At 51.2% G+C, this 57671-nt stretch carries 49 protein-coding genes (2 of these 49 cut by a window edge); 46 read left to right on the top strand and 3 right to left on the bottom strand.

Annotated features, from left to right (window positions below; all coding sequences use genetic code 11):
- The 23 genes from fmt to DWZ56_RS20645 all read left to right on the top strand — a co-directional run.
- Positions 1-81, top strand: the 3' portion of a protein-coding gene (gene fmt, locus DWZ56_RS20755; RefSeq protein ID WP_118558517.1) for a methionyl-tRNA formyltransferase. The gene continues 846 nt to the left of window position 1, outside the view; 81 of the gene's 927 nt are visible here — the last part of the coding sequence; its start codon lies off the left edge, out of view; it ends in the stop codon at positions 79-81.
- 116 nt (positions 82-197) lie between these two features.
- Complete coding sequence (locus DWZ56_RS20750; protein ID WP_118558516.1) at positions 198-908, top strand: zinc metallopeptidase; 711 nt, start codon at positions 198-200, stop codon at positions 906-908.
- Positions 901-2250 (top strand): 16S rRNA (cytosine(967)-C(5))-methyltransferase RsmB, encoded by a 1350-nt coding sequence (gene rsmB / locus DWZ56_RS20745; RefSeq protein WP_118558515.1) that lies wholly within the window; start codon positions 901-903, stop codon positions 2248-2250. Before DWZ56_RS20750 ends, rsmB begins: the two co-directional genes overlap by 8 nt.
- Positions 2251-2320: 70 nt before the next feature.
- A complete protein-coding gene (rlmN, locus tag DWZ56_RS20740; protein ID WP_118558514.1) occupies positions 2321-3373 on the top strand; it encodes a 23S rRNA (adenine(2503)-C(2))-methyltransferase RlmN in 1053 nt (350 codons plus the stop codon).
- Positions 3374-3562: 189 nt separating this feature from the next.
- A complete protein-coding gene (locus DWZ56_RS20735; RefSeq protein ID WP_118558513.1) occupies positions 3563-4507 on the top strand; it encodes an ABC transporter permease in 945 nt (314 codons plus the stop codon).
- A 47-nt stretch (positions 4508-4554) separates the two neighbouring features.
- On the top strand, positions 4555-6009 hold the full coding sequence (locus DWZ56_RS20730; RefSeq protein WP_118558512.1) for a Sapep family Mn(2+)-dependent dipeptidase: 1455 nt from the start codon (positions 4555-4557) through the stop codon (positions 6007-6009).
- 17 nt (positions 6010-6026) lie between these two features.
- On the top strand, positions 6027-7013 hold the full coding sequence (locus tag DWZ56_RS20725) for a uroporphyrinogen decarboxylase family protein (RefSeq protein WP_118558511.1): 987 nt from the start codon (positions 6027-6029) through the stop codon (positions 7011-7013).
- The gene (locus tag DWZ56_RS20720) at positions 6994-7872 is read left to right on the top strand and encodes a carbohydrate ABC transporter permease (protein ID WP_118558510.1); all 879 of its coding nucleotides are present in this window, start codon (positions 6994-6996) and stop codon (positions 7870-7872) included. The genes DWZ56_RS20725 and DWZ56_RS20720 overlap by 20 nt, the downstream gene beginning before the upstream one ends.
- Positions 7873-7921: 49 nt before the next feature.
- On the top strand, positions 7922-9535 hold the full coding sequence (locus tag DWZ56_RS20715; RefSeq protein WP_118558509.1) for an extracellular solute-binding protein: 1614 nt from the start codon (positions 7922-7924) through the stop codon (positions 9533-9535).
- 56 nt (positions 9536-9591) lie between these two features.
- The gene (locus DWZ56_RS20710; RefSeq protein WP_118558508.1) at positions 9592-10575 is read left to right on the top strand and encodes a response regulator transcription factor; all 984 of its coding nucleotides are present in this window, start codon (positions 9592-9594) and stop codon (positions 10573-10575) included.
- Entirely contained in the window at positions 10572-12182 is a 1611-nt protein-coding gene (locus DWZ56_RS20705) for a sensor histidine kinase (protein WP_118558507.1), read from the top strand. Before DWZ56_RS20710 ends, DWZ56_RS20705 begins: the two co-directional genes overlap by 4 nt.
- 12 nt (positions 12183-12194) lie before the next feature.
- The gene (locus DWZ56_RS20700) at positions 12195-14771 is read left to right on the top strand and encodes a glycosyl hydrolase family 95 catalytic domain-containing protein (protein ID WP_118558506.1); all 2577 of its coding nucleotides are present in this window, start codon (positions 12195-12197) and stop codon (positions 14769-14771) included.
- Between the two features lie 90 nt (positions 14772-14861).
- Positions 14862-15869: an aldo/keto reductase gene (locus tag DWZ56_RS20695; RefSeq protein WP_118558505.1), complete on the top strand. Its 1008-nt coding sequence runs from the start codon at positions 14862-14864 to the stop codon at positions 15867-15869.
- 32 nt (positions 15870-15901) lie between these two features.
- Positions 15902-18481, top strand: a complete 2580-nt coding sequence (locus DWZ56_RS20690; protein WP_118558504.1) for a glycoside hydrolase family 3 N-terminal domain-containing protein — start codon at positions 15902-15904, stop codon at positions 18479-18481.
- The gene (locus DWZ56_RS20685; RefSeq protein WP_118558503.1) at positions 18478-19557 is read left to right on the top strand and encodes a glycoside hydrolase family 88/105 protein; all 1080 of its coding nucleotides are present in this window, start codon (positions 18478-18480) and stop codon (positions 19555-19557) included. Before DWZ56_RS20690 ends, DWZ56_RS20685 begins: the two co-directional genes overlap by 4 nt.
- A gap of 247 nt (positions 19558-19804) precedes the next feature.
- Complete coding sequence (locus tag DWZ56_RS20680; protein WP_118558502.1) at positions 19805-20548, top strand: Stp1/IreP family PP2C-type Ser/Thr phosphatase; 744 nt, start codon at positions 19805-19807, stop codon at positions 20546-20548.
- The gene (gene pknB, locus DWZ56_RS20675; protein ID WP_118558501.1) at positions 20542-22863 is read left to right on the top strand and encodes a Stk1 family PASTA domain-containing Ser/Thr kinase; all 2322 of its coding nucleotides are present in this window, start codon (positions 20542-20544) and stop codon (positions 22861-22863) included. Before DWZ56_RS20680 ends, pknB begins: the two co-directional genes overlap by 7 nt.
- A gap of 8 nt (positions 22864-22871) precedes the next feature.
- Positions 22872-23747: a ribosome small subunit-dependent GTPase A gene (gene rsgA / locus DWZ56_RS20670; RefSeq protein WP_118558500.1), complete on the top strand. Its 876-nt coding sequence runs from the start codon at positions 22872-22874 to the stop codon at positions 23745-23747.
- Positions 23748-23771: 24 nt separating this feature from the next.
- Positions 23772-24443, top strand: a complete 672-nt coding sequence (gene rpe, locus DWZ56_RS20665; protein WP_118558499.1) for a ribulose-phosphate 3-epimerase — start codon at positions 23772-23774, stop codon at positions 24441-24443.
- A 12-nt stretch (positions 24444-24455) separates the two neighbouring features.
- Complete coding sequence (locus DWZ56_RS20660) at positions 24456-25112, top strand: thiamine diphosphokinase (protein WP_118558498.1); 657 nt, start codon at positions 24456-24458, stop codon at positions 25110-25112.
- 133 nt (positions 25113-25245) lie between these two features.
- Positions 25246-25863, top strand: a complete 618-nt coding sequence (locus DWZ56_RS20655) for an ECF transporter S component (RefSeq protein ID WP_118558497.1) — start codon at positions 25246-25248, stop codon at positions 25861-25863.
- Between the two features lie 24 nt (positions 25864-25887).
- Positions 25888-26724 carry a pyridoxamine kinase gene (locus tag DWZ56_RS20650; RefSeq protein WP_118558496.1) on the top strand — a complete coding sequence of 279 codons (837 nt, stop codon included), beginning with the start codon at positions 25888-25890 and terminating at the stop codon, positions 26722-26724.
- A gap of 155 nt (positions 26725-26879) precedes the next feature.
- Positions 26880-27791, top strand: coding sequence for a glycoside hydrolase family 25 protein (locus DWZ56_RS20645; RefSeq protein ID WP_118558495.1), 912 nt, complete (start codon positions 26880-26882; stop codon positions 27789-27791).
- Positions 27792-27878: 87 nt separating this feature from the next.
- On the opposite strand, the gene DWZ56_RS20640 is transcribed toward DWZ56_RS20645, so the two are convergent.
- The gene (locus DWZ56_RS20640) at positions 27879-28715 is read right to left on the bottom strand and encodes a hypothetical protein (protein WP_118558494.1); all 837 of its coding nucleotides are present in this window, start codon (positions 28713-28715) and stop codon (positions 27879-27881) included.
- Positions 28716-28793: 78 nt separating this feature from the next.
- Between DWZ56_RS20640 and DWZ56_RS20635 the strand changes: the two genes are divergently transcribed.
- Both DWZ56_RS20635 and DWZ56_RS20630 read left to right on the top strand, forming a co-directional pair.
- Positions 28794-29468 carry a response regulator transcription factor gene (locus tag DWZ56_RS20635; RefSeq protein ID WP_118558493.1) on the top strand — a complete coding sequence of 225 codons (675 nt, stop codon included), beginning with the start codon at positions 28794-28796 and terminating at the stop codon, positions 29466-29468.
- A 5-nt stretch (positions 29469-29473) separates the two neighbouring features.
- Positions 29474-30466, top strand: coding sequence for a sensor histidine kinase (locus DWZ56_RS20630; RefSeq protein WP_118558492.1), 993 nt, complete (start codon positions 29474-29476; stop codon positions 30464-30466).
- 92 nt (positions 30467-30558) lie between these two features.
- Here the strand turns inward: DWZ56_RS20630 and DWZ56_RS20625 are convergent, their stop codons facing one another.
- Positions 30559-31536 (bottom strand): GH25 family lysozyme, encoded by a 978-nt coding sequence (locus DWZ56_RS20625; protein WP_118558491.1) that lies wholly within the window; start codon positions 31534-31536, stop codon positions 30559-30561.
- 181 nt (positions 31537-31717) lie between these two features.
- Here DWZ56_RS20625 and DWZ56_RS20620 point away from each other — a divergent pair, with 181 nt between their 5' ends.
- Positions 31718-32485 carry an ABC transporter ATP-binding protein gene (locus DWZ56_RS20620; RefSeq protein ID WP_118558531.1) on the top strand — a complete coding sequence of 256 codons (768 nt, stop codon included), beginning with the start codon at positions 31718-31720 and terminating at the stop codon, positions 32483-32485.
- Positions 32478-34454, top strand: coding sequence for an ABC transporter permease (locus tag DWZ56_RS20615; protein WP_118558490.1), 1977 nt, complete (start codon positions 32478-32480; stop codon positions 34452-34454). The genes DWZ56_RS20620 and DWZ56_RS20615 overlap by 8 nt, the downstream gene beginning before the upstream one ends.
- A gap of 7 nt (positions 34455-34461) precedes the next feature.
- Here DWZ56_RS20615 and DWZ56_RS20610 read toward each other — a convergent pair whose 3' ends face one another.
- Positions 34462-35052: a GNAT family N-acetyltransferase gene (locus DWZ56_RS20610; protein ID WP_118558489.1), complete on the bottom strand. Its 591-nt coding sequence runs from the start codon at positions 35050-35052 to the stop codon at positions 34462-34464.
- 342 nt (positions 35053-35394) lie between these two features.
- On the opposite strand from DWZ56_RS20610, the gene DWZ56_RS20605 reads away from it, so the two are divergent.
- The 19 genes from DWZ56_RS20605 to radC all read left to right on the top strand — a co-directional run.
- Positions 35395-35706, top strand: a complete 312-nt coding sequence (locus DWZ56_RS20605) for a TIGR04076 family protein (RefSeq protein ID WP_118558488.1) — start codon at positions 35395-35397, stop codon at positions 35704-35706.
- Positions 35707-35736: 30 nt separating this feature from the next.
- Complete coding sequence (locus tag DWZ56_RS20600) at positions 35737-36333, top strand: Maf family protein (protein ID WP_118558487.1); 597 nt, start codon at positions 35737-35739, stop codon at positions 36331-36333.
- Positions 36326-36580, top strand: coding sequence for an HAD family hydrolase (locus DWZ56_RS20595; RefSeq protein WP_118558486.1), 255 nt, complete (start codon positions 36326-36328; stop codon positions 36578-36580). The genes DWZ56_RS20600 and DWZ56_RS20595 overlap by 8 nt, the downstream gene beginning before the upstream one ends.
- A gap of 211 nt (positions 36581-36791) precedes the next feature.
- Positions 36792-37427, top strand: a complete 636-nt coding sequence (locus DWZ56_RS20590; RefSeq protein WP_118558485.1) for a corrinoid protein — start codon at positions 36792-36794, stop codon at positions 37425-37427.
- The gene (locus DWZ56_RS20585; protein ID WP_118558484.1) at positions 37424-38692 is read left to right on the top strand and encodes a helix-turn-helix domain-containing protein; all 1269 of its coding nucleotides are present in this window, start codon (positions 37424-37426) and stop codon (positions 38690-38692) included. Before DWZ56_RS20590 ends, DWZ56_RS20585 begins: the two co-directional genes overlap by 4 nt.
- 32 nt (positions 38693-38724) lie before the next feature.
- A complete protein-coding gene (locus DWZ56_RS20580) occupies positions 38725-39720 on the top strand; it encodes a uroporphyrinogen decarboxylase family protein (protein WP_118558483.1) in 996 nt (331 codons plus the stop codon).
- A 15-nt stretch (positions 39721-39735) separates the two neighbouring features.
- The gene (locus tag DWZ56_RS20575; protein WP_118558482.1) at positions 39736-40860 is read left to right on the top strand and encodes a uroporphyrinogen decarboxylase family protein; all 1125 of its coding nucleotides are present in this window, start codon (positions 39736-39738) and stop codon (positions 40858-40860) included.
- Positions 40861-40869: 9 nt separating this feature from the next.
- Positions 40870-42396, top strand: a complete 1527-nt coding sequence (locus DWZ56_RS20570; RefSeq protein ID WP_118558481.1) for an ASKHA domain-containing protein — start codon at positions 40870-40872, stop codon at positions 42394-42396.
- A 94-nt stretch (positions 42397-42490) separates the two neighbouring features.
- On the top strand, positions 42491-43042 hold the full coding sequence (locus tag DWZ56_RS20565; protein WP_118558480.1) for a DUF2284 domain-containing protein: 552 nt from the start codon (positions 42491-42493) through the stop codon (positions 43040-43042).
- 205 nt (positions 43043-43247) lie between these two features.
- A complete protein-coding gene (locus DWZ56_RS20560; protein ID WP_118558479.1) occupies positions 43248-44396 on the top strand; it encodes an exonuclease SbcCD subunit D in 1149 nt (382 codons plus the stop codon).
- Complete coding sequence (locus DWZ56_RS20555; RefSeq protein WP_118558478.1) at positions 44393-46975, top strand: AAA family ATPase; 2583 nt, start codon at positions 44393-44395, stop codon at positions 46973-46975. Before DWZ56_RS20560 ends, DWZ56_RS20555 begins: the two co-directional genes overlap by 4 nt.
- Positions 46976-47036: 61 nt before the next feature.
- Entirely contained in the window at positions 47037-48089 is a 1053-nt protein-coding gene (locus DWZ56_RS20550) for a peptidylprolyl isomerase (protein ID WP_158584680.1), read from the top strand.
- 103 nt (positions 48090-48192) lie between these two features.
- Positions 48193-49629 (top strand): tRNA (N6-isopentenyl adenosine(37)-C2)-methylthiotransferase MiaB, encoded by a 1437-nt coding sequence (gene miaB, locus DWZ56_RS20545; RefSeq protein ID WP_118558476.1) that lies wholly within the window; start codon positions 48193-48195, stop codon positions 49627-49629.
- Positions 49630-52287, top strand: a complete 2658-nt coding sequence (mutS, locus tag DWZ56_RS20540; protein ID WP_243095399.1) for a DNA mismatch repair protein MutS — start codon at positions 49630-49632, stop codon at positions 52285-52287.
- A gap of 8 nt (positions 52288-52295) precedes the next feature.
- Positions 52296-54287, top strand: a complete 1992-nt coding sequence (mutL, locus tag DWZ56_RS20535; protein ID WP_118558475.1) for a DNA mismatch repair endonuclease MutL — start codon at positions 52296-52298, stop codon at positions 54285-54287.
- 12 nt (positions 54288-54299) lie between these two features.
- Complete coding sequence (gene miaA, locus DWZ56_RS20530; RefSeq protein WP_118558474.1) at positions 54300-55238, top strand: tRNA (adenosine(37)-N6)-dimethylallyltransferase MiaA; 939 nt, start codon at positions 54300-54302, stop codon at positions 55236-55238.
- Positions 55239-55283: 45 nt separating this feature from the next.
- Positions 55284-56561 carry a methionine gamma-lyase family protein gene (locus DWZ56_RS20525; protein ID WP_118558473.1) on the top strand — a complete coding sequence of 426 codons (1278 nt, stop codon included), beginning with the start codon at positions 55284-55286 and terminating at the stop codon, positions 56559-56561.
- A 209-nt stretch (positions 56562-56770) separates the two neighbouring features.
- Positions 56771-57025 carry a DUF4321 domain-containing protein gene (locus DWZ56_RS20520; protein WP_118558472.1) on the top strand — a complete coding sequence of 85 codons (255 nt, stop codon included), beginning with the start codon at positions 56771-56773 and terminating at the stop codon, positions 57023-57025.
- A gap of 40 nt (positions 57026-57065) precedes the next feature.
- On the top strand, positions 57066-57671 hold the 5' portion of the coding sequence (radC, locus tag DWZ56_RS20515) for a RadC family protein (protein ID WP_118558471.1). Its footprint extends 87 nt past the window's final position; 606 of the gene's 693 nt are visible here — the first part of the coding sequence; its start codon is at positions 57066-57068; the stop codon falls past the right edge of the window.

Here is a 57671-nt window from a genome sequence, read left to right as displayed (position 1 = left end):
CAGCTGGAGGGAAAGAAGCGCATGGATGCGCTGGCCTTTCTGCGCGGGCACAAGCTTCCGATTCATACGGTGCTGGGCTGATGCGGATACGGATTTTATATTGAAAGAAACCGTAAAATAAGTTATGGATAGAAGCACACTGAAGTGTGCGTAGGTCATCAGCCTTCGGCTGATGACAGTTGAAAGGAGATATGTCGATGTTTTATGGATTTTACTGGGACCCTACCTACTACCTGGTGATTATCGGCAGCGTGATCTGCCTGCTGGCATCGCTGAAGGTTCGGTCCACATATGCCAAGTATTCTCATGTGAGAAGTATGAGCGGGATGACCGGCAGAGCGGCGGCGGAAGCGCTGCTTAGAAGCCAGGGAATCTATGATGTGACGGTGGAGAGGGTTGCGGGCAATCTGACGGATCACTATGATCCCCGCAGCAAGGTGCTGCGCCTTTCTGAATCCGTATACGGTTCGGACTCCGTGGCCGCGATCGGCGTGGCGGCTCATGAGTGCGGTCATGCGATCCAGCATGCCCAGAATTATATGCCCCTCACAATCAGAGGCGCTCTCGTACCCGTGGCGAACCTTGGGTCCACGCTGTGCTGGCCGCTGATTCTGATCGGCCTTTTGTTTTTTAATTCCCAGAGCAGCAACCTGTTTATCCAGCTGGGCATCATCCTGTTTTCCGCGGTGGTGCTGTTTCAGCTGATCACGCTGCCGGTGGAGCTCAATGCCTCCGGCAGGGCGATGAAGCTTCTTGGCAGTGAGGGAATACTCTATGAAGATGAGCTCAAGCATACACGAAAGGTCCTGACAGCCGCCGCACTCACCTATGTGGCCAGCGCAGCGGCCTCGATCCTGCAGCTGCTCCGTCTGTTCCTGCTGTTTGGAGGGCGCGGAAGAGATGACTAAGCCATCCAGATCCAGAGCGGCGGCTTACCGCATCCTGTATGAGGTGCTGGAAAAGGATGCCTTTTCCCATATCGTACTGCGGGATACCCTGAACCAAAACCCGGATATGACCAGGCAGGAACGCGCATTTGCGGGCCGTCTGGTTCATGGCACGCTGAATCACCTTTTGGAACTGGACTGGATGCTGTCCCGGTTTTCCAAAATGAAGATAGATAAGCTGAAGCCGGCAGTAAGGACGGTCCTGCGCATGTCCGTCTATCAGATTCTGTATATGGACAGCGTGCCGGACCGCGCCGTCCTAAACGAGGCTGCAGCGCTGATGGACAGTAAAGGGCTCACAGGGCTCAAGGGTTATGTTAACGGTGTCCTGCGGGCGCTCCTGCGCGGCAGGGACACGGTAGAATGGCCGGATGACAGCGATTTTGGCCATTATGCGTCCATACGCTATTCTATGCCGGAATGGCTCGCGGTCAAATGGGAGAAAGAACTGGGCAGAGAACGGACCGAAGCGATGCTCGCCGCGTTTCTTAAGCCGAGCCAGACTGTGGCCAGATGTAATCTAAGCCTTGCTTCCAGAGAGGATATACTGGAAATGCTGGCGGCGGAGAAGGTGTGCGCAGTCGCTGATCCCTATATTCCGTCCGCCATCCGCCTCGTGGAGTACGACCGCATTGACCGGCTTAAGTGCTTTCAGAAGGGCTATATACAGATCCAGGATACCGGATCGATTCTGGCAGGCCTTGCAGCTGATCCCCCGAAAGGAGGATACTGTGTCGATTGCTGCGCTGCGCCGGGGGGCAAAAGCCTGTGTGCGGCGGATCTGCTAGGTGGCAGCGGTTTTGTGGACTCCAGGGATCTAACTGCAGATAAAACGGCCATGATAAAGGAAAATATCGAGAGAACCGGATTTACCAATATCGGCGTCAGGGAATGGGACGCGCGGATTGCGGATCCTGCTCTTAAGGAGAAGGCGGACGTGGTGATCGCAGACCTGCCCTGTTCCGGGCTCGGCGTGATCGGGCGCAAGCCGGAGATCAAATACAGGATCACACCCGGACAGTTAAAAGAACTCGTCTCGCTTCAGCGGGAAATTCTGTCCGCTGTCTGGACCTATGTAAAGCCTGGCGGAAGAATTGTCTACAGCACCTGCACGGTGAATCGGGCGGAGAATCAGGACAATGTACGGTGGTTTCTGGAACAGTTTCCGTTTAAACCTGTCAGACAGGACGGACTTCTTCCGGAAGCAATGAAGGAATGCATCACACCGGAAGGGGCAGTCGCCATGCTGCCCGGTCAGTCAGACAGCGACGGCTTTTTTATCGCGGTGATGGAGAGAATTTAGCACCGCATTGCAGCCGTCAGGAGATAGAACGCTTTATGCACCGCATCGCGGTGCGGAAAAGAGAACATATATGGAGAAAGAAAAGCCGGATATCCGGTCCATGACATTAGAGGAACTGACAGAAGAACTGGGAAGGCTGAAAGAGCCTTCTTTTCGTGCGGGTCAGATTTTTCAGTGGCTTCATGAAAAAATGGCCCCGGATTTTGAGAGCATGACCAACTTATCCAGGGATCTTCGAAGAAAGCTGGAAGAGAATTATCAGCTCATCACCTTAAAGCAGGCGGATGTGCGTATTTCAGCGATTGACGGAACCCGTAAATATTTATACGAACTGCCGGACGGCAACATCATTGAAAGCGTTTGGATGCAGTATAAGCACGGCAACAGCGTCTGCATCTCCAGCCAGGTCGGCTGCCGGATGGGCTGCCGTTTTTGTGCGTCCACTCTGGACGGCCTGGAACGCGGACTCACGGCATCGGAGATGCTTGAGCAGATTTACCGGATACAGACGGATACGAAGGAGCGGGTTTCCAATATCGTGGTGATGGGGACCGGAGAGCCGCTGGACAACTATGAGAACCTGATTCGCTTCCTTCATCTGATCAGCAGTGAGAAGGGGCTTCATATCAGTCTTAGGAATATAACTGTATCCACTTGTGGGCTGGTTCCTCAGATCTACCGCCTCGCAAAGGAAAATCTCCCGATCACACTGGCGCTGTCCCTGCACGCGCCCAACGATGAAAAGCGCAGGGAACTGATGCCCATTGCCAGAAAATATCCTTTAGAAGAGGTGCTTGAGGCGTGTGACGCGTACTTTACCGAGACAGGACGGCGGATCAGCTTTGAATACAGCCTGGTCAAAGGTGTCAATGACAATACGAACGAGGCGGAGGAGCTGTCCAGACTTTTAAAGGGCAAAAACTGCCATGTGAATCTGATTCCTGTAAATCCCATAAAGGAACGGGAATACAGGCGTTCCTCCCATGAGGAAATCGAAGCGTTTAAAAATACGCTAGAAAAAAACGGAATAAACGCAACTGTAAGAAGAGAAATGGGCAGCGATATACAAGGCGCCTGCGGCCAGCTGCGGCGCAGCCATCTCGCAGAGAACCGAATAAGTTAATCATCTATTTCCTTGGCGGACCGAAGTTTTCGGTCCGTTTTTTTTATTACATAGGAAAGTTCTCCGAACTCTCCTATGTAATAAAAAATCCCCCGATAACCATAAAAAATTCCCTATCTGAAAAAATCCCCCCGATCTATAATGAGCCTATCAAAGAAAAAAGGGAACTAATCAGCAGGAGGTAGAATAATGAAAAAGGAGAAAGCAGCGCTGGCCGATGTAAATAGCAAAAGGAGCCTGTGGTACAGCATGCGAAGGCACAAGGGGCTGTATCTGATGGCACTGCCGGGGATCATCTGGTTCATAATGTTTAAATATGTGCCATTGGCAGGATCGGTCATTGCGTTTATGGATTACGACATTTACAAGGGCATTTGGGGCAGCAAATTCGTGGGGTTGAAGCATTTTGCACATTTTTTTCGATTTCCAGAGTTCGGACAGATTTTTCGCAATACGGCGATTCTGGGCGCTTATGACGTACTGATTGTCTTTCCCATACCTATCTTTCTGGCTCTCCTTATGAACGAAGTGCGGAATGCGAAATATAAGAAGGCGGTACAGACAGCGGTGTATGTGCCGCATTTCCTTTCATGGGTGATCGTTGGCGGCATCTTCACCACTCTGCTTTCTCCCAACACCGGCATTGTTAATAATGTGAGACAGATGATGGGATTGGATTCAGTCTACTATATGGCAAGTGAAAAACATATACGTGGAATCATGGTGCTCGCGAGTATCTGGAAAGGGATGGGATGGAGTTCCATTGTTTATCTGGCTGCTATCTCCGGCATAGACCCGGCGCTGTATGAGGCGGCGGAAATCGATGGAGCAAACCGTTTCAAGCGGATACTGCATATTACGCTGCCGACTATACTGCCCATTATCATGACCATGCTGCTGTTGAAAATCGGGAATTTTATGGAGATAGGATTTGAGAAGACGAATTCATTTATGAACAGTATGAACCAGGACAGAATCGATGTATTTGATACCTTTGTTTACCGGTATGGCTTGCAGAATCTGCAGTATAGCTATGCCACAGCAGTCGGCCTGTTTAAATCGGTGATTGGAATCGCTCTTCTGTTCCTGGCGAATGCATTCAGCAAGAAGACTACAAAACAGTCCATCATATAAAATGTGGGAAAAGCCAGTATGCATGGCTGCTAGGAAGGTGGAAGGCGTTGGATCAGGTATTATATAAAAAAATCAGCTGCTGGATGGATGAGCATGTTGACGAGATGACACGGGATATCGTGAGACTGGTGAAAATTCCAAGCATATCCGATCCCGATTCCGATATCAAGCCGTTTGGGCCAGGCTGCCGGGCTGCATTGGAAGAAATGCTTAAAATCGGTAATGAATACGGTTTTAAGACTAAAAATTATGAGAACTATGTGGGAGCACTCTGGCTGGATGATGGATCTCCAGAAAACACTGTCGGGATGTGGAACCATCTGGATGTTGTGCCGGCGGGTGATAACTGGGAATACGGTCCGTTTGAAGGTGTGATCAAAGACGGATATATCATCGGCAGAGGAGCGCAGGACAACAAAGGGCCCGCCGTGGGTATGCTCTATCTCATGCGCTGCTTAAAGGAACTGAACATAACGACAAAATACCGCCTGTGCCTGTTTGTAGGCTGTGACGAAGAGCGGGGAATGTCGGATCTGGAATATTACTGTGCGCATTACGAAACGCCCGCCATGTCCATCATTGCCGACAGCGGATTTCCTGTCTGCTACGGAGAAAAGGGAATACTGGAAGGCAGAATGATTTCCTTAAAAACTTTAAGCGGGGAGGTGGTGGAGCTTACAGGAGGTACTGCGGGCAATATCATACCGGACAAGGCGGTGGCTGTGCTGAAGGGGGACCGTGCTGCCCGAAGGGCAAAAACACTGCCGGAAGGCTTTGAAGTGCATACAGAAGCCGGACTGACCACAATAACGGCCCATGGGATATCGGCCCACAGCGCTTTTCCGAAAGGCGGTCAAAATGCGATACAGCGTCTGATCAAAGGCTTGCTGTCTGAAAAGGTACTAAGCGAAGAGGACAGCCATATCCTTCAGCCGTTTGCAGAGGCCAATCAGGATTATTACGGCGAGGCTGCGGGCATATCCTATGAGGATGAAGTGTCCGGAAAACTGACCTGTGCAGGAACAGTGCTCCGCGTGAAGGAAGGACATGTGCAGCTTATCTTTAACATACGCTATCCTGTAACGGACAGTGAAGAGCAGATTCAAAGAGGGCTGGAACTGTTCTGCGGCCGTCATGGATGCCGATGGGAACGTACCGGAGGAAGCGGTCCGAGCTATTTTCCGAAGGAACATCCGGCCGTAGACCTTTTGACAGGAGTTTACAATGAAATTATGGGATTGGAGACGAAGCCCTTTGTGATGGGCGGAGGAACCTATGCGAAGAAACTGCCCAGTGCGTTTGCATATGGCGTTGGCGGTATGCCAAAGACTGAAGAAGAGAAAAACTGCCATCTTTTTCAGCCGCAGCATGGCGGTGCCCATCAGCCGGACGAGGGGCTGAACATAGCTTCCCTGGCAAAGGCTTTAAAAATATATGCCATGAGTATGATAGCGCTTGATGGTATAGATCTGGACCGCATGCAGGCGCAAATAAAATTATAAATTAGGAGTACGCTGTAATGACAAAAAAAGAGAGTGTGTTAAATGCGATGAACAATATGCCGGTGGACCGCCCGCCGGTGGGATTCTGGTTCCATTTTCCGGTGGATATGAAGACGGACAGCAAGTGTGTAGACGACCATCTGGATTTCTACCGCAGGTGTGATACGGATTTTATAAAGATCATGTGTGACGGCTATTTCGATTATCCCAATCCGATTATCCCTGAAATCAGAGAGCCCAAGGATTGGTATAAGATGAAGCCGCTGGGTGGGAGCCATCCCTATATCCGCGGGCAGGTGGACAGGGCAAAGAGGATTGTTGAACGTTTGAACGGGGAATGCTATACATTCTACACCGTATATAATCCAATGTCTATTTTCCGTTTCGGGACTTCGGACAGTCTGCTGATGAGCCATTTGAAACAGGATCCGGAAGCGGTTCTCCATGCGCTTTCCGTGATTGCCAAGGACGCGTCCCTGCTGTGCAGACTTCTGATTGAAGAGGCGGGCTGTGACGGCATCTATTACTGTGTACAGAACGCAGAAAATTGCCGTTTTACCTTTGAAGAATACCGCAAATATGTGACGCCGGGCGATCTGGCGGTGCTTACAGCCGCCAATACATACAGTGAAAACAACATCCTGCACTGCTGCGGATGGGCAGGTAAGAAAAACCGGATTGAAGTATGGAAGGATTACCCGGCAAAAGTGATCAACTGGGCTGTATATATAGAGGAGATGGGTTTAAAAGAAGGCAAGAAATTCTTTGGCGGACGCTGTGTGTTGGGAGGCTTCGACAACAGGCCAGGGGGTGTGCTCTGCTCCGGCACCAGAGAGGAAGTGGAAGCTTTCACCGCAAAGTGGCTGGAAGAAAACGATGAAAACGGCATGATGATCGGTGCGGATTGCACACTTCCGGCAGAAACCGATCCGGACCGCATCGTCTGGGTCATGGAAACAGTAAAAAAATATAGGAGAGTTTACAATGAACAGAAAAAAAATTAAACGTTCTCTGCCGGACAGAATATTTAATGTATCCAACCTTCTCCTTCTGGGAGCGATCGGATTGGTGGCGGTGCTTCCCTACATCAACATGCTGGCTGTATCTTTAAGCGCTTCCGGTCCGGTGGATTCGGGCAAGGTTACCTTCTGGCCCATAGGGTTAAATTTTGAGAACTATAAAACTGTGCTGCTGGACAAAAGCATCATAAAATCTGTGGGACTATCGGCTCTGATGACAGCGGTCGGAACGGCGTTCAGCCTATTCCTTACCGTGACATTCGCCTATCCCTTGTCCAGGATGGAATTTAAGCTTAGAAAATTCTGTAATGTGATGATTTTGATCGTATTCATCTTCAACGCACCGCTCATTCCCTGGTATCTGACGATGAGATCCTACGGACTGTATGATAACTTTATGACATTGATCTTGCCATCGGCTTTAAGTACCTATAATATTATTATTGTACGGTCCTTCTTCACAGAGGTATCACCGGCTCTGATTGATGCCGCGAAGGTGGACGGCTGTGGAGAGATGAGAACGCTGATGCAGATTATCCTGCCAATTTCCAAGCCGGTCCTGGCTACTGTAGGCTTAATGTACGGTGTAGGCTATTGGAACAGCTATACAACGCCCTTATATCTGATTAACGACCGCAATTTATATACGCTGCAGCTAAGAATCAAGTCGATTGTCCTGGATTCCAACGCGGTGGAAAGCCTGAACCTGGTGACCACCGGAACATCCACACAGGCCTTGAAAATGACAACGATCATTGTAGCTGCCCTCCCGGTACTGTGTATATATCCCTTCTTACAGAGGTATTTTGTAAAAGGGATGACGATCGGTTCGATCAAGGGATAAAACGGTTGTTAATGAAAATGAACTCTGAGAAGGAGAAAGGAAGGTATTTATGAAGAAAAAGCAGGCAAGCAAAATTATTGTGATGGCATTATCCGCCATGATGGCATTATCCGCATTGGCAGGATGTGCAAACAACAACGTAGATGCCGTACAGCCGACTGCACAGCCGACTGCACAGGCAGAAAGTAATGCAAAGGATCAGCAGGCAGGATCTGATGCCGAAGTGCCCGTGATTGACATCGGGCTGCGGGCCGGCGTTTCCTGGGTGCAGAAGTGTCCGGATATCAATACGGATGAGCATGTCCTGGCATTTGAGGAAAAGATGGGGGTGGATCTCAACATTTCCCTGATCCAGCATGACGGCTTTACAGAGAAGCTTGGCATGATGCTCGCGCAGGGTGATTTCCCGGATGTGATTTCCGGTGATCTGCCTTATACCTCGGTGATGTCCGGAGCCATTGAAAACGGCTTGTTTCTGCCTCTGGATGACCTGCTGGCCGAGTATGCTCCCAACATGATGGAACAGGTCCCTGAAGCCGTATGGGATGAACTTAGAGGCGAAGACGGTCATATTTACGGCATCGGTGATTTTATCAGCAATCCCGCCAGAAGATGCACTGTAATCCGTAAGGATTTGCTGGATAAACTGAATCTGGATATTCCGGAAACACTTGACGAGTTCTATAATGTGCTGGTTGCATTTAAGGATGCGGGAGTGAAATATCCTTTTATTGGAAGAGAAAAATTCAAGTACAGCGAGACCTTTTTTGCAGCATACGGCGTGGTTCCGACCACCTGGCAGCTCAACGATGAAGGGCAGGTGGTTCCGGCATATCTCCTGCCGGAAATGAAGGAAGCGCTGGCATTCTATAAAAAGCTGTACGATGAGGGACTGATCGATCCGGAGAGCCTGACCAATAACGCAACGGTCCGTGACCAGAAAGCGGCCGCCGGCGATGTGGGCATGATGGTGGTGAATATATCCGCAGTGCCGGGATACAGCACCTCCCTGCGGGAAAACGTGCCGGACGGAATGTGGGTCTGCGCTGCATCTCCGTTAAACCCCAACGGAGGAGCTCACGGGTATGCTGCGTTTACGCCGACTGCCAATGTACATTACATCAATGCAGAATGTGAGCATCCCGAAGAGATCATCAAATTTTTTGATAAGATGCTGGAGCCTGATGAGGAATTGCAGAGATTCCTGTCCTACGGTATTGAGGGAGAGTTTTATACCGTGAACGAGGATGGCAGCGTGAATCTGTCACTGCCCGATTATTCGCCGAACCCATATGATGTGATTCCGCAGTTTTTGCGCAGAGTCAAGGACGCCGGCATTGGGAGGGTGACTATTTCAGCACAGCCCGGGGGAGATCAGGTTTTGGAGTATTATGATACAAAAGCAAAGGACGATACTCTGGCTTATATCCAGCCAATCAATCTGCAGAGCATTGTGGAACATCCGGAGCTGTCTGTAGAGGAGGATAAGCAGGAGCTGTTTATCAACTATGCCTCTAAAGTAATGATCGGAACAGCATCGCTGGATGATTTTGATGATTTTGTGCAGGAGTGGATGGACCGCGGCGGCACAGAAGTCATTGCAGAAGCTACAGAGCAGTATAACAACGGCACTGTAAAGTTCCGGGGGGATTATCAAAAGTAAAATATAAAGCCGCTGTCAGAGGCGCTGCAGGCCTCTGACAGCAGAAGGGATACGCCGTGTACAAAATTCTGATCGTTGATGATGAACTGGTTTTTCGCCGCGGGATACATGCCATACTGCAGAAATCCGATTTCTGTATCGGAAAAATAGCGGAGGCGGTGGACGGATGCCAGGCAATGGAGATTCTGCTGCACGATACTTATGATATTGTGATTACCGATATACGTATGCCGCGCATGGACGGCCTTATGCTCTGCAGGAGCATAAGGGAACAGAAAATGCACCCTGCGATCGTGATTCTCTCAGGTTACGATGACTTTAAGTACGCGCAGACTGCTATACAATACGGCGTATCCAACTATATATTAAAACCGGTCTCACAGAAAAAACTGATCGGGGTTCTAAAGGATGTAATACGAAGGCGGGAAGAGGACGGACCGCGTATAAAGTACAAACAGATGGACGGCTTAGTGACAGGCCTGGCACAGGCGCTCTGGGATCAGGATAAGGACGCCTGTATGAGGGTGGTCAGGGAAATAAAAAGAGAACTGCTAAAGAGTGGTAACAGTGACAGCAAAATACTCAATGAGATCCTCTTAGGCGCGGCATCCAAGGTTTCTGACGAGATGAACGAGGAGATTCCGTGGGATATTTTTGAAGAGCACTGTTTTGAAGAAAACCTGGAGATACTTTATGAAACAGTTACAAATCGCCGGCAGCACGGCCTGTTGGAATCGGTACGGACATATCTTATGAAGGATCCGGCCATAAGCCAGGAGGAACTCTGCAGGCTTCTTGGCTTTTCCGCGTCTCATTTCAGCGCTGCATTTAAAGAGAAAACGGGAAAAAAATTTGTGGACTACAGAACGGAAATCCGGATGGAGGCCGCGAGGAAGCTGCTGTGTATTCCATCCAGAACGGTAACGCAGGTAGCGGCTCAGGTCGGATATACGGATTATTCTCATTTCAGCAGTATATTTAAAAAATTCTATGGAAAAACACCTGCGCAGTTTCGGGAGGAAAGGGGACTGGGCACGTGATAAATGTACTGAAAGGAAAAAGAGAGATAAGTCTGTTCGCGATAGGATTGGCTCTGATCGCCCTGATCCCCATCCTGGTGATCAGCATTGCAGGAATCCGCAGAAACAGCCGGGAGATGCAGGAGAGCAATCTGGAGTACTGGAAGATGATCGTTCAGGATATTACCTTTGATATGGACCGGACGATTAAAGAATATGACAATCTGTCCATGTCGGCGCTGCTTCAGGAGAATCTGCTGGATATCCTGTATAAAAAAGAATTCAACCAGGTGGAGTATGCCGCAGCGTCTGCATGGCTGGATCAGCAGATGACAGTGGAGCTATTTTTGAACCAGTCTATCGTCAGCAGTTTTCAGGTGATGGGAAATAATGGATTTTACTATACCAGCGACAGAGAGACTACCCTTGCTGAGACTATGGCACTGGCGCAGAAAATTGAAAAAAGCGGTCAGATCACCATCTTTATGCCAAATACGGGCGAAGATGAGGTGGACAGAGGTTTTGTGACCATTGGAAGGTATATTTATTCATATAAAGATCTGCGGGCATTGGGATACTTCCTCATGTCGATACGCAGCACGGAGCTGGATCAGATTTGGGAGAACAAGGATCTAAGCCGCATCCGAATCCTGGTGCTGGATGAAGACGGGCGGGCCGTGTATGGAACACCGGCGGCAGGCTGGGAGAAAGAAGTGCTTCCGGAAACCCTTTCAGGGGAAGCCGGCTTTCTTGAAGGCCCGAAAGAGTCGGATCGGAATCTCTACATTTATCAGAAGTCTGATTATACCGGCTGGACGGCGGTGGCTGCGGTGCCCAGGAGTCTGTATCGGGCGTCTGTCTGGAATTTGAGCAGGACTTTTATGATTTCGGGGCTGATTGCCATCCTGCTCACCTCTGTACTGTCTTTTTTTCTGATTCGCAGCGTCTATGTCACGCAGCTGGAAAACCAGAAAAACGAGATGGAGCGCAGCAGAGCGGAGATGAAGGCGCTGCAGACTCAGATCAACCCGCATTTTCTGTACAATACTCTGGGAGCTGTTAACATGTATTCTGTTATGGAGGATACGGAGGCGGTACAGGACATAACGGATGCACTTAGCAAAATGTTCCGCTATGCTGTACAAAATCCCATGGAGCCGGTAAAGATCACCGAGGAAATCAATCATGTCAGAAATTATCTGAAGATCCAGGAATACCGCCTGGGCGCAATGCCCAGGCTCCAGATCGAACTGGGTGAAGCCGGGGAAGCGAGCATGCTTCGCCTGTGTCTTCAGCCCATTGTAGAAAATATTTTCAAGCATGCATTCGCAGAAGGAATCAAGCCGGAGCATTTTATACGGATTCATGCTTTCCGGAAAGGGGATATGCTGCTTGTGGATGTGACGGACAATGGCAGGGGGCCGTCATTGGAAGTAAACAGCATGGAGTATGTGAGCGACGGTGAACAGAATGGAAGAGGGATCGGTTTGTCCAATGTCCACAGGCGCTTAAAGCTCGCATATGGAGAAAGCTATGGACTCTGGATATCCGGCAGGCCCCAAAAAGGGATGACCATTGAGATACGGCAGCCCTTTTTAGTGAAGGAAACTGAAAAATATATACAGTAAACGGAGACGATCATGAAACTATTAAATAGAAGAGATTTGGTATCCCGTGCGGATCTGCATTACCGGGGTACTGTAAAGCGCAGGGAGGGCGGTTTTCCGATTGGTGACGGGCAGATGGGAGCCATGCTGTTTTCGTCCCCTTCTGCATTGAAATTTGCGCTAAACCGCTGTGATGTGTTTGCGGCAAACAGCTATACCAACAGTTTTAACAGGAGACATTCGGATTACGGTTATGGTGTGGGTTTTGTGGATGTGGATTTCGTAGATTACGGAGAGGATGTGTTCGGAGAGGATACCGTACAGCACCTGGGACTGTATGAGGCCTGTGCGAATGTGCAGGGCCGCGGAGTATGCGCCAGAGTGTTTGCGGAAGCACAGAGCGGCGCGCTTTGTGTCCGGGTAAAAGACGACAGGGATTACTGCGGGAGCGTACAGGTAAAGGTAGACATGATGCGCCCTTCCGAGTACCGTGTCTTAAGCAATCTGGCTGCTTCCAGACTTACCATGGAGAAACGGTCCGGACAAAATAAGCCGGACACAGTCGTCCTAAAGCAGGAGTTTACGGAAACGGATGAGCGTACAGGCAGCAGATATTACTGTGCCAGCGCGCTGGCTGTTTGGGCAGAGGGCTGCGATGTGACCCTCCGAATGAATAACGAGGTGGGCGGCAGAGAGTCCATGGAGATTGGTAACCGGGAGTTCACCGTTATAGGAAAGCCTCAGGAGACGCAGATGAGACTCTGCATCGCGCCCGGGACCAGGGAGTTTACGGTTTACATGGTCAGTGCGTCCACCTTCTCTGAAGAAGAGGATATCATAAGGACAGTAATGGAGAAAGCGGATGCAGCGTCGGCACAGGGAGAAGAACGGCTGCTTATCCGCCACAGAAAAGCCTGGGCGGATTTCTGGGATAAATCCTATGTGCAGATGGAAAGTAGGGACGGAACAGCCCAGAAACTGGAGCTGCATTATACATACTTTTTTTACCTCATGAATTCCAGTTCCAGAGGCAAGTATCCGCCGAATTTCGGCGGTATGATTTTCTCACCCTGCGGCGATTACCGCAATTGGGGCACCATGCAGTGGTGGAATAATTTAAGCCTTTATTACAACGCCGTTCAGGCATCCGGGCATTTTGAACTTATGGAGCCGCTGTTTTCTTTTTACGGGGGCATGAGTGAAGCGTGTACCACCGCTGCCAGACAGCAGTTTGGCACGGACGGTATGTATATCCCGGAGGTAACCTGGTTTAACGGCCCCCAGGTTCTGCCTGAGGAAATTGCCGAAGAGATGCGGGCGCTGTATCTGTTTAATAAGCCATGGGAAGAGAAGTCCGATCAGTTCGCCGATTTTGTGGATCGGAAGGCGCCTCACGAATCCAGATATAATTACAAATTTTATGAACATTTTGAGGATGGGCGTGTGGTATATGACGAGAGAGGCTGCGGTCCCTACGGCGCCACCACCTATATGTTCGGTTCCCAGGCGGCAATCGCATATAATTTTTGGAAGCAGTATCTGTATACGAAGGATGAAACCTTCCTGCGGGAACAAGCCTATCCGATTATAAAAGGTGTGGCGAAATTCTTTATGAACTTTCCGCTGACCCAAAAAGGAGAGGACGGTAAATACCATATCTACCGGACCTGTACAGGCGAAGCGTATTTTGGATGTACCGACGGTATGGAAAACGTAGCCGGTATGCGGGCCATGGTGGCCGTACTGCTTACGGCGGCGGGTATTTTGGGTGAGGATCGGGATCAATGGGATGAATGGAAACGTTTTGCAAAAGACATGGCACCGCTTCCCACCACAGCAATGGAGGGGGATACCTGTGAGCTTAAGGAGGGAGATCCCGTCATGTGGTCCAACGGCAGAGAACCGATACTTGATAAAGACCGGCATAATGCCAGCCTGTATCCCTGTGATCACTTTGATCTCTCTTCTTACGCCACGCAGGATGTGGACCCGGATACCTATCGGATCAGCATGGACACTCTGACAGCACAGATAAGAAAGCATGGCGTTGTAAGCCGCTATACGGTATCCGAGATGTCCGGCGCCGCCAGGATGTATGCGGCCCATGGATTTGCCGGGGAATGGGTTGAGATCGCAGACGCCCAGCTTGACTGTGTGAATGCGGCAGAAGAATACTGCTACTTCAATGATACCGGCAGGATTGCACAATTTGAAAACCGTCTGACCGTGCGGGAAGGGGTAAACTGCATCAGTGCCCAGAGGCTTGGAAATGTAGCGGCCGGAATCCAGCTTGCCCTGTGCCAGTCCGGCGGCGGGGCGCCGGGAAAAGAGCCGGTGATCAAGCTCTTTGCGGCTGTGCCGGATGACTGGAACATTCATTTTCGGCTATGGTGCCAGGGAGGCTTTGCAGTAGAAGCTTCGATGGAACACGGGCAGCCCAAAGCAATACGGATTCTGTCCACAGCCGGCGGATATCTGAAACTGTATCATCCGTATGGGGAGGGGACTTACCGGATAATCTGCGAGGGAAAGGTGCGTTTTAATGGAACGGACAGGATTGCCTGCGTAAAAACTGCTCCGGGCGAAGAATTGTATGTGGAGAGAGCTTAAATACATGCATAGGTCCGGACCGCGCGCTGCGGGCCGGACCTATAGCGGCATCACGATTATTGCAGAAAACAGCGCAGAAAAGAGGAATTTATGTATAATGCCAGTGAGTACAGATATGACAAAATGCCATATAAAAGATGCGGAAACAGCGGTGTGATGCTGCCTTTTCTTTCTCTGGGGCTGTGGCATAATTTCGGCGAAGAGTCCCTTTACAGCAACGCCAGAGAGATGGTTCTGGGAGCATTTGACAGAGGCATTACCTATTTTGATATTGCAAATAATTACGGTCCGCCTCCGGGAAGCGCCGAGGAGTGCTTTGGACGTATTGTGCAAAAAGATCTGGCGGCTTACCGTGACGAGCTCTTTATCGCCACTAAGGCGGGTTACCGCCATTGGCCGGGTCCTTATGGGGAATGGGGGGCTAAGAAGAATCTTATCGCTTCCTGCGACAACAGTCTTAAGCGGCTCGGCCTGGATTATGTGGACCTTTTTTACCATCACAGGCCGGACCGGAATACTCCCATAGAGGAGACTATCGAGGCGCTGGAGCAGATTGTACGGTCCGGAAAGGCGCTGTATGTGGGTATATCAAACTACGATTCGGTGCTGACGGAGAATATCCTGGCAGCCATGGAGGCCAGAGGAATCCACTGCTTGGTGCATCAGGTGAATTACAATATGTTTGAGCGCAGGCCAGAGGGAAATCTGTTTTCTGTTCTGGAAAAGCATGGGACGGGGGCTGCTGCATACATGTGCCTGGCCCAGGGAATCCTAACGGACCGGTATTTTGACGGAGTAAAGGAGGGATCACGGGCAGCGGGCAGGAGCGTTTTCTTAAACAGGGATCAGGTGACAGCAGAAAAGGTGCAAACGGCCAGGCTGCTTAATGAAATTGCTATGGAGCGCGGACAGACACTTGCGCAGATGGCGCTTGCCTGGTGTTACCGATGCACGCAGGTCTCCACCCTGATCATTGGCGCCAGCCGGCTGTCACAGATCGATGATAACCTGAAAGCTATGGACTGTTTGGAGTTTTCAGAAGAAGAACTGAAAAGAATTGACGATATTTTGATCCCTTATACAAGAGAAGCTTATTAACAGAGAGCGCGTTTCATTCCGGAGGAAAGTGAATGGAAAAAAAGAATGATTATATAAAAAATCTGGTCGGCCGGATGACACAGGAACAGAAGATTGGGGCGGTGCTGACCCTGGGATTTGCAGGAACTGTACCAAGGGCCCATATCTACCGGTATATCGATGAATATCACTGCGGAGGGCTGAGACTGTCCTGTGACAGCAGACAGTTTGGAAATTATGTAGATCCTGACGGCAACAGGACTGTGGTGAGGCTGGATAACAATAACGGTATACGGTTCAAGGGCAGTGCGCCTGTACCTTCGGCCAGCCAGTACAAAGAGGTGCTGGATAACCTGCAGGAACATGCCAGAAAGCGTCCGCTGTCTATACCGCTGCATTTTTCTTATGATCAGGAGGGAGGCAGCAGCGCGGATTTTTTCTTCGGAGGTGTCAATCTTTTTCCAAAACCTATGGGGATACGCGCCACGGATGATCCGGATATGGCATGCAGAATAGCAAGGGCGGCAGCGCGCCAGAGCAAGGCGGTGGGCTTTAACTGGATCCATTCACCGGTGCTGGATGTCAACAGCGAACCGGCAAATCCGGAGATCTGTACCAGGGCTTATAGCGACAGTGCCGAGGAGGTGCTTCGGTATGCCAGGGAAACCTGCCGCGGCTTTAGGGAAGAAAAGATGATTGCCACGGGCAAGCATTTCCCGGGAAGAGGCCAATCGGCCGTAGATGCCCATTTTCAGGTGCCTGTGATCGATGTGGATGAGCGGACCATGTGGGAGAGGGAACTGCTTCCCTATCGGGAGCTCATAGCCGAAAACCTGCTGCCCTCTATAATGATCGCACACAGCATCTTCCCGGCTATCGATCCCGACCACATTGCGACCGTATCCAAAAAGGTCATTACGGGACTTCTGCGGGAAAAGCTGGGCTATCAGGGAGTCATCACCACGGACAGCATGACGATGGGCGCCATCGCAACCAGATACGGCGTGGCAAATGCATGTGCGATGGCATTGGAAGCCGGTGCGGATCTGGTGCTGATGAAGGCGGAGAATGGTCTGGTAGAGGAGACAATTGAAGCGATACGGCAGTTCACCGCATCCGGCCGGATATCCATGGAGGAGATAGATGATAAGGTTTATCGGATCCTGGACCTTAAGTATAGGTACGGCCTGTTTGCCCCGCCCGATCAAGCGAAAGATCCTAAGGAAGTGCTTGAGGAACCCAGCATCAGGGAACTGGCCCGCATTGCCGCCAGAAGGAGCGTACTTATAGAGCGTCAGGAACCGGGGGTAATCCCGATCCGGGGGAAGAGAGTTCTCGTAGTGGAGCAGAAGGTAAAGGAATATAACGATATGCAATGGCATTCCGGCATTTTGTATGAAGCGTGCCTCGCATATGATAAGGGGGCGGATTACCTGGAGACCTCCTATTCCTTTGACGCAGCCGACAGACAGCGGATTGCAGATGCTCTGAATACATATGATGTGGTGATTGCAACTAATTATTTCCTTAGGGGCACGGCGCGGAATCTGGAATTTTGGCGGGAACAGTTTGCGATGCATCCTAAGCAGGACTTTATCCTGGTGACCAACACGCCGTATGAGGAGATTTCCATACCGGGAAATGCCAGGAATGTGCTGGTGACCTTTGCCACCTCCCCGGAGAATATCAGAGCCACAGCGGCGGTCCTCTATGGCGCAATGACGCCGGAAGGAGTGTGGCCGCTCAAATACACCTGGCCGGGGAAAAAGAGAAAAGAATTTATGGTATGCATCGATTCTGACGGCTGCGCCATGGACACCATGGATATGAAACATACCCGCTGCTTTGGCCCTTGTTTTGTGGAAACATGGGGGCTTGAGGAATGCCGTGATGAGATCCAAAACCGCTGGAACGAAATCAATCTGCGCTCCATGAGCCGGGGCATTAACCGGTTTAAGGGGCTGGTAAAGATCCTGGAGGAGCTCAATGCACAGGGAAAGCAGATCGGAGGGCTCGCACAGCTGAAAGCCTGGACAGAAAACAGCCAAGAGCTTTCAGACAGCGCGCTGGAAAGCTTTCTGCGGGAAAAGACGCCGGCACCGGGTGATGAGGCTCTGATAAAGGCTCTGGAATGGTCCCGTAAGGTGAACGAGGCTGTCAAGACACTTTCGGATGAAGAAAAGAAACCCTTTGACGGAGTGAAGGAAACTTTAAACCTCTTTGCTGAAAAAGCGGATCTGGCTGTGGTATCATCCGCCAATCAGGAGGCCGTGGGTGATGAGTGGCGCAAAAACGGGCTGATTGCCCAAGTAAGTTATGTGTTCGCTCAGAATAGCGGCACCAAGGAGGCCTGCCTGGATGGCCTGCTGCGGATGGGATATCAGCCGGAGAAGATACTGATGGTAGGGGATGCGCCGGCGGATCTTGAAGCGGCAAAAAGTGCAGGGGTATGCTTTTACCCCATCCTGCCGGGACAGGAGGCGGACTCTTGGAAGAAGTTAGGCACAGAAGGCGTCCGCTGCTTTTTTGAGCAGAGTTCCTGGAAGAATTATGAGCTTGCAAAGAACAAACAGTATCTTGAACTTCTGGGCGGGGAAGAAACGTCAAGCGTTCACGCGGGGGAAACTATATGAACACAGATTATGCACGGAAATTGGCGGAAACGGTGTTGAGACGTTATCCGGCGGCGGACAGTTATCCGTTTAAATCCTGGTGTTATCCCCAGGGCTATCTGCTGATCGGGTTAGCCCGGTTGTGGAAGGCAACTGGAGATATACGGTACCGGGACTATATTTACGGATACTGTGACAGCCATGTTACGCCGGATGGAGAGATTATAGGCTTTAGGGGCGGCAGCATGGACGATATGATGCCGGGAGCTGTCCTTGTGTGGATGTATGAGCAGACAGGAGAAGACCGTTATAAGAAGGCATGCCGCCGGATCTGGAATTCTTTTGCGGATTATCCGAGGACAAAAGAGGGCGGTTTTTTACACAGCAGGAGCGGACTTGACGGGCAGATGTGGGTTGACGGTGTATTTATGGGCCAGATGTTTTATCTTCGCTACGGAAAAGCCTTTCATGAAAAGGGCTGTTTTGACGAGGCAAAAAGGCAGCTTTTTCTGATCCGCCGCTACTGCCATACCCATGACGGGCTGCTGGCCCATGCCTATAGTGAAAATCGTCAGACAGACTGGGCGGGGAAGGGCGGAAAGTCGCCCTGCGTCTGGAGCGAGGGCCTTGGCTGGTATGCGTTAATCCTGTCAGAGACGCTTGATTTGGCACCCTGTGATCATCCGGTTTATGAAACGGCAAAGAATCAGTTATTGGAACTGCTTTCCGGGCTCCTTTCGTTACAGGATGAAAGCGGCCTGTGGTACCAGGTGGTGGACCGGCCGGACCATCCGGACAACTGGTGTGATGTGTCCGGCAGCGCCATGTTCACATACGCCTATTACCGTGCTCTTAAGGCGGGAATTACAGGAGGCAGTGCATATGAGCGGGCGGCAGAAAAAGGCTGGAAGGGCGTAATCAGCCGCATGCGGGAGAATGCGGACGGCCTGATGGATGTCTATGGGGCGTGCGACGGACTGTGTGTGCAGAAAAGCTATGATGCCTATGTGCATTATCCCCAAAAGGTAAATGCCAAAGAGGCGGTGTGCAGCTGCCTGTGGGCCGCGGTGGAAGCGGAGTGGGGCCGTATGGAGTAAGGAAGTAATAAACAAGTAATAAACAGGCCAAAGTATTGTAACATTGGATACAATACTTTGGCTTGTTCTTTTGTTTTTTCTGTGATAAAATGTGGAGTGATTATGATATTATCATAAAATACAGGCATTGACGCCAAATCGGAATAAATGCTGTGATAAAAGAGAAATAGGCAGTAATAGTGGGAGCCTGCGGCTGTCTAACGGCGAAGCTCCCAGGACAAAAGAGACTTGCAGAAGGGAGGCAGACATGATAACATATGGTAAGACCGACGCCGGGCAGCTGCGGCCGATGAATCAGGATTATCACTGGGAATCCGTATCGCCTGTCGGAAGTTTTCCGAATCTGTTTATAATTGCAGACGGAATGGGCGGCCATAATGCGGGGGATTTTGCCAGCCGCTTTGCGGTGCGCCAGTTTGTCGCTCTCGCGCAGAATGAAGTCAATATGGAGATACCTGCGCTTCTCGGCCATCTGATGATTCAGGTCAACAATCAGTTATATCAGAAATCCAAAGAGGAGCCGGAGCTTTCAGGTATGGGGACCACCATGGTTGTGGGAACGGTTTGCGGCGATATTTTATATGTCGCAAATGTCGGAGACAGCCGTTTATATGTTTGCGGAAACGAATTGCTCCAGGTGACAAAGGACCATTCTCTTGTGGAAGAGATGGTTGCCGAGGGAAAGCTGGAGAAAAACAGTGACTTGTATTACAGCCAGAAAAATATCATCACCCGCGCATTGGGCGGCGCATCTTATGTGCAGCCGGATGTGTTTCGAGTGTCTCTGGAGTCGGATGAAATCATACTGATGTGTACGGACGGACTCACAAATATGGTTTCAGACGGCCAGATCTGGAATATCCTTAAAGGGGATGGAGACTTGCATCAAAAAGTCAGCCAATTAATCCGTATGGCAAATGAAAATGGTGGTAAGGATAATATTACGGTGATTGTCATCGATCCTGAACCAGGTAAGGAGGAACTATGTTAAGAATAGGCAGTTTTCTCGGAGGAAGATATGAAATCCTCGAAAAGATAGGTACCGGCGGCATGTCCGAGGTCTATAAGGCCAAGGATCATAAGCTCAACCGCATGGTTGCGATCAAGGTGTTAAAGCAGGAATTTAATTCCGACAGCACTTTTGTAGCGAAATTTCAGGTGGAAGCCCAGTCAGCGGCATGCCTGACCCATCAGAATGTTGTGAACATCTACGATGTGGGCGTGGAAAATGACGTGCACTATATCGTGATGGAGCTGGTGGACGGCATCACCTTAAAAGAACTGATACAGAAGAAGGGCAAGCTGGACATCCGCGAATCCATCGGTGTGGCAATGCAGGTGGCGCAGGCCATAGAAGCAGCTCATGAACACAATATCGTCCATCGCGATATCAAGCCTCAGAACATTATCATCTCTACCACGGGCAAGGTGAAGGTCACCGATTTCGGCATCGCCAGGGCCGCATCCACACAGACAATCAGTTCCAATACCATGGGATCTGTTCATTATATTTCTCCGGAACAGGCTAGGGGCGGCTACTGCGATGAGCGCAGCGACATTTATTCCCTGGGCATCACGCTCTATGAGATGCTGACCGGAAGGCTTCCTTTTGAAGGGGATTCAACTGTTTCCGTCGCTCTGCAGCATATTCAGGGGGAGATGGTTCCGCCTTCCCAATATGAACCGATGATTCCCGTCAGTCTGGAAAAAATCATATTAAAATGTACTCAGAAGAAACCGGAGCAGCGGTATGAATCCGCAACGGCTCTGATCAGCGATTTAAAGAAAGCGCTGATGACACCGGATGAGGATTTTGTGAAGGTGATCCCGCTGTCCAACGATTCCCCCACCCTGGTGATGAGCGAGGACGATGTGAATAAGATTAAAGAAGAAGCGCACCGCTCGGTCAAGACCGATGATGAGATGAAGGAAGAGGCCTATCTCATGGGGCTGGATGACGAAGACGATGAGGATGAGGACGATGAGGAGGATGATTTTGAGGATGAGGACGACGATGAGGACGACTCCCATGCCAGGATGGAGAAAATCATCACCGGAGTCGGCATCGCGGTAGCCATACTCATCGTAATACTGGCTGTATACGTGCTGGGCAAGGCTTTTGGCCTGTTCAGCTTTGGCAAGACACAGCAGGAGCCTACGGAAACCACTTCCGTTTCCTCTTCGGAGATTGTGGGTGAGATCATCATGCCGAACCTGCTTGGCAAGACGCTCGAGCAGGCGACGAAAGAACTCAATGAGCTGGGCCTTGGCATTTATCCGGAATATGCACCGTCCGACGATTATGAGCCCGGCCAGATCATCAAGCAGGATATCGATGCAGGATCTCCTGTGGAGAAAAACACCACAATTAATGTGGTGGTCTGCACCGGCAATGAGATGGTGGAGATCCCTGCGGACTTAAAGGGCATGACCAAGTCGTCGGCGGTAAAAGCGCTGGCAGCTCTCGGCCTGACCGCAAAAATCGAGGAAGACTACAGCGACGAGGAACCGGCCGGAAATGTTTTCGACAGCACTCCGAAATTCGGGCAGAAGGTAGCGGAAGGAACTGAGATCACGCTCTACGTCAGCCTGGGTTCCAAGCCCGAAACCGTATCGGTGCCGGATCTGCGCAACCGCTCCGAGGCGGATGCCAAGGCGCTGTTAAAGCAGTATAACTTAAAGACAGGCAGCGTAACGCAGGAAAACAGCGATACGGTAGCGGCCGGATATGTGATCCGTCAGGATATTGAGCCGGGTACGGAGGTGGAGCAGGGAGACAGCGTTGGCTTTGTAGTAAGCCTTGGGCCGTCTGTGAAGACAACGACTGTGCCGATTATTGTGGGCAAGACGGAAAGCGAGGCGAAGGCCGCGCTGGAAGAAAATAAGCTGGTGTATTCCGTGAAGAGCAGCGAAGCCAACGATTCAGCACCTAAAGGTACCATTATCAGCTGCGATCCGGGTCAGGGAACGACCGTGAATGAAGGGACTACAGTATATGTAGTGGTGAGCACCGGATCCAATAAAGCCACTGTGCCGGATCTTAGATTTTCCACTGCGGCGGAAGCAAAGAGCAAGCTGGAAGGCGTGGGCCTGCTGCTGGGAGAGGTTACCTACAGTTTCAGCGGCGATGTGAAAGACGGCCAGGTGATCAGCCAGTCCGTTAACCCAGGGGAATCAGTTACAAAGGGCAGTAAAGTAAATATTGTTGTGAGCAAGGGTGTGGAGCCTACTACAGCTCCCCCCGAACCGGAACCGAAACCGGACCCGGAGCCTACTACAAGCGGCAATACGGTTCCGCAGGCATAAGAGGTTATATGCAGGGAAAAATCATAAAAGGCATTGCAGGATTCTACTATGTCCATGACGGGCATAGCAGAATCTATGAGTGCAAAGCGAAAGGCATATTCCGTAATAAAAAAATCAAACCTCTGGTGGGGGATGACGTGATGTTTGACGTGATCAGTGACGAGGAACAAACCGGCAATATCACGGATATCCTCCCCAGAAACAATGAATTGATCAGGCCTGCCGTATCCAATATCGATCAGGCCCTGATCATTTTTGCCGCAAAAGACCCGGAACCGAATCTGAATCTGCTGGACCGCTTTCTGATCATGATGGAATACCAGCAGGTGCCCTGTACCATCTGTTTTAATAAGCTGGATCTGGAAGATAAGGATCAGGAACGGCTCGCCGGCATTTACGGTAAAGCGGGCTATGCGGTCCGATTCATGAGCGTGACCAACAGCATGGGTACGGATGAGCTGCGCGCTCTCCTGGAAGGAAAAACGACCGTGCTGGCCGGACCTTCCGGCGTTGGTAAATCCTCCTTTTTAAATCTGCTCTGCCCCTTGGCAGAAATGGAAACCGGCAGCGTCAGCGAGAAAATACGGCGGGGACGGCACACCACACGCCATTCGGAGCTCTTTTACATAGGAAACGGTTCTTATGTAATGGACACGCCGGGTTTTAGCAGCATGGATATAAATATGATACTGGCAGATGACCTGCAGTACTATTTCCCGGAGTTTACACCCATGGAAGGTGAGTGCCGGTTTATTGGCTGCGCTCATATGGAGGAGCCCGGGTGTGCGGTGAAACAGGCGGTTGAATCCGGCGCTGTAAGCAGAGAGCGGTATGAGACCTACCGCGGTTTTTACCGGGAGTTAAAGAACATTAAAAGATACTGACTATAAGAGAAATGAGGTAATCCTATGTTCCAATTGGCACCATCCATACTGGCCGCAGACTTTGCGAGGCTGGGGGAAGAGGTTAAAAGCGTGGAGGAAGCCGGCTGCGGCTGGCTGCATATCGATGTGATGGACGGCCGCTTTGTGCCGAGCATCTCCTATGGATCTCCGGTGATACGGGCTATCCGTCCGTTATCCGGCCTGTTTTTTGATGTGCATATAATGGCGGAACAGCCGGATCATCTGATAGAGGAGTTTTCCTTAGCCGGCGCCGATCTGATCACGGTGCATGCGGAAGCCTGCACGCATCTGGACCGGACGGTACAGCTGATCAAAAGCTGCAATAAGAAGGCGGGAGTGGCATTAAATCCTGCCACGCCGCTGAATGTGCTGGAATATGTGCTGCCGCAGCTGGACATGGTGCTTTTGATGACCGTGAATCCCGGATACGGCGGACAAAAGTATATCCCGTATATGACGGACAAAATACGCGCGCTGAAAAAGATGATTGCAGAAAGAGGCCTGCAGACGGATATCGAAGTGGACGGCGGTATCTACCAGGACAATGTATCGGTGGTGCTTGAAGCCGGCGCGAATATCATTGTGGCAGGTTCTGCCGTGTTCGGCACGGATGTGCCGGAGAAGGTAGGAAGATTTCTGAAAGTTTTCAAAAGTTTTGAAGACGGCGGCAGGTGAGAAGGTGGCGGCATGAAACGATGTCTGATTATAGCGGGCGGGCAGATCGCTTTGGGCGGTTATCTGCTGCCCATTCAACAGGAGCCCTTTGATCTGGTGATTGCTGTGGATGGCGGTCTGAAGAGTGCAGACCGCCTTCATTTCATTCCGAGCCATGTGGTGGGTGACTTTGATACGGTGAAACCGGAACTGCTTGCGCGGTATCGGAAGGATGAGAACATATTATTTTATACACATTGCCCGGAAAAGGATGCTACGGATACTGAGCTTGCCATGGAGCTTGCGATCGAGCAGGGCGCGGAGGAGATTGTGATTCTGGGGGGAACGGGCGGCCGGATGGATCATACGCTTGCCAATCTCCAGGTCATGATGAAGCCGCTTCAGGCAGGAATCCCATGCTTCATGGCGGATGCCTGCAACCGGATCAGGCTGCTTGACCACGGTATGAGGTTTCGCAGGAAAGACTGTTTCGGCACCTATATCTCCCTGATTCCCCTGACGGAAAAGGTTGAGAATGTAACCTTAAAGGGCTTTAAGTACCCGCTGCACAATTACTGCCTGACCATAGGAAACAGCCTGGGCATCAGCAATGAGCTGGCAGAGGATACCGGCGAGGTATGCTTTACGGATGGGATCCTGATCTGTATTGAATCGCGGGACCGGGAATGACCGTCCGGGCTTCGTGAAAAGTGGTATGGTCAAAAAAATATGTACTGGATATTTTTACGAGTCCAGTACGATGCTATGATAGTCACACGGGCTGATTTACAGCGCGATCGTATATCAGAGGAGATGGACTATTATGGAAAAGACAGACAACAAGATTATGAAAATCGCGGTTACCGCTCTGATGGCGGCTTTGTGCTTTATCGCTTTCAGCTATCTGCAGATCCCGATACCGCTGCCCGGAGGCGATCAGGTTGCGCTTCATGTCGGCAATGCTTTCTGCGTGCTGGCAGCGCTTCTTATGGGCGGGTTATACGGCGGGCTGGCCGGTTCCATCGGCATGACGCTGGCGGATCTGCTGAATCCAGCCTATGTGACCAGTGCGCCGAAGACTTTTATACTAAAAATGTGTATCGGGCTCATCGCGGGGCTGATCGCTCATAAAATCGGACGGATCAATGAGAGCAGCGATACAAAGCATGTTTTTTTCTGGACGCTGATGGCCTGCCTGGGCAGCCTGGGATTTAACGTGATCTTTGATCCGGTCTTCGGATATTTCTATAAGACTTTTATCCTGGGCGTACAGACGGATGTGGCGAAAATCGTTTCCACATGGGCAGCCGGCGTGACCGCGATCAATGCGGCGGTATGCACGGTTGTTGTAACCGCGCTCTACATGGTATTAAGACCCGCGTTAAAAAAGAGCGGCCTCATGGCCAGATTTCTGCCTTCAACAAAAAAGGCCGGACAGTGAGAGAACTTAGGAGGGTGTAAGCGCATGCCGCAGAAGAAAATTGCCGTTATACAGGATTTGTCCGGGTTTGGGCGGTGTTCCCTCACCGTTGCGATTCCGATCGTATCAGCGCTGGGCGTGCAGTGCTGCCCGGTGCCGACCTCAATATTTTCCAACCATACAGCGTATCCCCACTATTTTTTCGAAGACTATACGAAGAAGATGCCGGAGTACATCTCTCACTGGAAACGGCTGGGCCTTAGCTTTGACGGGATTTATACCGGATTTTTAGGGTCAAAGAAGCAGATCGCGATCGTAAAGGAGTTCATTGAAGAATTCGGTTCGGAGGGCTGTAAGGTGATCATAGATCCGGTGATGGGGGATGACGGGCGGACCTATGCGACCTATACGAAACAGATGTGCCGGGAGATGAAGAAGCTGGTGGAGTACGCGGATATACTGACACCGAATCTGACGGAAGCCTGTATCCTTTCGGATACCCCTTACCGGGCGTCTGGATGGAAGAAGGCAGAGCTTGTTGACCTTGCCAAACGCCTGTCCGCGGGGCAGTCAAAGAAAGTTGTGATCACCGGGATCGGAAGCGGAGAGTACATCGGCAACCTTGTCTATGAACCCGGCAGCATCCCGCGCCTTCTGCGCACTCATAAGGCGGGAAGAAGCCGCTGCGGCACCGGGGATGTTTTTGCCAGCATCATTGCGGCCAATGCGGTAAAGGAGATTCCGTTTGAACAGTCGGTCCGCCAGGCGTCCGATTTCGTTAAGGCATGTATCCTGCGGTCGGATGAACTTAAGATACCGCTAACCGACGGCGTATGCTTTGAGGAGAAGCTGGAGCTCCTTACGAGGAAGCGGCAGAGGTAATAATTGTGCTTGTATTCTCCGTAATTTTACAGTATATTTATACTATCGAGAAAGTTTTCTGCCCGCCGCCTGCGCGCAGGTATGTTTGATTCATACGATGTGGCTGTCAGGTAATCTGCGGGGCACAAAACAGATGGAATACGGAGGATAACAGGATGAGCTGGGGACAGAGGGAACGCAATAAAAAGAAATGGATCTTTATTTTGTCGGCGGTGCTGGCTGTGGCAGTCATCGCAGCGGTGATTGTGATCGCCGTGATGCTTAATAAAAAGGAAAAGCCTGCGGATGCGGACGTTCCGTCCTCTGTGAATACGGCTAAGGTCATCACCATGAGGGACAGCAGCCTGGGGGAGATCTGGGTGCCTGTCCGGGAGGAGCTGGCTAAGAATTCCTATAATCCGGATCAGATCGATACCAGGAGAGGGCTTAAAACCTATAATGAAAACGGCGTGGTGGTCAGCACGGTCGGCGTGGATGTGTCCTATTTCCAGAAAGAGATTGACTGGCAGAAGGTGAAGGCGGACGGCATCGACTTCGCAATGATCCGGCTGGGCCTTAGGGGATACGGTACCGGGGCCATCGTGATGGATGAGGATTTTGAATATAATATAAAGAATGCTCTGGAAGCCGGACTGGATGTGGGGGTATATTTCTTCTCACAGGCGACCAGCCCTCAAGAAGCGAAAGAAGAGGCCGAATATGTGATCGATGTCCTGAAGGATTATGAGATCACGTATCCGGTAGTGTTTGATCTGGAAGTGATCCGCCAGGACAACTCCAGGACCAATGAGCTTAGCACACGGACAATGACAGAAGCCTGCGCAGCCTTCTGCAAAAAGATTAAGGATGCCGGATATCAGCCGATGTACTATGCCAATAAGAAATGTGCAGTGCTTAAATATGATATGGCAGAACTGTCGGACTACGATCTCTGGTATGTGGATTACAATGACGTCTTTGATTTCCCTTATGAATTCGCGATGTGGCAGTACACTAATAAAGGCACGGTGGACGGCATTGAAGGTGAAGTGGATCTGAATCTGTGTTTTAAGAAGTACGGCAAATAAAAAACGGTTAAAAGCCTTCTTAAAAGGAGCGGCGGCAGTGGGATAAGCCGTTTCTTTGGAAGGCTTTTTGATTTTATATGGAACCTGTTACCGTGGGGCATATCTGCGCGCATCCACGCCGTAAAGCTGCACCGTTTCCAGCAGCGGGCTGTCCGCCAGGTCTGCAGGAGTGACCAGGACACCGCCGTCTCCGTCCAGATCGATATCCGACTGCATATAGGCCTGCCAGACCAGATGGGAACAGTAGGTTCCGGCCACTTTTTTACCCGCATAGAATTTAGGTTTTAAAATACCGACGGTCAAATCATAGGGGATGCCGGTAAGACATTCTTTGGCATACCGCACCACAGCTTCCGCCTGTTCATCTGTAATTTTCCTCACCCTTAAAACAATAAAGGAGGGGTAGGTCAGCCAGCCCTCCAGAGATTTTTCGCGGGCGGGCTTACCGAGCGCCCCGGCCTCCAGTACCAGGCCGGCATCCGCATCCGTCACCAGGGCCGCATGCCCGTTTCTCCAGCCGAAGGTGTGGCTGCAGCAGGTGATGAGGATATCTCCGTCATGCAGCGGCGCCAGCCGGACGGGCGTTTCTATGCGTTCTTCCATTGTGATCGGGCTGATTCTGCTGCAGCTCCATTTCGTATCCAAGAAAAATAGTTCTTGATAAGCCAGCACTTCTCCTTTAAAATCAGAAGTGGCGGCGCGAAGTTCATCAAGCGCGGTCTGTCCGAGGCCGGTCTGAAGAAAAAGTGTGCGGTAATCGTCTTCTGTAAAGCGGGGTTTATTCAGCAGATCATCAAGATCCGTGCGCGCGTATTCGGGCAGGTGACGGGCCAGAGGCTCCGTGCTCACCGTGCAGAACCACAGCAGAGCTGTCAGGACGGACACCGACAGGAGAATCACAAGTGAGATCCGTTTCCATTTCATATTCAATCACCTTCAGGTAGTATGTCCTGTTCTGATGAAAGGATTCTTATTTCCTGGCGGCTTTAGGGAGGTAAATGTATGTACCGAATCATGATTGTTGAGGACGATCCGACCATTGCAGAGATGCTCTCTTCCCATCTTAAGAGCTGGGGGATGAAAGCCTGCGCCGTGAAAGACTTCCAGAATGTGATGGCGTGTTTCGCGAAGGTTTCACCGCATCTCATCCTGATGGATATATCCCTGCCTTTCTTTAACGGCTATCACTGGTGCGGTGAGATACGTAAAATCTCCAAAGTTCCGGTGATCTTTGTTTCCTCCGCCGGCGATAATATGAATATCATCATGGCCATGAATATGGGCGGTGACGATTTCATCACAAAACCCTTTGACCTCGATGTGCTGGTGGCAAAAATCCAGGCGCTGCTTAGACGCGCATATGACTTCCAGGGGAGTGTAAATATCATGGAATACAGAGGCGCAATTTTGAATCTGGGAGATACGACGCTCACCTTCGGGGATCAAACGCTGGAGCTTACGCGCAATGAGTTCCGCATACTGAAGACACTGCTTGAGCATAAAGGCAGCGTGGTTGCCAGAGAGGCGATTATGAAGAAGCTGTGGAACGACGAATGCTTTATCGATGACAATACCCTGACAGTCAATATCAACCGCCTGCGCAGGAAACTTAAGGAGGCAGGGCTTAAGGACGCGATACAGACCAAAAAAGGGATCGGATACCTGATGGGAGATTAGTGCATATGGGACTGCAAAATTATCTGAAATCCAGAGGAAGCATTATCTGCGGCTTTTTCTTTATCATTCTCTGTTATGGAATCGTTTATTTCCTTTATTATACCGAGGCAGAGGCGTTTATCTATGGAACTGAGGTTGTGACGGCGTGCGCTATCTGTGTGCTGATCATGGATTATATGAAATATTTAAGGCGGCATGCGAGCGTGCAAAGGCTGCTTTCTATGCAGGAATGGAGCGTCGCGGATCTGCCGGATGCGCCGTCGGCGGAATGCCGCGATGACAGGCTTTTGCTGGAACGGCTTCTGGAGAGGAACAAAGACCTGATATCCCAGGCGGACCGCGCCAGGACCGATCAGACGGATTACTATACGATGTGGACGCATCAGATAAAAACGCCCCTGTTCGCCATGAAGCTTCTGATAGAATCGGATGTGGGCATTACTGTAAGGGGGAGCATGGAACAGGAACTGTTTAAAACGCAGGAATATGTGGACATGGCTCTGCAGTATCTGCGCATCCAGTCCATGTCGAACGACCTTGAGATCAGGGAGTGCTCGCTGAAGGATGCGGTGCACAGCGCGGTAAAAAAGTATTCCGTGATCTTTATCCATAAGAAGCTGAAAGTGAAGCTGGATCAGCTGGAGGTCATGGTGCTAAGCGATGAAAAGTGGCTGGTTTTTGCGATAGAACAGATTTTATCCAATGCGCTCAAATATACGGAAGAAGGCGGCGTCCATATTTACTGTATGGAAAAGTCCAAGATGCTTTTCATCGAAGATACCGGTATCGGAATCCGTTCCGAAGATCTTCCGCGGATCTTCGATAAAGGGTTTACCGGATACAATGGGAGATCGGGTAAAAAATCCACCGGTATAGGTCTGTATCTGTGCAGGCAGGTGCTGGATAAGCTGGGCAATACGGTATCCGTAGAGTCGGAGCCCGGAAGAGGGACCCGCTTTTGCATAGACTTAAACAGGGATCCGATTGAAATCTTTTAAAGCTGCCTATTAAAGCAGCTATTAACAGGACAAAAAGGGATGCTGCAAACAGGACTCTTACGTTTGCAGCATTTCCCCGTTATGGCATTTACTTATCTTGCGATTTTAAGAATCTGTCCGGGATAGATCCGGTTCGGATCCGGTATGCGGTTTAATTCAGCCAGCTCCTTTACTGTGGTCTTATACCGTTTGGCAATGGCGGACAGGGTATCGCCTCGTTGGATCGTATAGAACCGGTAGGCGCTTTCGTCGCTGCCTGCGCTGTCCAACGGGATTTTCAGCGTCTCTCCGGCATAGATTCGGTCAGGGTCGCTGATCTGATTGAAACTGGCCAGAGCGGCTACAGTTATATGGTACAGTCTGGCGATGCGGCTTAAGGTATCCCCTTTCTTTATCCGATAGGTGAGGATCTGCGTGGTTGGAAACGGTGGATTGCCCGGATCAGGCATCACTGTAATTTCATTCAGATAGATTTCCTTTGTAAAACGGTTTCTGTCCACATTGGTCCGTATGCCGTTCACCCGTCCCCTGTTCGTGTACTGCCAGCCAGTCCAGGCTTCCCAGGGGCCTGCATCTTCAGGAGAAGGCACTCCATACTGTGCGACCCATACAGGATAGACGGAAAGCGCGGGGTCCAGCCTCTTAAGCTTGGACACACTGCCATAGATGACGCCGTTTTCCTTCAAACGGCCGCTAAGCTCTGTAAGAAAGGCCCGAGATATTTCACTGATTTCTTCGTCGGACAGGCCGTCCAGCAGTTCGAAATCCAGCGCCGGACGCAGATCCGCTTCCTTTCCCTGTATTGTGGACATAAAGAAATGTGCCTGCTGCCTGGCCTGCCCCGCCGAACGGGCGGTCAGATAGTGGTAGAAGCCGACAGAAAGCCCTGCCGCTTTGGCGTCTTCATAATATCTTTCAAAATTAGGCTCAATGAAACGAAAGCCCTCGCTGGATTTTATATATACGAGCTCAATGCCGGAATCCCTGACCTGGGAAAAATTGATGCTGCCCTGCCACTGGCTGACATCGATGCCCTCATAGACCGGTGTGCTTACCGGAGGTACTGCCATAAGATCACTCCTTTTTTAATGTGCTGCTATAGTATATGGTATTTCTTACATAAATGTAAGCCATATCCCGTGATTGTAAGACAAATCTATGGCAGCGCTTATGCTTCTGTAATTATAATAATATCTGTAAACAGACAGCCGGAGAGGAGAAAAAGGGCTCTTCGGAGAAATGGAGGAAATTATGGCACTGCTGGAAGTAAATGATGTAAAAAAAATATATACCACGCGTTTCGGGGGAAACCAGGTTCAGGCCCTGTCCGGCGTTACCTTTACGGTGGAAGCGGGGGAGTATGTGGCGATCATGGGGGAATCCGGCTCTGGAAAGACCACCCTGCTGAATATCCTGGCCTCGCTGGATAAGCCCACAAACGGCACGGTGACCTTGGACGGCATGGAGCTTACAAAAATAAAAGACAGGGAAATTTCGGCATTCCGCAGAAATAATCTGGGATTCGTATTTCAGGATTTTAACCTGCTGGATACATTTTCGCTAAGGGACAATATTTTTCTGCCATTAGTGCTGGCGGGGCGCTCCCATGAGGAGATGGAGGAAAGGCTCACACCGATTGCTGCCAGTCTCGGCATCAGCGATCTGCTGGGAAAGTATCCGTATGAGGTGTCCGGAGGCCAGAAGCAGAGGGCGGCAGTGGCCAGAGCCCTGATCACGTATCCTAAGATCATTCTGGCAGATGAGCCCACCGGAGCTCTGGATTCCAAGGCGTCCATGAAACTGCTGAATATCTTTTCGCAGATCAACCGGACGGGGCAGACCATCCTGATGGTGACCCATTCGACACAGGCGGCCAGCCATGCGGGGCGCGTTATGTTCATTAAGGACGGAATTGTATTTAACCAGATTTACCGGGGAAACTTGAATCAGCAGGAAATGTACCAGAAGATTTCGGATACGCTCACCGCGCTGGCACAGGGAGGTGGGGAAGATGCATAAGCTGCTGTTTTATCCCAGGATGGCCTTTCACAATCTGCTAAAAAACCGCCAGACTTACTTCCCGTATCTTTTGACCTGCCTTGGCACTTATATGGCCTCTTATATTTATATGACCATTGCCTATAATAAGGGGCTGGAGCAGATGCGCGGCGCGGATAACATGAAAACTATCATGGAACTGGGCGTAGTGATTATCGGTATATTTGCGGCCGTCTTTTTATTTTATACTAACAGCTTTCTGATTAAACGCAGAAAAAAGGAGCTGGGCCTGTACTGCATCCTCGGCATGGAAAAAAGGCATGTGGGTCTTATCCTGCTGTTTGAAGTCCTGCTCACCTTCCTGGTCTGCGTCATCCTGGGCACGCTTGGCGGTTATGTGTTCGGCAGGCTTTTATTTCTGCTTCTGCTGCGCATCGTGAACTTTCAGGTGCCGCTGAAGTTTTATTTTTCTGCCAGAGCATTTTTCTCAACGACACTGTTCTTTTCGGCGATCTTTGCGGTAAATCTGTTAAACAACATCCTGCAGGTGCGCCTGGCCAATCCGGTGGATCTGCTGCTTGGCAGCAGCAGAGGAGAGAGGGAGCCGAGGGCTTCCTGGATTCTGGCTGTGGCAGGCGCTGCGGCACTGGCGCTGGGATATACGATCAGTGTGACCACTCAAAGCCCGCTGGAGGCGCTGACGGTTTTCTTTTGCGCCGTATTGCTGGTCATTTTCGGCACCTATGCGCTGTTTACTTCGGGCAGCATTGTGCTGCTGAAAACTCTGAGAAAGAAAAAAGATTTTTACTACCGCCCGCAGAACTTCATCTCTGTTTCTGGCATGATCTACAGGATGAAACAAAACGCGGTGGGATTGGCTAACATCTGTATCTTAAGCACAATGGTGCTGGTAGTTCTGTCCGCCACCATCAGCCTGTATATGGGCCAGAAAGGCACCATAAACACCCGCTATCCAAACGATCTGGCCGTCACCGCCAGGGAGCGGGAGCTGAATGCCGATGCGGTAAGCCGTATACTTGAAGAAGAGGCAGAGCAGTTCGGTATCGGAATTACGGGCAGTTTTTCTTATCATTATGCCAATGTGATGACCTTAAGAAACGGCAGCGGCATTTCCGTACTGCCGGACGTGGACAACGCCAATATGCGGAATAATCTCTTCATACTGAACCTGCTGCCTCTTGAGGAATACAATGCCCTTGCTGGCACACAGGCTGTGCTGGCGGATGATGAGGCTCTGGGATTTCCTATCAAGGGATCGCTGGGTACGGATGCCCTTTTGGTGGGCGATCTTTCTCTGAAATACAGGGAACTGGATTCGTTTCCGTTAGCCGAAAAGCGGGACTATATATATCAGGAGGAATGCTGGCTGGTGGTAAATGAAAATACCGCGCAGCGCATTGCAGACCAGCTTAACACAGACTATCTTCCGCTGGTGCTCTGGAGCCAGAGACAATGCATGGATCTTACGGGCGATGCGAAGGACTGCTATGAGTTTTCGCTGGCAGCCAAGGACCGCCTGTACCAGGAGGCTGAAGTTTCCCTGGTAGAAAGCCGCCAGACTGCGGAGGCCGATTTCTATATACTCAACGGAGGCTTTCTGTTTCTGGGAATCTTCATGGGCATGCTGTTTATGATGGCGGCGGCCCTGATCATTTATTTCAAGCAGATGTCGGAGGGATACGACGATCACCAGCGGTTTGAAATCATGCAGAAGGTCGGCATGGATGACAGAGAAATACGTAAAACCATCAGCAAACAGATCCTAATGGTGTTTTTCCTCCCGCTGCTCACGGCGGTGCTCCATATGTGCTTCGCCTTTCCGGTGGTGTCCAAGCTCCTGATGATGTTCGGGCTGTTTGACAGACGGCTGTTTTTCCTGTGCACAATGGCGGCGGCGGGAGTGTTCGGCGTGTTCTATGTACTGATCTATCACAGGACGGCAAAGGTGTATTACCGGTTGGTGAAATGATAGTGCGTCATTTCAATGCTTTTCGCACAACTGCTCTGCCTTCCCGTTCAGCATATGTATGGAAACCGCATTTTTCATACATGGCCAGAGGTCCTCTGAATTCATCTTCCGTACCGATGAGATCTTCGTTGGCATAGGCCTCAACAAAATCAAAGCCGTCGTCGGCAGCGTCTTTGCAGACACGCTCCAGCAATTGGGTGGCTAAGCCTTTTCTCTGCATATTCGGCGCGATTACAAAACAGAAGACGGATTTTACCCTGACATCCTCCGGGTATTCCTCTATGGGCCAAAAAGACCGCAGATAATCGATGCAGAGGCTGCAGTCCGCGTTGGCATTGCACCATCCCACAACCTCACCGCCATAGTAGGCGAGATACCCCTGCAGACTGCCGGATCTGACAAACTGAAGGGCGTGTGCCCTCCTTTCCTCGGGTGTAGAAAACCAGTGGTCACCGTTGCCGATATAAGAATCATCGCTGCGCCAGGTGACACAGTAGCATTTGCCACCGTCGGTAAGTACGTTGTGCGGGGTGACGTCAAAGAAATGGGCATAATCTTCAGCGAGGTCAGGAGTAAGTTTTCGGATTTCGAATTCCATTGTTTTGCACTTCCTTTCTGATGCGTTTATACATCGGTGCAATTTTTGCCTGTTACGTTCGGGTTTCTACTAAAAATAGTACCATATGTACAGACTGTTTGCAAACAGATGTAAGTGCCAGACCAATTTGAGTTAAAGTTCAAACCAGGGCTGTGCTTTTGATTTATTTAATGTGAAGATTTTGTTGAGGAAGAACAGGTTATTGAGTATAATGAAGAAATATAAAGAGTTTGTGTTGGATTATAAAAGCAGTGAGGTTAAATGTGAAAATGAGTTGAGCAGTAACACGTAACTTGACAGGAGCGTACGTTTGCTGCTGCCATGATAGATTGGAGAACGTCTATGAAGAAATGCAGAATAACTGTAATGAAGATGTCCTGCTATCAGGATCTGATCGATTTATATGAGAATCCGATGGAACATGCCTGTGATATGAAACCCGGACAGATATTTATCTCGAATGGCTGGGAGAAGCCGCCCGGCATGTGTGACAGCGCATGGCAAAGCATGTCCGCATTTGTGATGGCGCTGGCTCACGGCGGTGAAAATCTGTATGACGGCTGGATGAAGAATCCGAAGTCAGCCATGATCAGCTGCAATGACGGGTTCAGGCCGGTCAGTTTTTTGATTGAAGCATTGGATGAGGATGAATAAAAAAATAACGATTAGAAACGGAGAACAATCATGAACTTAAAATACCCGGTAATACTGGCTTCCGCTTCCCCCAGGAGGAAAGAACTCCTGAAGCTGGCGGATATTGCATTTACAGTTCACCCATGTGAAGAGGAAGAGGTGATCAAAAGCAGCGATCCCAAACAGGTTGTGATGGATCTGGCCTGCCAGAAGGCCTGCGCCGTTGCAAAAGAGTATGAAAGCGGCGTCATTGTGATCGGGTCGGATACGGTGGTGGCGCTTGATGGCAGGCTGCTTGGAAAACCGAATTCCAAAGAGGAAGCTAAGGTTATGCTTAAAATGCTTCAGGGACGGGAGCATTTTGTATACACTGGGGTGGCTATATTGGTAAAGCAGGGCGGAGATACCGTGCGGCACATTTTCTGTGAGAGCGCGCGGGTTACGATGTATCCGGTCAGCGAGCGGGAGATCGTGAAATATGTTGAGACCGGAGAACCTATGGATAAGGCGGGAGCCTATGCGGTTCAGGGAAAAAGCAGCGTGTTTATACGGAGCGTGGAGGGGGAATACAATACGATTGTCGGGCTTCCGATCGCCCGGCTGTATCAGGAATTAAAAGAGATGGGACTGGAGGAAGTTCATGATTAAGTTAATCTGTACGGATATAGACGGAACCTTAGTGGGTGAGGGAAATACGGCGGTTAAACAGGAAGTGTTCGATGTGATTTTGAAGCTTAAAGCTACGGGGATCCATTTCGCGGCAGCCAGCGGCAGGCCGGCGGCAAGCGTTGAAAATGTGTTCGAACCGATTAAGGAAAAGATATTCTATATCACGGACAACGGCTCCTATATCGGCAGCTACCGCCGGGAGCTGTTTATTAACGGATTCCTATAATGAAGACGGGGTCCTAAAGGTTTTAAAAAAACTGCTGGACAGAGAAGCTCCCTTTTGTTTCAATGACTGCGAAAAAAGGTAACAGGTTCAGGATGTGAAAAAATAGCAGGATAATGCTATAAATAGCCTGTTTTGCTGTTGTATTTCGTAATTAAGCTATTGTATAATGAGAAAAACGATATGAAATGCAACATTGTAAAGGAGTGTAATTATGAGTGTATTTGAGGAGATTTCAGAAAAGCTGCAGAGGGGAAAAGCAAAGGATGTAGCGGCGCTGGTGACAGCGGCGCTGGAGGCAGGCGAGAAGCCTGAAGCTGTGCTGAATGAAGGCCTGATCGCCGGTATGAACATCGTAGGAGAAAAATTCAAGAAGGCTGAGGTGTTCGTACCGGAGGTGCTGGTTGCTGCAAGGGCGATGAACGCAGGTCTGAAGGTGCTTCAGCCCGCGCTGAAGAGTGCCGGTGTAAAACCTGTCGGCAAAGCTGTCATATGCACGGTTAAGGGAGATATGCATGATATAGGCAAAAATCTGGTGAAGATGATGATTGAAGGCCAGGGAATCGAATGCATTGACCTGGGCGTGGACGTGGATCCGGAGAAGGTTGTGAACGCGGTGAAAGAAAGCGGAGCAGAACTAGTATGTCTTTCCGCGCTGCTGACAACGACAATGACTGCCCAGAGAGATGTGATCGAGGCGCTTAAAGAGGCCGGAATCCGTGATCAGGTGAAGGTGATGGTCGGAGGAGCACCTGTGACTCAGCAGTACGCGGATGAAATCGGAGCGGACTGCTATACGCTGGATGCGGCATCCGCTGCACAGGCCGCCAGGTCGTTCTTTGCAGCATGAAACATCTGATCGATCTGCTCGACCGGGGCGAGCTGTACGATATTTTCAGAAACTTCGGGGATATGAGCGGTCTGGGCGTTTCTTTGCGGGATCTGGAGGGAAAAGAGCTGATGTCCTATTATAAGGATGGGGGCGCGTGCATCTGCAACATGATAAACGGCAATCCGATCTGTGTAAAGAATGTCAGCTATAGCGGCCGTCTGGCGGCGAATCTGGGGGAGCCCTATATCTATGTCTGCGGCTGTGGACTGGTCATGAGCGCTTCGGCGGTCATGCTGGAGGATGACCTGATCGGTGCCGTGTTCTGCGGGCCGGCCATGCTGTGGGACGCCGATGAATATGCGCTGGATGAGCTGGAAAAGAATACGGTACATACGGTGCTGACCGATGCGGACAGGAAACATATTGCGGCGAATACGCCGCAGTATTCCTGCTGCCAGATCAGAAGCGCTTCCGGAATCCTGTTCCGGCTGGTGAACTATATGTGCAGGAGCCATATGGATATCTTAAACCAGAGGCAGGAAATTACAAAACAGCAGGCAACGATCTCCGTGCTGATGTCGGAAAATCGCCAGCAGCTTACAGCGGGTAAACGCACAGGCTTTTACTCCCCGGAAAACGAAAAAAAGCTGATGAATTCAGTCCGCTTTGGGGACAAAACGGCGGCCAGAAGGCAGCTGAACAATGTCCTGGCGGATGTATTTCTGTATTCCGGCGGAAAACTCATGACTATTAAGGCAAAAATCTATGAACTCATAGGATTTTTGTTCAGGGCGGCCTCTGAGGCTGGGGCTGCGCAAGAGGAGCTGTTGAAAGCAGCCAGAGAATCGCAGAAGATTCTGGAAGATGAGATCAGCTTTGAAGATCTGTGCTACTGCACAAGCGTCACGATTGAACGCTTTATAGATGCGGTCTATAACGGAGGACGCAACATTCCCGGAGCGCGGTATCTGGCGGCGGCGATGACGTTTATCGCTGAGAACTATGCCTGTAACATAACAATCAAGGATGTGGCTTTTGCGGTGGAAATCAGCACATCCTATCTGTCGCATCTGTTTCACGACGGGTTGGGAACCACATTTATTTCCTATCTCACCTCAATACGCATTGAAGCCGCCAAGGAGCTGCTGATGGCAAGCAGCCTGACGGTCACGGAGATATCGGCAAGGGTCGGATACACGGACACGAATTATTTTATCCGAGCCTTTAAGAAATCCTTAGGGATCAGTCCCGGCCAGTACAGACAGCAGAATACGGTGGGATAAACGATACAAACTCAGGGAGAGGATTATAGCTTATGAATATGAATGAATGGATGGGAAGGCTTGCAGAAAGCAGGAAACCGATGCCGGTTCTATCTTTTCCGTCGACGCAGCTAATGGGTGTCAGCGTATATCAGCTCACTCATGACAGCGGCATACAGGCGGAGGGAATACAAAAGGTCGCGGAGAGAACGGATGCGGCAGCGGCCGTATGCATGATGGATCTGTCGGTGGAAGCGGAAGCCTTTGGATGCGAGATAAAGAAAAGCGAAAACGAGATTCCTACCGTTGTGGGAACCCTGATTGCAGATGAAGAGGAAGCCGAGGCGCTGCGCGTCCCTAAGGTGGGCGACGGGCGCACTGGCGTTTATGTGGAAGCTGCCGGGAAAGCGAAGGTAATGATCACGGACCGGCCGGTATTTGCCGGGATGATCGGTCCTTTTTCTCTGGCAGGAAGGCTGATGGATGTCTCAGAGGCTCTGGTTAACTGTATCGTTGAACCGGATTTTGTCCATGCCGCATTAAAAAAGGCAGTAGAGTTTCTGACCGAATACGCGCTGGCATACAAATCCGCGGGACTTGACGGCATCATGATGGCGGAACCGCTTTCCGGGCTGCTCTCACCGGACCTTGAAAAGGAATTTTCCGCGCCTTATGTGAAACAGCTCATTGACGCTGTCCAGGATCAGAACTTCGCTGTGATCTACCATAACTGCGGCCCCAACACTCCGCTTATGACGGAATCCATCTACCAGAACGGCGCGGCAGCCTTCCATTTCGGCGACGCGGTGGATCTGGTGCAGATGCTTGAGAAGATGCCGGAGGATAAACCTGTCTGCGGCAACATCTCGCCTTCGGCTCTGTTTATGAACGGGACAGAAGAAGAAATTTATTCCGCTACGCAGGAGCTGATGAGACGGTGTGCAGGCCACAAAAATTTTGTGCTGTCTTCCGGATGTGATATACCTCCGGCTTCCAGCTGGAAAAATATTGATGCGTTTTTCAGGGCATCCGCGGATTTCTATAAATAAACAGGAGAGTGTGTTATGACAAATAGAGAACGTGCATTGAACCTGCTGCATTTTAAACCGGTGGACCGTCTGCCGGCCGTACATTTCGGCTATTGGCCGGAACTCCTGGTGGAGTGGGCCGAGCAGGGCAAGATCCCGGCAGAGCTGTCCCGGGGCTGGGGGGACGGAAATGATAAGGATATGGAACTGGATAAGCTCATAGGCTGGGATTACAACTGGTCCCATGTACACGGCCCTGTTATGGGGCTGTTCCCGGCATTTGAAAAGACGGTGCTGGAGGTTCTGCCGGACGGCACACAGCGCGTACAAAACAGCAGCGGACTGATCGAACGGATGCATCCGGGAGTGGTGTCCATTCCGCAGGAAGACGATTATCTGCTCAAGGACCGTGAAGCCTTTGAAACGCTCTATAAGCCCAAGATGCAGTTTAGCGCCGATCGGATCGATACCGAATATTGGAAGAAGTATAATGAAGAAGTATATGATAAACTGGATGTGCCGCTTGGCATTTCCCTGGGATCTGTACTGGGTGATATTCGGAACATGGTTTCTGTAATCGGCATGAGCTATCTGATGTATGATGAGGATGAAGATCTGTTCGCCGATATCATAGATACATATGCAGAAATGCAGTACAGGTGTGTGGAGGCAGTGCTTGAGGCGGGCGCCCGGTTTGACTTCGGACATTTCTGGGAGGATATCTGCTTTAACAGCGGTCCGCTTTTGTCCCCGGCTGTGTTTGAAGAGCTGTGTGCGCGCCATTACAAACGCCGCTGCGATCTGCTTCGTAAATATGGCATCGATCTTATTTCTCTTGACTGCGACGGCGTTACGGAGAAGCTGCAGCAGACATGGCTGGATAACGGAGTGAATATTTTGTTTCCCATAGAGGTGGGCACCTGGGGCGACCAGTTTGAACCTGCAAGGAACCGTTTTGGAACGCGGCAGCTGGGCGTCGGAGCGATGGATAAGACAGCACTTCGCAAGGATAAGGCCGCTGTGGATGCCGAGCTTGAGAGAATACGCAGGATGGTGTCGCTGGGCGGTTTTATTCCCTGCCCGGACCACCGGCTGATGCCCGGAACGAAATTTGAACTGGTGCAGTATTACGCGGATGAAATTAAAAAGATCCGCCCTTAAGGTGATGACATGTCTTATAAGATGATAGAGATACCGCCCGGAAACGGCGGACAGAAGCTTTCAGACTGGCTGCGGGCCAGCGGTTATGAGATCCCTCTCGACTGCGGCGGCCGCGGCGTCTGCGGCAAGTGTAAGGTCCGGGTGGCAGAGGGAAACTTTCCAAGTGCAGAGGATCCTTTAAAGCTGCTGCCGCCGGATGAAAACGGCGATATACGGGCCTGCCGCGCACTGTGTCCGGACGGCAGCGCGAAGATTTTACTGAAGGATATGGGCGGCCAGGGACTGACGGAATTTACGTTTGTATCCGAAGAAGCGGATGGAAAAGGGGTTGCGGCAGCCCTGGATATCGGAACCACCACGGTGGCTGCGGCGCTTGTGGACAGGGAAACGGGCCGGATACTGGATACTGTATCCAATCTTAATCCGCAGCGAAGCTACGGTGCGGATGTGATCAGCAGGATTGCCGCCGCAAAGGACGGGAATCTTTTAAATCTGCAGAGACAGATACTCTGCGCGGCTTCGGATATGCTGACAGAGCTTTCGGAAAGGAATCCGCAGAAGAAACCTGAATGCATGGCGGTCACCGGCAATACGACGATGCTCCATCTGTTCTGCGGGATTTCGCCGGAGGGCATCGGGACATATCCTTTTACGCCGGCCTTTACAGACTTAAAGGAGCTTGACGGACAAAAGCTTTCCCTTCCGGTGGAGCGCGTGATCTTACTTCCTTCCGCCTCGGCCTTTATCGGAAGCGATGTCATAGCCGGCGCATTGGTCTGCCGGATGCGGGAGCTTAGCGGGCCTTCTGCGCTTCTTGATATCGGAACTAACGGCGAGATGATCGTATGCACAGGACGCGGAAGCGGCAATAAGCTATATGCCGCTTCCGCGGCTGCAGGTCCCGCTATGGAAGGCGCTAATATATCCTGCGGAACCGGCGGCATCGATGGTGCGGTATGTGCGGTTCTTGCGGAATCGTTTCGAACAATACAGGATAAACCGCCCTGCGGCCTGTGCGGCTGCGGTCTGGTGGATCTGATTGCGTCTCTTTTGGATCAGGGGCTGTTAGATGAGACGGGGAGCTTAACGGAGGATGCTTATACCTTAAAGGGATCCCATCTCTCGGCTGATGGGCAGATGCTGTCCGCATGTTCGGAAACGCCCATTGTGCTCACCCAGCAGGATATTCGTGAGTTCCAGCTTGCCAAAAGTGCGATTCGGGCAGGATTTGAAGCTCTGCTTGCGGAGGCTGGGATCCTCACGGAGCAACTGGAGAAGGTTTTTATTGCTGGCGGGCTGGGATATTACATGAATATCCGCAGCGCGGTCCGCACAGGGCTTCTGCCCGCAGAAGCCCTGCCTGTCATCGAAGCGGTCGGAAACAGCTCCCTTGCAGGGGCAGCGCAGTGTTTAAGTTCATCCGGAGCGATTTCGGATGCAGTCAGGCTCGCCTGTGAGTGTGAAATTGCAGAGCTGAATTCTTCCGCCTTATTTAATGAGCTGTTTATTGAAAATATGCTTTTTCCTGAAGATTAGTAACCGCTCATGCGGCGCATCTTCTTAAACGAAAAGATCTGCTTTTGCAGCACTTTTTTCGCCGCCTGAACTTACGTAAAATAGGAGAGTCGAGATGTCAGTGTATGAAAAACTGAAACGGCTGGCCGCCGATACGGACAGCCTCCCATATCCCATACATGAATACGCGTTTATGAAAACAGAGGAGATCCCTTTCAGCCCGCAGGTGAGAGAAGCATGCGAAGCAAATATGTGCGGCCGATACGGAAAGACCTGGATGTGCCCGCCCGGAGTGGGGGACTGGCGGGAACTAAAAGAGCTCTACAGCGGATACCAAAACGCATTTGTCTATACTACAAAGCATGATTTAGAAGATTCCTTCGACTGGGAAGGGATGCAGGAGGGCGGCAGGCAGCATGCTTTGGTGGATGATGCGCTGCTTGAGGAGCTTAAACAGGAGCCTGAACCTCACGATCTGTCCGGAGCCGGTTCTTGTTCCCTCTGTGAAAAATGCACCTATCCGGACGCGCCGTGCCGTCACCCCGACAAAGCGCGCAGGTCCCTTGAGGCCTGCGGAATCGATGTGGTCGCGCTGTCAAAAGCTGCGGGGCTTCATTATATCAACGGGGAGAATACGGTAACTTATTTTTCGATTCTTTATTACTAGCAATCATAAGACTTTGAACAGTAACATAAATAAGCGGCTGAACCGTATCTTCACATCGGGATTTAGCCGCTGCTTTTTTGACTTATTGAGCAAAAAATGCTATGCTTAAGGATCACACTGCGGCGGGAAGGGATTATGCCGCTAAAACGGCCAGCCATAGGCGTAAAAGCCCGCGAGCGGGATTCATTTTATAGGAGGGACAGTCATGAGATTTTTGCATACGGCAGATCTGCATATAGGAAAAGTAGTGAATGAATTTTCAATGCTGAAGGAACAGGAGGCAGCGCTGGATCAGATCTGTTCCTATGCCGCCTCTTATCAGGTTTCTGCCGTGATTCTGGCAGGGGATTTGTATGACCGGTCCATCCCCCCGGCAGAGGCGGTCTCGCTCATGGATGCCTTTCTGACCCGTCTTGCAGATCTGAATATCTGCGTCATGGGCATTGCGGGTAACCATGATTCTCCGGAACGCATCAGCTTTGCCAGCCAGATCCTGGCGGGCAGAGGCCTGTATCTGTCCGGCACGGCGCAGAAAGAGCTCTGTATGACCGAGCTTAAGGATGAATACGGCGCCGTACGGTTCTATCTGCTCCCCTTTTCCAGGCCGGCGGTCAAAAAGGAACTCTACGGGGAGGATATGCCGGATTTTGAGGCGGGTGTCCTGGCGGCGCTTTTGCATAACCCGCCGGAGCCCTCCCTGCGCAATGTGCTGGTGGCGCATGAATTTGTCACTTCAAAAGGCGCAGATCCCGTGCTGTCCGATTCCGAGGTTCGGGTCAGCGTGGGCGGCAGCGACCGGGTGGATGCGGGCTGCTTTGCGGCCTATGACTATACGGCTCTGGGGCATATCCACCGCTGTCAGAGAATCGGGGAGGGGAATATATGGTATGCCGGTTCTCCGGTTAAATATTCTTTTTCAGAGTGCGGACAGGATAAGTCGGTAAATCTGGTGGAGCTTGGCAAAAAGGGTGAGGTGAAGGTTACGCAGCTTCCGCTAAAACCGCTCCATGATATGCGCAGGATCAGGGGCAGTCTGAAGGAACTGACAAAGGAGGAGATCGCATCTTTAGCGGACCGGAGAGATTATCTGGCTGTGGAACTCACCGATGAAGAGGAACTGTTTGACCCCATGAGCGCGCTGCGAAGCGTATATCCCAATGTGATGCAGCTGTCCATTGTTAAAAATTTGCCTTTAAAGCAGCCGGAATATCAGGGGGCTTTTGGAATCAGGGAAAAGGATGAGCTGGAGCTCTTTGAGGAATTTTTTCTGGAAGTGACAGGCAGACAGATGGATGAACGGCGCAGGGAGATGTTCCGGCAGGCGGCGGATGAGGCGAAGGAGAAAGAAATATGAAACCGATACAGCTTAGCATATCGGCCTGGGGGCCCTATAAGGATCTGGTGGAAATTGACTTTGAAAGGGCGTCTGCCCAAGGGATTTTCCTGATCACCGGCCCTACGGGCGCCGGCAAGACAACTGTATTTGATGCGCTGACCTTCGCATTGTACGGAAATGTCAGCGGAAGCGTCCGGGAGAAGGATTCTCTGCGCAGCGACTTTGCGGCGGCGGATGTGAGGACCTTTGTGACGCTTTTATTCCGGCATCGCGGCGCCAGTTACCGGGTGACCAGAAATCCCCGCTACGAAAGGCCGAAGCTTAGGTCGGGGGGCACCACCCTTGAAAGAGAAAATGCCATCTTTTACCGTGGGGATGAACTGCTTTGCGAGGGAAGCCAGACGGTGACGGAGAAGATCACAGGGATCTTAGGTCTCCAGTACAGCCAGTTTAAACAGATCGCCATGATCGCTCAAGGGGAGTTCCAGGAACTCTTAACCGCCTCTTCCAGGGAGCGCACACAGATCTTCCGCAATATCTTTCGCACCAGGATCTATGATGCTATCCAAAACGTGCTCGCAAGCCGTGCAAAGGAGATGCTCGCGGACATCGGCCGGCTTAAAACGCAGTGCGACGAAGTTGTGCAGTCTGTCCGGTCGGATGATGAGAACTGGAAGACAGCCTGCTCTTTGAAGGATAAAAATTACAGTGCTCTGCTTCGCATGGCAGAAGAAGCGCTAGCCCAGGACCGGCGGCTTTTGAAAAATTTGGATGCCAGGACAGAACGCCTGGAGGCATCCGTGCGGCGGCTCATGCTCCGGACGGATGCGGCCAGAGAGCTGAACCTAAAGATAGACCGTTACCATGAATGCTGCCAAAAGCTCGCGCAGTTAAGACAGGAGGAGGCACGGGCAAAACGGGCCAGGAAACAGCTGGATGCCAGCAGCCGCTTTCTTAAGGCGAAGCCGGCATTCGAGGCGCTTAACAGCGCACGGATGAGACTGAAGGAGGCGGAGGCGTCCCGGCTTCAGGCCGAACGAACTCTCGCCGGGCTTAACAGGGAGTTCGCTAAGAAGCAGCAGGAACAGCAGCGCGCGCCTAAAAGGGCTGCTCTTCTTGCGCAGCTGGAAGAAAAGCTGCGGAGACAGAAGCTTATGGAGGAAAAATGTCTGGAGCTTATGAAGCGCGAGGCAGAGTTGAAACAGAGACAGGACATCTATTTAAAACTTGAAGAAGATGCCAAAAGGGCGCGAAGCTTGTATGAGGGGAAAGAGACTCTGTTTCGCAGAGAAAGCGCAGGTATTTTAGCCGCCGGTCTAACGGAGGGACAGCCCTGCCCGGTGTGCGGATCCGTACATCATCCCAGTCCGGCCAGAGCGGCGGAGGGAATACCGGATCAGAAGGAGTTAAACCGGCTGAAGGAACAGGCAAAAAAAAGGGAACAGGAGCTGTCTGCGGCGCATGCGCAGGCGGCCGCCGCCAATGCTCTGGTTTCTGGGCTTAAAAAAGAAGTGGGCTCTCACAGGGCGGATTCGCTTGCAGCGCAGATAACGAAAAACGAGGATAGGATAGAAGATCTGAAACTGCGCCTTGCGCGGGCACAGGAAGCTTATACAGAAGTTCATCTGGAACTGGAGAAACAGCGTTCTTGGACGGACAGCTGTCAAAAGGCCGCAGCTGTGGCTGAAAAAGAGCTTACAGAGGCGGATATGCTGTGGAAATCCTGCATGGAGCAGTGCGGTTTTACTTCCGTGACCGCCTACAAAAATGCGGAGATGGAGGAGACAGCGCTGATCGGCCTTAAGGAGTATATCGCGGGCTTCGACCGGGATCTGCACGCGGTTACCCTGCAGAAGCTCCAGCTTAAGGAGGAGCTTAAGTCCGCGCAGAAAAAGGATCTGGACAGTCTGGAGGGCAGCCTTCAAAAGACCGATTCTCTTTTAAAGGAAACCAGAAAACAGAGGGATGACGTTAACGCCAGGGTGGTAAGCAACCGCCAGGCGGTGCGGACATTGGAAGATAAACTCAAACAATCGGAGAAGCTTAAGGAAGAGTTCGGCATCCTAAGGGATGTGGAGCGGGCCGCCAACGGATATAATCCCAAGAAGCTGATCTTTGAACAGTATGTGCTGTCGGTCTATTTCGATGATATCCTGACAGGCGCCAACCTTAGGCTTACGGCCATGAGCAACGGCAGATATGAGCTGTTCAGGACACAAAGGGCTCTGGATTTAAGGAGCAGAGAAGGAATGGAACTTGAGGTGCTGGACCATTACACCGGCAGAAAGCGTTCGGTGAAAACCTTATCCGGAGGGGAAACCTTCAAGGCGGCCCTTTCCCTGGCGCTGGGCATGTCCGATGTGATCCAGGCCTATGCCGGAGGCATCGAGATCGATGCGCTCTTTATCGACGAGGGGTTTGGAGCGCTGGACGCAGAATCCATGGATCAGGCAGTGGCTGCGCTTTTGTCCCTGGTGCAGAAGGACCGCATGATCGGCATTATTTCTCATGTGGATGAGCTGAAGGAACGCATAGAATCTCAGATCGAGGTGGTAAAGACCAGCACCGGAAGTCGGATTATGCAGAAATCTTTTTGATTTTGTCGGCCTTTTGTGTTAGAATAGCAAAGTGTAAAAAGAACAGGAGAAAATGTCAAATATGAAACGATATGTGAAGAGGCTGCTGGCAGGTATTCTGACTGCCCTTCTGTTTTTGACAGGCTGCAGCAAACTGGCGGACAAGGATATACAGTTTACGGTGGGTTTAAATGAAGACCAGCTGTTTAAAATCGGCAGGGAGACGGCGACCGTGCCCGAGGCCATGATCTTTGTGACCACGCAGAAAAACATCTATGAGAAGGCCTATGGCTCCGAGATCTGGGACATCGATCTAAGCAACGGGACCTTTGAGACCTATGTCAGAGAGTCTCTCCAGAATTTCCTTGCCCAGATGAAATGTATGGTGCTTATGGCGGCAGACCGGGGCATTGAGCTGACCGAGGAAGAAAAACGCCTCGCAAAGGAAGCGGCGGACGCTTATTACGGCAAGCTGTCCGAAGCGGATATCGCATATATGAAGCTGACGCCTGGGACAGCCAAATCTGTATATGAGCAGTACTGTCTGGCCAATAAACTGGTGGAGGAGCTCACAAAGGATGTGAATGTGGAGGTCAGCGACAGCGAGGCCCGGATCATACAGGTGGAGCAGATTCTGATCAAGACCTATGCGGTGGATGCAAACGGAAACCAGGCCCCCCTGTCGGAGGAAGATAAGGCGGCAAAGAGGCAGACCGCAGAAGAAGCGCTTCATAAGGCAGAGTCCGGAACAGATTTTTCCGTGCTGGCCGAGAGCTATAACGAAGGAGATGCTGTCAACTACAAGGTGGGCCGCGGCGAATTTCCCGAGAGCTTTGAAGAGGCAGCCTTTGCGCTTTCCGACGGGGAGTTGAGCGGCATTGTGGAGACGGAATACGGTTACCATATCATCAAGTGCATTGAGGATTATGATATGGAGGGAACCGAGATGCATAAGAAAGAAATCGCCGAGCGCAAAAAATCGGAGGCGTTCTCTCAGGTATATGATACTTTTACCGCAGGACTGACCGCCGAATATAACAAGGCTGCTTGGGATCAGATCCGTTTTACCGGGGAAGCCCGTGCAGAGGGCGCTGATTTCTATGAGGAATACAAGGCGGTTTTCGGAGTGCAATAGGTCATCAGCCTGCGGCTGGTGACAAGTAAAATAGGAAGCACACTGAAGTGTGCGCAGGTCATCAGCCTGCGGCTGGTGACAAGTAAAGGAGAAGTAAGATTACATGACAGAGCAGAACAGCATCGCTGCCTGTGAGGCGGTTCCGGAAAAGGAACCCTTTCGGCAGCAGTACTATATGGAACTGGTCAGGACCATTGTGGAAAGAAGGGCCAAAGAGCTCGGGCGGCCGCTGACGGCCTGCATTCAGACCTTCGGATGCCAGATGAACGCCCGTGATTCGGAAAAGCTGATGGGCATCCTTGAGAGCGTGGGATTTACGCAGTCCGAAGATGAGGCTTCGGATTTCGTGCTTTATAACACATGTACTGTAAGGGATAATGCGAACCAGCGGGTATATGGCCGCCTTGGCTATTTAAACAGCCTGAAAAAGAAAAATCCGGAAATGATCATCGCGCTGTGCGGCTGCATGATGCAGGAACCGGCCGTGATTGAGAAACTGAAGAAAAGCTACCGGTTTGTAGATATCCTATTCGGCACTCATAATATTTTTATGCTGGCGGAGCTCTTATACCGCCGCATGACCGGGGAGAAGCAGGTGGTGGAAATCTGGGAGAGCACGGACCAGATCGTAGAAAACCTGCCTGTGGAGCGCAAGTACCCGTTCAAATCAGGCGTGAACATCATGTTTGGCTGCAATAACTTCTGCAGCTACTGCATCGTCCCCTATGTGAGGGGTCGTGAACGGAGCCGCAGCCCGGAGGATATCGTGGAGGAAGTGCGCCGGCTGGTGGCGGACGGTGTGGTAGAGGTCATGCTGCTGGGGCAGAACGTCAATTCTTATGGCAAAACCCTGGAAAATCCGATTTCTTTTGCAGAGCTCTTAAGAAAGGTGGAAGCCTTGGAAGGGCTTGAACGCATCCGGTTCATGACGAGCCATCCGAAGGATCTGTCCGACGAGCTGATCCAGACGATGAAGGAATCCAAAAAAATCTGCCATCACCTGCATCTGCCCCTGCAGTCCGGCAGCAGCCGGATCCTTAAAGAGATGAACCGCCGGTATACGAAGGAACAGTATCTGAACCTGGTGGATAAGATACGGGCGGCCATACCGGATATCGGACTGACTACGGACATCATTGTGGGATTTCCGGGAGAAACGGAAGAGGATTTTGAGGAAACCATGGATGTGGTGAGAAAGGTGCGCTACGACAGCGCCTTTACCTTCATATATTCCAAGAGGACGGGAACGCCGGCGGCAGCAATGCCGGATCAGGTGCCGGAGGATGTGGTAAAGGCCAGGTTTGACCGCCTCTTAAAGCAGGTGCAGGAAATCGCCGCTCAGGTATGTGAGCGGGATCTTGGCACCGTGCAGACCGCTCTGGTGGAAGGCATGGATGACCACTGTCCGGACACGGTGACCGGGAGGCTTGGCAACAATATCATGGTGCATTTTCCCGGCACGAAAGATATGATCGGCAAGATCTATCCGGTACGTCTCACAGAGGCAAGAGGATTTTATTATATGGGAACGAGGGACTAAATGGAACAGGTACAGCTAGAACAGTTGTCGCCCATGATGCAGCAATACATGAAGACAAAAGAGGAAAACGGGGACTGCATTCTGTTTTACCGGCTGGGCGATTTTTATGAAATGTTTTTTGATGACGCGGTGACGGTTTCTAGGGAACTGGAACTGACTCTGACCGGCAAGGAGTGTGGGTTAAAGGAGAGGGCGCCGATGTGCGGTGTGCCCTACCATGCGCTGGACACCTATTTAAACAGGCTGGTTCAGAAAGGGTACCGCGTCGCGATTGCGGAGCAGATGGAGGATCCGAGGCTTGCCAAGGGACTTGTGAAGCGGGAAGTGGTCCGTATCGTCACTCCGGGCACAATTATCAGCGATCTGGCGCTGGATGAGGCCAAGAACAACTATCTGATGTGCATCGTATACATTGACAGGACCTTTGGGCTTGGGGTGGCGGATATATCCACCGGTGATTTTCATGTCACCGAGGTGGACTCGGTCTCCAGGCTGGTGGATGAAATCAATAAATATATGCCGTCGGAAATCATCTGCAACGAAGCTTTTTACATGAGCGGTGTGGATATTGAGGATTTAAAGGAAAGGCTGTCCCTTGCGATTTCAGCGCTGGACAATTACTATTTTGACGATGACCGCTGCAAGTCCATCTTAAAAAGCCATTTTAAGGTAGAACGCCTGGAGGGTCTGGGCCTGGAAGACTACGAGACCGCCCTGATTGCGTCCGGCGCCCTGATGCAGTACCTTTATGAGACGCAGAAGAATACACTGGAGCAGCTGACCACGATACACCCGTATCAGATCGGTAAATACATGATCGTCGATACTTCAACCAGGCGGAACCTGGAGCTGGTGGAGACTTTAAGGGAGAAGCAGAAGAGAGGCTCCCTGCTGTGGGTGCTGGATAAGACGAAAACGGCCATGGGCGCGCGCATGCTCCGCAGCTATATTGAACAGCCGCTGATCGATAAAAAGGAGATTACGGACCGGCAGGATGCGATCGAGGAGCTGTGCAGAAACTACATCACCCGGGAGGAAATTGCCGAATACTTAAATCCGATCTACGACCTGGAGCGCCTGGTCAGCCGCATCACCTACCGCAGCGCCAATCCCAGGGATTTAATTGCATTTAAGAAATCCCTGGAGATGCTCCCTCCTATAAAACAGCAGATCGGATCCTTAAACAGCCCGCTGTGGCGGGAGATCTGCGATGAGCTGGATACCCTGGAGGATGTGTACGCGCTGATCGACCAGTCGATTCTGGAAGATCCCCCTATCACGATCCGGGAGGGCGGCATTATCAAAGACGGATACAGTTTTGAGGCGGATGAACTGCGCAGGGCCAAGACCGAAGGCAAGGGGTGGCTGGCTGAGCTTGAGACAAGAGAGCGGGAGAAGACGGGCATTAAGGGCCTCCGTGTCAAATACAACCGGGTGTTCGGCTATTATCTGGAGGTTACGAATTCCTTTAAAAACATGGTGCCGGACTATTATGTGCGCAAGCAGACACTGACCAACGCGGAACGCTATACGACGGATGAGTTAAAGCATCTGGAGGATGTGATCCTGGGCGCAGAGGACAAGTTATTTGTGCTGGAATACGATCTGTTCTGCCAGGTCAGAGATGAGATTGCCGCCGCAGTCGTGCGCATACAGAGCAGCGCCAAGGCCATTGCTAAAATCGATGTTCTGACTTCACTGTCTTCTGTAGCTGACCGCAATAATTTTGTGCGGCCCCATATCAACGAAAAGGGAATCATTAACATCAAGGACGGCCGTCATCCGGTGGTTGAACAGATGATTCACGGTGAGATGTTCATTTCCAATGATACTTATCTGGATAACAGCGCCAACCGCGTATCGATCATCACTGGCCCCAATATGGCCGGTAAATCCACTTATATGCGCCAGGTGGCGCTGATCGTGCTGATGGCTCAGATCGGCAGCTTTGTCCCGGCAAAGAGCGCCAACATCGGCATCTGCGACCGCATCTTTACCAGGGTCGGCGCATCTGACGACCTGGCCAGCGGCCAGAGTACCTTTATGGTGGAGATGACGGAAGTGGCCAACATCTTGAGAAATGCAACCAGAAACAGCCTGTTGATCCTTGACGAAATCGGTCGGGGGACCAGTACTTTTGACGGATTAAGCATCGCCTGGGCCGTGGTTGAGCATATCTCAAACGTAAAAACGCTGGGGGCCAAGACGCTGTTTGCCACCCATTACCATGAGCTGACGGAACTGGAAGGGACACTTGGCGGCGTCAACAATTACTGCATTGCGGTGAAGGAAAAGGGTGATGATATCGTATTTTTGCGAAAGATCGTAAAGGGCGGCGCCGACAAAAGCTACGGCATCCAGGTGGCTAAGCTGGCGGGAATCCCGGAACCGGTAATCCGCAGAGCCAAGGAGCTGGTGGAAGAACTAAGCGATGCGGACATCACTGCCCGTTCCAGAGAGATTGCCGCGACCTATCAGAACAAAAAATCAGTCGTACATATGGACGAGGTGGACATGTCACAGCTCACGCTGTTTGACACGGTGAAGGAAGATGATATCATAAACCAGATCACGGAACTGGATCTTTCGGGAACAACTCCCATTGATGCTTTAAACCTGCTTTACCAGTTTCAGACTAAGCTTAAGAATCGAGTGTGAGTATACATATGCCAAATATACAGGTATTGGATCAGAACACGATCAACCAGATCGCGGCAGGAGAGGTCATAGAACGACCGGCCTCCGTAGTCAAGGAGCTTCTGGAGAACGCCATTGATGCCAGAGCCACCGCCGTTACCGTGGAGATCCGTGACGGCGGCACCACGCTGATACGCGTGACCGATAATGGCTGCGGGATTGAGATGGATCAGATTCCCGTAGCCTTTCTGCGCCATTCCACCAGCAAGATCCGTTCAGTGGAGGACCTTTTGACCGTATCCAGCCTCGGTTTCCGCGGTGAGGCCCTTTCCAGCATCGCGGCCGTATCGCAGATGGAGCTGATCACAAAGACAGCGGATCAGCTCACAGGGGCCAGATACGTGATCGAGGGGAGCAGGGAGGTCTCTCTTGAAGAGATCGGAGCGCCGGACGGCACCACATTTCTGGTTAGAAATCTGTTCTTTAATACACCAGCCAGGAGGAAATTTCTCAAGTCACCTGCTGCGGAAGCCTCCTATATCAGTGATCTCGTGGAGAAAATCGCGCTGTCCCATCCGGATGTTTCCATCCGATTTATAAACAATAATCAGAATAAACTCCATACGGTGGGCAATCATAATCTGAAGGATATCATATACAACATCTTTGGCAGGGACACCTCTTTTCACATGATCCCCGTGCACAGCGAAAGCGAAGTGCTCACCATGACCGGATATCTGGGGCAGCCGGTCTTAGCCAGAGGAAACCGGGCCTATGAGATTTATTTTATCAACGGCAGATACATCAAAAGCTCCATCGTCGGCCGGGCGATCGAGGAAGCTTATAAGCCCTTTATGATGCAGCACAAGTATCCCTTTACCGTATTGCACTTTTCCATTGATTCCCAGCACCTGGATGTCAATGTCCATCCGACCAAGATGGAGCTGCGTTTCCGAAACAGTGAGGAAATCTATTCTCTGATCTTCCGCGCTGTTTCCGAAGCGCTGCGGCAGAAGGAGATGATTCCGGACTTTACGGTGGGGCCGGAGGAAAATCCGCAGAAATCCGAGATATCAAAGGATCGGATGCCGGAGCCTTTTGAGCGGAACCGCAGCCGCCAGTATCCTGTAAAGGAGAGCGTTGTTGCGAATCCGCCGGCCCATGACAGCGCAGTGCGGGAAAGTCCGGTTCAGGAAAGTCCGGTTCGGGAGAGGTCAGTTCAAAAGATGCCGGTGCAGGAAACACCCGTCCGCCGGGAGGCGTATCTTAGGCCGGCCGGGCAGGGATCGGATGCAGGGCAGCTGTGCCGTGAGAAAACGGAAAGTGCCTCTGTAGCCTGCGTTGTGCGCGACCCATCAGGTGCGTATGAAGCGCCGCTCGTTCCCATAGAGAAACCGGAACAGCTCAACCTGTTTAAGGAAGAGATTGTGCAGGAGAGGCCGGAGAGTAAATACCGGCTGATCGGCCAGATCTTTGATACCTATTGGCTCATCCAGCAGGAAGACCGCTTTCTGATCGTCGATCAGCATGCCGCACATGAAAAGGTCATGTATGAACGGCTGCTGAAAGCCCAGAAACAAAAGGAAATCCTGTCCCAGCAGTGCAATCCGCCGATCATTCTGACACTCAATCTGTCGGAGCAGACGCTGCTTTGCCAGCATCAGGAGGTATTCCGGGAACTTGGGTTTGAGATTGAACCGTTCGGCGGCAAAGAATATGCGGTTTATGCGGTGCCGGCCAATCTTCCGGGTATCGCAGGCAGGGAACTGATGATGGAACTAATCGGCAGCCTGGGGACGGAAAGCGCCTCTAAGACATCACAGATCATGTTGGAAAAGCTGGCATCCATGTCCTGCAAGGCCGCGGTGAAGGGCGGCCAGAAGATCTCCAGAGAAGAGATGGAAAGCCTGCTTCTTCAGATGATGGAGCTGGATAATCCCTATGCCTGCCCGCATGGCCGTCCGACCATGATTTCGATGACGAAGTATGAACTGGAAAAGAAATTTAAAAGAGTATTATAAGGAGTGTTGCGTTTGAAACCGCCGCTGATTGTACTGACCGGTCCCACCGCTGTGGGAAAGACGGCCCTGTCCATTGAACTGGCCAGGGCTTTAAACGGCGAAATTATCAGTGCGGACTCCATGCAGGTCTACCGCTGTATGGACATTGGGTCCGCGAAAGTTACGCCGGAAGAGATGCAGGGCATCCGCCATTATCTGATCGATGAGCTGGATCCTTCCGCTGAGTTTAATGTTGTGCGGTTTAAGCAGATGGCCAAAAAGGCGCTTGAAGAAATCTACAGCAGAGGAAAGCTTCCCATCGTGGCGGGCGGCACGGGATTTTATATTCAGGCGCTGTTAAAGGATGTGGATTTTACCGAGACCTGTGAAGACCCCGCCCTTCGGGAAGAACTGGAGAACCTGGCCAAAGAGCGCGGCGTAGAGTATCTGCACGGGCTGCTTGAAAGGGCGGATCCCGCCGCGGCCTCCAGCATCCACGCCAATAATGTAAAGCGGGTGATCCGCGCGCTTGAATTCAACCATCTGACAGGGGAGCAGATCTCCAGACACAATGCGGAAGAAAGCCGGAGAGAGTCCCCCTATAATTATCTCTATTTTGTGCTGACCATGGACCGGGCCAGGCTCTATGAACGCATCGAACGGCGGGTGGACGCCATGATGGCGGCCGGACTTCTGGAAGAGGTAGAAATGCTGAAGCAGATCGGCTGCCACCGGCAGATGGTATCCATGCAGGGGCTGGGTTATAAGGAGCTTCTAAGCTTTCTGGACGGTGACTGCACGCTTGAGGAAGCGGTATCCGTCATTAAACGGGATACGAGACATTTTGCCAAGCGGCAGCTCACATGGTTTCGCAGGGAAGAGGATGTGATCTGGATCGATAAGGACAGGTATCCGGATGAGGACGCTGTATTGGCCGGGATGCTTGAGATCATCCGAAAAAGATTTGTGTGATAAAGAAAGGACTATGCGCAGATACTGTGCGGAAATGAGGAATATATGACAGATTTATATGCCGGCTTTGGTATCTCTCCAAAGCTTATGAAGATCGCAGATGAAATTCTTAGCGGTTTAAAAGACCGTTTCGAGGCCATCGATCGGACGGCCGAAGAAAACCATCTGAAAGTAATACGCGCTATGCAGGAATGCCGTGTGGCCGCAGAACACATGGCAGGAACCACCGGTTACGGATATAACGATGCAGGCAGGGACACGCTGGAACAGGTGTATGCCCACACCTTTCATACGGAGGATGCGCTTGTACGCGCTCAGATCACCTGCGGCACACATGCGCTGCATCTGGCACTTTCCTCTAACCTAAGGCCCGGGGATGAACTGCTTTCTCCTGTTGGCAAACCTTACGATACGCTGGAAGAGGTGATCGGCATCCGGCCTTCTGCAGGCTCACTTAGGGAATATGGCGTCACCTACCGTCAGGTGGATCTCCTTTCTGACGGGACCTTCGATTATGAGGGCATCAGAGAGGCGCTAAGTGACAAGACCCGGCTGGTGACGATCCAGAGATCCAAAGGTTATGCTTCCAGGCCTTCCTTTTCCGTCAGTCAGATCGGAGAGCTGATTGCATTTATAAAGGGAATAAGGCCCGATGTGATCTGCATGGTGGATAACTGCTACGGAGAGTTTGTGGAGACCGTCGAGCCGTCGGATGTGGGAGCGGATATGGTCGTAGGCTCCCTGATCAAAAATCCCGGAGGCGGTCTGGCGCCCATAGGGGGTTACATCGCCGGCAGAAAGGACTGCATAGAGCGCGCCGCATACCGGCTCACATCCCCGGGGCTGGGAAAAGAGGTGGGGGCGAGCTTAGGGATCAATCAGTCCTTTTTCCAGGGACTGTTTTTAGCGCCCACAGTGGTGGCCGGCGCGCTGAAAGGTGCGATATTTGCCGCCAATCTCTATGAACGTTTCGGTTTTCCCGTCATACCGGACAGCACGCAGTCAAGACATGATATTATACAGGCTGTGGAACTTGGCACGCCGGATGCGCTGATCGCATTCTGCGAGGGCATTCAGGCTGCCGCGCCTGTGGACAGCTATGTGACCCCTGTGCCGTGGGCGATGCCCGGTTATGAATCGGAAGTGATCATGGCCGCCGGCGCATTCGTCCAGGGCTCCTCCATCGAGTTAAGTGCCGACGGACCTCTGCGTCCTCCGTATACGGCATTCTTTCAGGGCGGGCTCACCTGGTATCATGCAAAGCTGGGGATACTCATGTCGTTCCAGAAGATTCTGGACGCGGGGATTCGTACACTGCAGTGATCTGCAGTGTGAAGACGGCTTAAGACTTCCCGCGCATGGCAGGAAAATATGAATCGCCACCGATTGGCAAAAGCGGACTCTATTTTGCATATTTCCTTCGTTTTTGAGCTCAGAAGGCGCATCCTGTCACATTTTTTTAAGCATTTACTATCTGTACATACCAGGAAAAGTATGCTAAAATGAAATGAAAATTTGAGGGGGACATACAAATGAAGCGAACAAAAAATGCCTGGGCGCTGACGCTGATGATCCTGTGCGGCGTTGTACTGGGCGGTTTTATAGGAACCCTGACCGAAGGCGTTTCTTGGCTTAGCTGGCTGGGATACGGCCAGACCTTTGGGTTTTCCTCACCGCTCGTGCTGGACCTTGGTGTGCTTGCTATCACTTTTGCGCTGACCATCAAGATCACCATCGCGAGTATCATCGGCGTGGTGATTGCAATATTGATTTACCGGCTCTTATAGTCTTTCATTTCGTACCTGGAGAGGTCGGAAAGGGAATACTATGAAGCATACGATCAAATCCATTCCGGAGAGCGAGAGGCCTTATGAAAAATGCCTGCGGTTCGGGGCGGAGCACCTGACGGATTCCGAACTGCTCGCGATCATCCTGCGGACCGGCTTTCAGGGAGAAAATTCCCTAAACTTAGCGCGCAGCGTCCTGGAGCGGTGCAGCTACCAGAAGGGACTTTTGGGGCTGACCCATATGACGGTGTCGGAACTGATGGAAATTAAGGGGATCGGCAAAGTGAAAGCGGTGCAGCTGCTCTGTATCGGAGAGCTCTCAAAGAGGATTTCCGCGGCGATGCCCAAGCCCTCGCCGGTATTTACTTCACCGGAAGAAATCGCCGCCATGTATATGGAGAGGATGCGGCATAAGGAGCAGGAGGAGCTTCTGCTTTTGCTGTTTAATACAAAAAATAAACTGATCCAGGAAGTATTTCTGACCAAAGGCACCGTAAACGCCTCTCTGGTATCGCCCAGGGAAATTTTTCTGGAAGCACTGAAATATCACGCGGTTTCCATCGTGCTGATCCATAACCACCCCAGCGGTGATCCAAACCCAAGCAAAGAGGATCTGCTGATTACGAAAAGAATCAGCGAGGCCGGA

It is taken from the genome of Lachnotalea sp. AF33-28 (assembly GCF_003477885.1).
In the GTDB taxonomy this organism is placed as follows: Bacteria; Bacillota; Clostridia; order Lachnospirales; family Lachnospiraceae; genus AF33-28.
Note: the sequence above shows the minus strand (reverse complement) of the source record. Positions and strands in the feature narration are given on the sequence as shown.

Excerpts from the sequence above, each read along its gene's own strand:
- DWZ56_RS20750 (WP_118558516.1), top strand. The coding sequence starts at position 198 with ATGTTTTATGGATTTTACTGGGACCCTACCTACTACCTGGTGATTATC.
- rsmB (WP_118558515.1), top strand. The coding sequence starts at position 901 with ATGACTAAGCCATCCAGATCCAGAGCGGCGGCTTACCGCATCCTGTAT.
- rlmN (WP_118558514.1), top strand. The coding sequence starts at position 2,321 with ATGGAGAAAGAAAAGCCGGATATCCGGTCCATGACATTAGAGGAACTG.
- DWZ56_RS20735 (WP_118558513.1), top strand. The coding sequence starts at position 3,563 with ATGAAAAAGGAGAAAGCAGCGCTGGCCGATGTAAATAGCAAAAGGAGC.
- DWZ56_RS20725 (WP_118558511.1), top strand. The coding sequence starts at position 6,027 with ATGACAAAAAAAGAGAGTGTGTTAAATGCGATGAACAATATGCCGGTG.
- DWZ56_RS20720 (WP_118558510.1), top strand. The coding sequence starts at position 6,994 with ATGAACAGAAAAAAAATTAAACGTTCTCTGCCGGACAGAATATTTAAT.
- DWZ56_RS20715 (WP_118558509.1), top strand. The coding sequence starts at position 7,922 with ATGAAGAAAAAGCAGGCAAGCAAAATTATTGTGATGGCATTATCCGCC.
- DWZ56_RS20700 (WP_118558506.1), top strand. The coding sequence starts at position 12,195 with ATGAAACTATTAAATAGAAGAGATTTGGTATCCCGTGCGGATCTGCAT.
- DWZ56_RS20695 (WP_118558505.1), top strand. The coding sequence starts at position 14,862 with ATGTATAATGCCAGTGAGTACAGATATGACAAAATGCCATATAAAAGA.
- DWZ56_RS20690 (WP_118558504.1), top strand. The coding sequence starts at position 15,902 with ATGGAAAAAAAGAATGATTATATAAAAAATCTGGTCGGCCGGATGACA.
- DWZ56_RS20685 (WP_118558503.1), top strand. The coding sequence starts at position 18,478 with ATGAACACAGATTATGCACGGAAATTGGCGGAAACGGTGTTGAGACGT.
- DWZ56_RS20680 (WP_118558502.1), top strand. The coding sequence starts at position 19,805 with ATGATAACATATGGTAAGACCGACGCCGGGCAGCTGCGGCCGATGAAT.
- pknB (WP_118558501.1), top strand. The coding sequence starts at position 20,542 with ATGTTAAGAATAGGCAGTTTTCTCGGAGGAAGATATGAAATCCTCGAA.
- rsgA (WP_118558500.1), top strand. The coding sequence starts at position 22,872 with ATGCAGGGAAAAATCATAAAAGGCATTGCAGGATTCTACTATGTCCAT.
- rpe (WP_118558499.1), top strand. The coding sequence starts at position 23,772 with ATGTTCCAATTGGCACCATCCATACTGGCCGCAGACTTTGCGAGGCTG.
- DWZ56_RS20660 (WP_118558498.1), top strand. The coding sequence starts at position 24,456 with ATGAAACGATGTCTGATTATAGCGGGCGGGCAGATCGCTTTGGGCGGT.
- DWZ56_RS20655 (WP_118558497.1), top strand. The coding sequence starts at position 25,246 with ATGGAAAAGACAGACAACAAGATTATGAAAATCGCGGTTACCGCTCTG.
- DWZ56_RS20650 (WP_118558496.1), top strand. The coding sequence starts at position 25,888 with ATGCCGCAGAAGAAAATTGCCGTTATACAGGATTTGTCCGGGTTTGGG.
- DWZ56_RS20645 (WP_118558495.1), top strand. The coding sequence starts at position 26,880 with ATGAGCTGGGGACAGAGGGAACGCAATAAAAAGAAATGGATCTTTATT.
- DWZ56_RS20640 (WP_118558494.1), bottom strand. The coding sequence starts at position 28,715 with ATGAAATGGAAACGGATCTCACTTGTGATTCTCCTGTCGGTGTCCGTC.
- DWZ56_RS20635 (WP_118558493.1), top strand. The coding sequence starts at position 28,794 with ATGTACCGAATCATGATTGTTGAGGACGATCCGACCATTGCAGAGATG.
- DWZ56_RS20630 (WP_118558492.1), top strand. The coding sequence starts at position 29,474 with ATGGGACTGCAAAATTATCTGAAATCCAGAGGAAGCATTATCTGCGGC.
- DWZ56_RS20625 (WP_118558491.1), bottom strand. The coding sequence starts at position 31,536 with ATGGCAGTACCTCCGGTAAGCACACCGGTCTATGAGGGCATCGATGTC.
- DWZ56_RS20620 (WP_118558531.1), top strand. The coding sequence starts at position 31,718 with ATGGCACTGCTGGAAGTAAATGATGTAAAAAAAATATATACCACGCGT.
- DWZ56_RS20615 (WP_118558490.1), top strand. The coding sequence starts at position 32,478 with ATGCATAAGCTGCTGTTTTATCCCAGGATGGCCTTTCACAATCTGCTA.
- DWZ56_RS20610 (WP_118558489.1), bottom strand. The coding sequence starts at position 35,052 with ATGGAATTCGAAATCCGAAAACTTACTCCTGACCTCGCTGAAGATTAT.
- DWZ56_RS20605 (WP_118558488.1), top strand. The coding sequence starts at position 35,395 with ATGAAGAAATGCAGAATAACTGTAATGAAGATGTCCTGCTATCAGGAT.
- DWZ56_RS20600 (WP_118558487.1), top strand. The coding sequence starts at position 35,737 with ATGAACTTAAAATACCCGGTAATACTGGCTTCCGCTTCCCCCAGGAGG.
- DWZ56_RS20595 (WP_118558486.1), top strand. The coding sequence starts at position 36,326 with ATGATTAAGTTAATCTGTACGGATATAGACGGAACCTTAGTGGGTGAG.
- DWZ56_RS20590 (WP_118558485.1), top strand. The coding sequence starts at position 36,792 with ATGAGTGTATTTGAGGAGATTTCAGAAAAGCTGCAGAGGGGAAAAGCA.
- DWZ56_RS20585 (WP_118558484.1), top strand. The coding sequence starts at position 37,424 with ATGAAACATCTGATCGATCTGCTCGACCGGGGCGAGCTGTACGATATT.
- DWZ56_RS20580 (WP_118558483.1), top strand. The coding sequence starts at position 38,725 with ATGAATATGAATGAATGGATGGGAAGGCTTGCAGAAAGCAGGAAACCG.
- DWZ56_RS20575 (WP_118558482.1), top strand. The coding sequence starts at position 39,736 with ATGACAAATAGAGAACGTGCATTGAACCTGCTGCATTTTAAACCGGTG.
- DWZ56_RS20570 (WP_118558481.1), top strand. The coding sequence starts at position 40,870 with ATGTCTTATAAGATGATAGAGATACCGCCCGGAAACGGCGGACAGAAG.
- DWZ56_RS20565 (WP_118558480.1), top strand. The coding sequence starts at position 42,491 with ATGTCAGTGTATGAAAAACTGAAACGGCTGGCCGCCGATACGGACAGC.
- DWZ56_RS20560 (WP_118558479.1), top strand. The coding sequence starts at position 43,248 with ATGAGATTTTTGCATACGGCAGATCTGCATATAGGAAAAGTAGTGAAT.
- DWZ56_RS20555 (WP_118558478.1), top strand. The coding sequence starts at position 44,393 with ATGAAACCGATACAGCTTAGCATATCGGCCTGGGGGCCCTATAAGGAT.
- DWZ56_RS20550 (WP_158584680.1), top strand. The coding sequence starts at position 47,037 with ATGAAACGATATGTGAAGAGGCTGCTGGCAGGTATTCTGACTGCCCTT.
- miaB (WP_118558476.1), top strand. The coding sequence starts at position 48,193 with ATGACAGAGCAGAACAGCATCGCTGCCTGTGAGGCGGTTCCGGAAAAG.
- mutS (WP_243095399.1), top strand. The coding sequence starts at position 49,630 with ATGGAACAGGTACAGCTAGAACAGTTGTCGCCCATGATGCAGCAATAC.
- mutL (WP_118558475.1), top strand. The coding sequence starts at position 52,296 with ATGCCAAATATACAGGTATTGGATCAGAACACGATCAACCAGATCGCG.
- DWZ56_RS20525 (WP_118558473.1), top strand. The coding sequence starts at position 55,284 with ATGACAGATTTATATGCCGGCTTTGGTATCTCTCCAAAGCTTATGAAG.
- DWZ56_RS20520 (WP_118558472.1), top strand. The coding sequence starts at position 56,771 with ATGAAGCGAACAAAAAATGCCTGGGCGCTGACGCTGATGATCCTGTGC.